Source organism: Streptococcus suis (genome assembly GCF_019794555.1).
Lineage (GTDB): Bacteria > Bacillota > Bacilli > Lactobacillales > Streptococcaceae > Streptococcus > Streptococcus suis_AB.
Map to the genome: position 1 here is coordinate 57,672 of NZ_JAIMEP010000004.1, position 57,671 is coordinate 115,342.

General features: G+C 41.7%; 47 protein-coding genes and 1 other RNA gene (2 of these 48 cut by a window edge). 39 read left to right on the forward strand and 9 right to left on the reverse strand.

Annotated features, from left to right (window positions below):
* A protein-coding gene (locus tag K6V48_RS02775) for a DUF554 domain-containing protein (RefSeq protein WP_222367864.1) crosses the window boundary here: on the forward strand, nt 1-434 show its 3' portion. It extends 283 nt beyond the left edge of the window; only the last 434 of its 717 coding nucleotides appear in the window; its start codon lies off the left edge, out of view; it ends in the stop codon at nt 432-434.
* 23 nt (nt 435-457) lie between these two features.
* Here K6V48_RS02775 and K6V48_RS02780 read toward each other — a convergent pair whose 3' ends face one another.
* Nucleotides 458-994 carry a GNAT family N-acetyltransferase gene (locus K6V48_RS02780; RefSeq protein ID WP_172025289.1) on the reverse strand — a complete coding sequence of 179 codons (537 nt, stop codon included), beginning with the start codon at nt 992-994 and terminating at the stop codon, nt 458-460.
* Between the two features lie 110 nt (nt 995-1,104).
* Between K6V48_RS02780 and K6V48_RS02785 the strand changes: the two genes are divergently transcribed.
* The 5 genes from K6V48_RS02785 (at nt 1,105) to K6V48_RS02805 (ending at nt 5,937) form a co-directional block, all read left to right on the forward strand.
* Nucleotides 1,105-3,309, forward strand: a complete 2,205-nt coding sequence (locus tag K6V48_RS02785) for a RelA/SpoT family protein (protein ID WP_024396733.1) — start codon at nt 1,105-1,107, stop codon at nt 3,307-3,309.
* Nucleotide 3,310: 1 nt separating this feature from the next.
* A complete protein-coding gene (gene dtd / locus K6V48_RS02790; RefSeq protein ID WP_024403939.1) occupies nt 3,311-3,754 on the forward strand; it encodes a D-aminoacyl-tRNA deacylase in 444 nt (147 codons plus the stop codon).
* Nucleotides 3,755-3,830: 76 nt separating this feature from the next.
* Entirely contained in the window at nt 3,831-4,016 is a 186-nt protein-coding gene (locus K6V48_RS02795) for a hypothetical protein (RefSeq protein WP_024396731.1), read from the forward strand.
* A gap of 390 nt (nt 4,017-4,406) precedes the next feature.
* A complete protein-coding gene (locus tag K6V48_RS02800; protein ID WP_222367867.1) occupies nt 4,407-5,243 on the forward strand; it encodes an ABC transporter ATP-binding protein in 837 nt (278 codons plus the stop codon).
* Nucleotides 5,236-5,937 carry an ABC transporter permease gene (locus K6V48_RS02805; protein ID WP_172016571.1) on the forward strand — a complete coding sequence of 234 codons (702 nt, stop codon included), beginning with the start codon at nt 5,236-5,238 and terminating at the stop codon, nt 5,935-5,937. The genes K6V48_RS02800 and K6V48_RS02805 overlap by 8 nt, the downstream gene beginning before the upstream one ends.
* A gap of 27 nt (nt 5,938-5,964) precedes the next feature.
* Here K6V48_RS02805 and K6V48_RS02810 read toward each other — a convergent pair whose 3' ends face one another.
* Nucleotides 5,965-6,624 (reverse strand): metal-dependent transcriptional regulator, encoded by a 660-nt coding sequence (locus K6V48_RS02810; protein WP_172016570.1) that lies wholly within the window; start codon nt 6,622-6,624, stop codon nt 5,965-5,967.
* Between the two features lie 126 nt (nt 6,625-6,750).
* On the opposite strand from K6V48_RS02810, the gene K6V48_RS02815 reads away from it, so the two are divergent.
* From K6V48_RS02815 to leuS, 7 genes are all read left to right on the forward strand, one after another.
* Nucleotides 6,751-7,674 (forward strand): metal ABC transporter solute-binding protein, Zn/Mn family, encoded by a 924-nt coding sequence (locus K6V48_RS02815; protein WP_024403926.1) that lies wholly within the window; start codon nt 6,751-6,753, stop codon nt 7,672-7,674.
* Between the two features lie 132 nt (nt 7,675-7,806).
* Nucleotides 7,807-8,577 (forward strand): metal ABC transporter ATP-binding protein, encoded by a 771-nt coding sequence (locus K6V48_RS02820; protein WP_172090252.1) that lies wholly within the window; start codon nt 7,807-7,809, stop codon nt 8,575-8,577.
* The gene (locus K6V48_RS02825) at nt 8,570-9,430 is read left to right on the forward strand and encodes a metal ABC transporter permease (protein WP_172041128.1); all 861 of its coding nucleotides are present in this window, start codon (nt 8,570-8,572) and stop codon (nt 9,428-9,430) included. The genes K6V48_RS02820 and K6V48_RS02825 overlap by 8 nt, the downstream gene beginning before the upstream one ends.
* Complete coding sequence (locus K6V48_RS02830) at nt 9,423-10,262, forward strand: metal ABC transporter permease (protein WP_222367871.1); 840 nt, start codon at nt 9,423-9,425, stop codon at nt 10,260-10,262. Before K6V48_RS02825 ends, K6V48_RS02830 begins: the two co-directional genes overlap by 8 nt.
* A gap of 54 nt (nt 10,263-10,316) precedes the next feature.
* Nucleotides 10,317-12,209, forward strand: a complete 1,893-nt coding sequence (locus K6V48_RS02835) for a M13 family metallopeptidase (protein ID WP_222367874.1) — start codon at nt 10,317-10,319, stop codon at nt 12,207-12,209.
* A 223-nt stretch (nt 12,210-12,432) separates the two neighbouring features.
* Complete coding sequence (locus K6V48_RS02840; protein ID WP_015647525.1) at nt 12,433-13,275, forward strand: patatin-like phospholipase family protein; 843 nt, start codon at nt 12,433-12,435, stop codon at nt 13,273-13,275.
* Between the two features lie 139 nt (nt 13,276-13,414).
* Nucleotides 13,415-15,916: a leucine--tRNA ligase gene (gene leuS, locus K6V48_RS02845; RefSeq protein WP_222367876.1), complete on the forward strand. Its 2,502-nt coding sequence runs from the start codon at nt 13,415-13,417 to the stop codon at nt 15,914-15,916.
* A 319-nt stretch (nt 15,917-16,235) separates the two neighbouring features.
* Here the strand turns inward: leuS and K6V48_RS02850 are convergent, their stop codons facing one another.
* Complete coding sequence (locus K6V48_RS02850; RefSeq protein WP_024404231.1) at nt 16,236-17,000, reverse strand: alpha/beta fold hydrolase; 765 nt, start codon at nt 16,998-17,000, stop codon at nt 16,236-16,238.
* Nucleotides 17,001-17,202: 202 nt separating this feature from the next.
* Here K6V48_RS02850 and K6V48_RS02855 point away from each other — a divergent pair, with 202 nt between their 5' ends.
* From K6V48_RS02855 to K6V48_RS02915, 13 genes are all read left to right on the forward strand, one after another.
* Nucleotides 17,203-17,763 (forward strand): CHAP domain-containing protein, encoded by a 561-nt coding sequence (locus tag K6V48_RS02855; RefSeq protein ID WP_404830131.1) that lies wholly within the window; start codon nt 17,203-17,205, stop codon nt 17,761-17,763.
* Between the two features lie 395 nt (nt 17,764-18,158).
* The gene (locus K6V48_RS02860) at nt 18,159-19,106 is read left to right on the forward strand and encodes a LacI family DNA-binding transcriptional regulator (protein WP_222367878.1); all 948 of its coding nucleotides are present in this window, start codon (nt 18,159-18,161) and stop codon (nt 19,104-19,106) included.
* Nucleotides 19,107-19,299: 193 nt separating this feature from the next.
* Entirely contained in the window at nt 19,300-25,755 is a 6,456-nt protein-coding gene (locus K6V48_RS02865) for a pullulanase (RefSeq protein ID WP_222367879.1), read from the forward strand.
* A 349-nt stretch (nt 25,756-26,104) separates the two neighbouring features.
* The gene (locus K6V48_RS02870) at nt 26,105-27,553 is read left to right on the forward strand and encodes a PTS sugar transporter subunit IIC (RefSeq protein ID WP_023371749.1); all 1,449 of its coding nucleotides are present in this window, start codon (nt 26,105-26,107) and stop codon (nt 27,551-27,553) included.
* 58 nt (nt 27,554-27,611) lie between these two features.
* Nucleotides 27,612-27,890, forward strand: coding sequence for a PTS sugar transporter subunit IIB (locus tag K6V48_RS02875; RefSeq protein ID WP_009910950.1), 279 nt, complete (start codon nt 27,612-27,614; stop codon nt 27,888-27,890).
* A 62-nt stretch (nt 27,891-27,952) separates the two neighbouring features.
* Nucleotides 27,953-28,438: a PTS sugar transporter subunit IIA gene (locus tag K6V48_RS02880; RefSeq protein WP_014736516.1), complete on the forward strand. Its 486-nt coding sequence runs from the start codon at nt 27,953-27,955 to the stop codon at nt 28,436-28,438.
* A 10-nt stretch (nt 28,439-28,448) separates the two neighbouring features.
* A complete protein-coding gene (locus K6V48_RS02885) occupies nt 28,449-29,111 on the forward strand; it encodes a 3-keto-L-gulonate-6-phosphate decarboxylase UlaD (RefSeq protein WP_002939878.1) in 663 nt (220 codons plus the stop codon).
* A gap of 5 nt (nt 29,112-29,116) precedes the next feature.
* Nucleotides 29,117-29,980: an L-ribulose-5-phosphate 3-epimerase gene (locus tag K6V48_RS02890; protein ID WP_222367880.1), complete on the forward strand. Its 864-nt coding sequence runs from the start codon at nt 29,117-29,119 to the stop codon at nt 29,978-29,980.
* The gene (locus K6V48_RS02895) at nt 29,980-30,696 is read left to right on the forward strand and encodes an L-ribulose-5-phosphate 4-epimerase (protein WP_222367881.1); all 717 of its coding nucleotides are present in this window, start codon (nt 29,980-29,982) and stop codon (nt 30,694-30,696) included. The genes K6V48_RS02890 and K6V48_RS02895 overlap by 1 nt, the downstream gene beginning before the upstream one ends.
* A gap of 201 nt (nt 30,697-30,897) precedes the next feature.
* On the forward strand, nt 30,898-32,586 hold the full coding sequence (locus K6V48_RS02900) for a BglG family transcription antiterminator (RefSeq protein WP_222367882.1): 1,689 nt from the start codon (nt 30,898-30,900) through the stop codon (nt 32,584-32,586).
* Between the two features lie 147 nt (nt 32,587-32,733).
* Entirely contained in the window at nt 32,734-33,825 is a 1,092-nt protein-coding gene (gene ulaG, locus K6V48_RS02905; RefSeq protein WP_222367883.1) for an L-ascorbate 6-phosphate lactonase, read from the forward strand.
* Nucleotides 33,826-33,945: 120 nt separating this feature from the next.
* Nucleotides 33,946-35,916, forward strand: a complete 1,971-nt coding sequence (gene tkt, locus K6V48_RS02910; RefSeq protein WP_222367885.1) for a transketolase — start codon at nt 33,946-33,948, stop codon at nt 35,914-35,916.
* A gap of 472 nt (nt 35,917-36,388) precedes the next feature.
* Nucleotides 36,389-37,591 (forward strand): IS110 family RNA-guided transposase, encoded by a 1,203-nt coding sequence (locus K6V48_RS02915; protein ID WP_315863151.1) that lies wholly within the window; start codon nt 36,389-36,391, stop codon nt 37,589-37,591.
* A 655-nt stretch (nt 37,592-38,246) separates the two neighbouring features.
* Here K6V48_RS02915 and K6V48_RS02920 read toward each other — a convergent pair.
* Nucleotides 38,247-39,587 (reverse strand): Nramp family divalent metal transporter, encoded by a 1,341-nt coding sequence (locus K6V48_RS02920; RefSeq protein ID WP_222367889.1) that lies wholly within the window; start codon nt 39,585-39,587, stop codon nt 38,247-38,249.
* Between the two features lie 414 nt (nt 39,588-40,001).
* On the opposite strand from K6V48_RS02920, the gene tadA reads away from it, so the two are divergent.
* Nucleotides 40,002-40,526, forward strand: a complete 525-nt coding sequence (gene tadA, locus K6V48_RS02925) for a tRNA adenosine(34) deaminase TadA (RefSeq protein WP_222367891.1) — start codon at nt 40,002-40,004, stop codon at nt 40,524-40,526.
* 246 nt (nt 40,527-40,772) lie between these two features.
* On the opposite strand, the gene K6V48_RS02930 is transcribed toward tadA, so the two are convergent.
* The gene (locus K6V48_RS02930) at nt 40,773-41,936 is read right to left on the reverse strand and encodes an IS30 family transposase (protein ID WP_222367893.1); all 1,164 of its coding nucleotides are present in this window, start codon (nt 41,934-41,936) and stop codon (nt 40,773-40,775) included.
* 166 nt (nt 41,937-42,102) lie between these two features.
* Here K6V48_RS02930 and ffs point away from each other — a divergent pair.
* The 9 genes from ffs to K6V48_RS02975 all read left to right on the forward strand — a co-directional run bounded on the left by ffs (nt 42,103) and on the right by K6V48_RS02975 (nt 49,352).
* An RNA gene (gene ffs / locus K6V48_RS02935) (signal recognition particle sRNA small type) lies at nt 42,103-42,200 on the forward strand.
* A 325-nt stretch (nt 42,201-42,525) separates the two neighbouring features.
* Nucleotides 42,526-43,068: a hypothetical protein gene (locus K6V48_RS02940; RefSeq protein WP_222367894.1), complete on the forward strand. Its 543-nt coding sequence runs from the start codon at nt 42,526-42,528 to the stop codon at nt 43,066-43,068.
* Between the two features lie 81 nt (nt 43,069-43,149).
* Nucleotides 43,150-44,499: a glucose-6-phosphate isomerase gene (locus K6V48_RS02945; RefSeq protein WP_024391565.1), complete on the forward strand. Its 1,350-nt coding sequence runs from the start codon at nt 43,150-43,152 to the stop codon at nt 44,497-44,499.
* Between the two features lie 65 nt (nt 44,500-44,564).
* Nucleotides 44,565-45,305, forward strand: a complete 741-nt coding sequence (locus tag K6V48_RS02950; protein WP_222367895.1) for a metallophosphoesterase — start codon at nt 44,565-44,567, stop codon at nt 45,303-45,305.
* A 108-nt stretch (nt 45,306-45,413) separates the two neighbouring features.
* Nucleotides 45,414-46,046, forward strand: a complete 633-nt coding sequence (locus K6V48_RS02955) for a DUF4352 domain-containing protein (protein WP_222367896.1) — start codon at nt 45,414-45,416, stop codon at nt 46,044-46,046.
* A 225-nt stretch (nt 46,047-46,271) separates the two neighbouring features.
* Nucleotides 46,272-46,970 carry a 2,3,4,5-tetrahydropyridine-2,6-dicarboxylate N-acetyltransferase gene (gene dapD / locus K6V48_RS02960; protein WP_013730634.1) on the forward strand — a complete coding sequence of 233 codons (699 nt, stop codon included), beginning with the start codon at nt 46,272-46,274 and terminating at the stop codon, nt 46,968-46,970.
* Nucleotides 46,971-46,979: 9 nt separating this feature from the next.
* On the forward strand, nt 46,980-48,107 hold the full coding sequence (locus K6V48_RS02965; RefSeq protein ID WP_222367897.1) for an N-acetyldiaminopimelate deacetylase: 1,128 nt from the start codon (nt 46,980-46,982) through the stop codon (nt 48,105-48,107).
* A 41-nt stretch (nt 48,108-48,148) separates the two neighbouring features.
* Nucleotides 48,149-48,691 (forward strand): 5-formyltetrahydrofolate cyclo-ligase, encoded by a 543-nt coding sequence (locus K6V48_RS02970; protein WP_024396703.1) that lies wholly within the window; start codon nt 48,149-48,151, stop codon nt 48,689-48,691.
* Nucleotides 48,675-49,352: a rhomboid family intramembrane serine protease gene (locus K6V48_RS02975; RefSeq protein ID WP_024391569.1), complete on the forward strand. Its 678-nt coding sequence runs from the start codon at nt 48,675-48,677 to the stop codon at nt 49,350-49,352. Before K6V48_RS02970 ends, K6V48_RS02975 begins: the two co-directional genes overlap by 17 nt.
* Nucleotides 49,353-49,450: 98 nt before the next feature.
* Here the strand turns inward: K6V48_RS02975 and K6V48_RS02980 are convergent, their stop codons facing one another.
* From K6V48_RS02980 to K6V48_RS02990, 3 genes are all read right to left on the reverse strand, one after another.
* Nucleotides 49,451-50,803: an MFS transporter gene (locus K6V48_RS02980; protein ID WP_222367898.1), complete on the reverse strand. Its 1,353-nt coding sequence runs from the start codon at nt 50,801-50,803 to the stop codon at nt 49,451-49,453.
* Nucleotides 50,804-50,900: 97 nt separating this feature from the next.
* Nucleotides 50,901-51,800 (reverse strand): UTP--glucose-1-phosphate uridylyltransferase GalU, encoded by a 900-nt coding sequence (galU, locus tag K6V48_RS02985; RefSeq protein WP_222367899.1) that lies wholly within the window; start codon nt 51,798-51,800, stop codon nt 50,901-50,903.
* 39 nt (nt 51,801-51,839) lie between these two features.
* On the reverse strand, nt 51,840-52,859 hold the full coding sequence (locus K6V48_RS02990; protein WP_222367901.1) for an NAD(P)H-dependent glycerol-3-phosphate dehydrogenase: 1,020 nt from the start codon (nt 52,857-52,859) through the stop codon (nt 51,840-51,842).
* Between the two features lie 467 nt (nt 52,860-53,326).
* Here K6V48_RS02990 and K6V48_RS02995 point away from each other — a divergent pair, with 467 nt between their 5' ends.
* The 3 genes from K6V48_RS02995 to K6V48_RS03005 all read left to right on the forward strand — a co-directional run bounded on the left by K6V48_RS02995 (nt 53,327) and on the right by K6V48_RS03005 (nt 57,399).
* A complete protein-coding gene (locus tag K6V48_RS02995; protein WP_222367904.1) occupies nt 53,327-53,773 on the forward strand; it encodes a MarR family winged helix-turn-helix transcriptional regulator in 447 nt (148 codons plus the stop codon).
* Nucleotides 53,766-55,475 (forward strand): ABC transporter ATP-binding protein, encoded by a 1,710-nt coding sequence (locus tag K6V48_RS03000; protein WP_024391574.1) that lies wholly within the window; start codon nt 53,766-53,768, stop codon nt 55,473-55,475. Before K6V48_RS02995 ends, K6V48_RS03000 begins: the two co-directional genes overlap by 8 nt.
* A 139-nt stretch (nt 55,476-55,614) precedes the next feature.
* Entirely contained in the window at nt 55,615-57,399 is a 1,785-nt protein-coding gene (locus tag K6V48_RS03005; RefSeq protein WP_222367906.1) for an ABC transporter ATP-binding protein, read from the forward strand.
* A gap of 88 nt (nt 57,400-57,487) precedes the next feature.
* Here the strand turns inward: K6V48_RS03005 and K6V48_RS03010 are convergent, their stop codons facing one another.
* A protein-coding gene (locus tag K6V48_RS03010; protein ID WP_024376123.1) for a formate/nitrite transporter family protein crosses the window boundary here: on the reverse strand, nt 57,488-57,671 show its 3' end. The gene runs 611 nt beyond the window's last position; 184 of the gene's 795 nt are visible here — the last part of the coding sequence; its start codon lies off the right edge, out of view; its stop codon occupies nt 57,488-57,490.

The window sequence follows — 57,671 nt, forward strand, 5'->3', positions numbered from 1 at the left end:
GTGTTTGGCTCCGTGAAAAATCGGGAAATAGTCAAGATTCTCAGTTTTTAGATGCCTTTTTGACAGCTTCCTTGACTGTTTGTATTGGAGCTATGGCCATTATTGGTTCTATTCAAGATGGTTTGACGGGAGATTACCGATTATTAGCTATTAAAAGCATTTTGGATTTTATAATTATTTTGATTATGACTTCTAGTTTAGGTAAGGGAGCAGGGTTTTCGGCTGTACCCGTCTTCTTTTTCCAGGGCTCAGTAACGATTTTGGCACGTTTGATTGAACCGATTATGACGGATCAAGCACTTGCGAACCTTTCTCTAATAGGGTCCGTTCTTATTTTTTGTGTCGGAGTTAATATTGTTTGGGATCGAAAAATCCGCGTGACCAATATGTTGCCAGCTATTCTCATTGCTGTGATTTGGGGCTATTTTGCATAAGAAAACCAGGATTCCCCTGGTTTTTACTGTTTTCGTTCAAATTGCAAGAGGCTGACCTGCCCCAAGCCCTTCCAGACCTCCTCGACTTGCCCGACCTGTTGAAAATCATTTTTCAAGAGTACCTGCTGAGAAGCACAGTTTTCTGGCAGGACAAAGGCGACGATTGTTGTTATCGGACATTCTTCTAGTAGGAAATGGCAGAGCAGACTGACTGCTCGGCTAGCCAGACCTTGATTCCAGAAAGCATGATGAAGACGGTAGCCAATGGTCACCGACGCAGTTCGTTTTTTGTAGTCGAAAACTTCCAAGACGCCAATCAATTTTCCTTGAAATTCTAGTCCTAAAAACAATCTTTTTTTCTTATTAAAATCACGTTGGAAATGACTAATTCGTTTGCGAAGGGTTTCTTTACTTTTAGTTGATGTGTTAGGAGTGTATTGGAAATGAAGGGGATTGGAATAGATTTCCCAAAGATTGTCTAGATCACTTTCTTGGATGTGTCGTAGTAAAATCGGAGGGTGGTCAAGAAATGGAATAGTGTCAAATAATGTATTAGTCATAAAGATAGTATATCTGAAAAGTAGACTTTCTCAAACCTTTCAGCGCTATCCTTTTTCTTTTTCCATGAAAATGGTAAAATAGTAGGAAATATAAGAGGAAGAGTAATGACATGAAAGAAATAAATTATACTGGGGAGGAAGTGGTTGCCTTAACGGCCACCTACTTACCGGAAGAGGATGTTGCCTTTGTCAAAAAAGCGTTAGATTTTGCTACAGAGGCGCACAAAACACAATTTCGTAAATCAGGTGAGCCCTATATTGTACACCCTATTCAGGTGGCAGGTATTTTAGCAGGTCTCAAGCTAGATGCTGTGACGGTTGCATGTGGTTTCTTACATGATGTGGTTGAAGATACAGAGGTGACCTTGGATGAGATGGAAGCTGAATTTGGCCCGGAAGTCCGCCATATTGTCGGCGGTGTGACCAAACTGGGTAAGGTTGAATATAAATCTCATGAAGAACAACTAGCAGAAAACCACCGAAATATGTTAATTGCTATGTCTCAAGATATGCGGGTGATTTTGGTAAAACTCGCTGACCGCTTACACAACATGCGGACTCTTAAGCACTTGCGCAAGGACAAGCAGGAACGTATTTCACGTGAAACAATGGAAATCTATGCACCTCTTGCTCACCGCTTAGGTATTTCTTCCATTAAGTGGGAATTGGAGGACATGTCTTTCCGCTATCTCAATGAAGTTGAATTTTATAAAATTACGCATATGATGCGTGAGAAGCGCCGTGAGCGTGAGGAATTAGTGACTGAAGTCGTCAACAAACTGCGAGAGTATACAGAGGAACGCCATCTTCACGGACAAATCTATGGTCGTCCAAAGCATATTTATTCTATTTATCGAAAAATGCATGATAAGAGGAAGCGTTTTGATGAGTTGTACGATTTGACTGCTATTCGTTGTATCATGGATACTCAAAGTGATGTTTATGCGATGCTAGGTTACATACATGAGTTGTGGAAACCAATGCCAGGAAGATTTAAAGATTACATCGCAAATCAGAAAGCTAATGGTTACCAATCCATTCATACGACTGTATATGGGCCTAAAGGTCCAATCGAATTTCAAATTCGTACTGTAGAGATGCACCAAGTTGCAGAGTACGGGGTTGCAGCACACTGGGCCTATAAGCGTGGTGGTAAGGCAACCGCTTCTGAAAAAGAATTGCGTTGGATTAATAATTTGATCGAACTTCAAGAAGGTGCTGGTGGAGATGCACAAACCTTTGTAGATTCTGTCAAAGAAGACATTTTTACAGAACGAATTTATGTCTTCACTCCTGATGGTGCGGTACGTGAACTGCCTAAGGACTCTGTGCCAATCGACTTCGCATATGAAATTCATACCAAGGTAGGTGAGCGAGCGACAGGTGCTAAAGTCAACGGTCGCATGGTCCCTCTGACAACCAAACTCAAAACAGGGGATCAGGTAGAAATTATTACTTCAGCCAATTCCTTTGGTCCGAGTCGTGACTGGGTTAATCTTGTAAAAACCCATAAAGCCCGTAACAAAATCAAGCAGTTCTTTAAAAATCAAGATAAGGAATTATCGGTTTCCAAAGGACGTGAGATGCTTCAAAGCTTGCTTCAAGAAAATGGCTACGTTCCGAACCAGTATTTAGATCGTCGTCACATGGATGAAGTTTTGCAAAAGACCAGCTATAAAACAGACGAGGCACTTTATGCGGCAGTCGGTTTTGGAGAAGTTTCTGCTGTGTCAATCTTCAATCGTTTGACAGAAAAGGAACGTCGTGAGGCCGAACGTGCCAAGGCAAAAGCGGTCGCAGATGAACTGGTTAATGGTGGAGAGGTCAAACACGACAATAAAGACAGTTTAAAAATCCGACACGAGGGTGGTGTGGTTATCGAGGGCGCTTCTGGCTTGCTGATTCGGATTGCCAAATGTTGTAATCCAGTACCGGGTGATGAAATTGTTGGTTATATCACCAAGGGGCGTGGGGTGGCTGTTCATCGTGTGGACTGTATGAACCTTAAGAGTCAAGAAAATTACGATGTGCGCTTAATTGATGTTGACTGGGAAGATGATAATTCAACAAAAGAGTACATGGCCAATATTGATATTTATGGACTGAATCGTTCGGGACTTCTCAATGATGTTTTGAAAGTATTGACTAATGCTAGCAAAAACATTTCGTCCGTTAATGCACAACCAACTAAGGATATGAAATTTGCGACGATCCATGTATCCTTTGGGATTTCCAATTTGGCAACCTTGACAAGTTTGGTTGACAAGATTAAGTCGGTTCCAGAAGTTTATTCAGTGAAAAGGACCAACGGATAAGATGAAAATAGTATTACAACGTGTTTCTCAAGCCAGTGTGACTATCGAAGAAATGGTACATGGGCAGATCAAGCAAGGCCTTCTTCTTTTGGTCGGTATTGGTCCGGAAGATGGTCAAGAAGATTTGGATTATGCTGTGCGAAAAATCGTTAATATGCGGATATTTTCAGATGAGGCAGGTAAGATGAACAAGTCTGTTCAAGATGTGGAGGGCAAGATATTATCCATTTCTCAATTTACTCTTTTTGCGGATACAAAAAAAGGTAATCGCCCTGCATTTACAGGAGCGGCAGCACCTGCTCTGGCCAGCCAACTCTATGATGAGTTTAATCAGGCCTTGTCTGAATTTGTACCAGTCGAGGTGGGTGTTTTTGGGGCTGATATGCAGGTCAGTCTAGTCAATGATGGACCGGTTACCATTATCTTAGATACAAAAAACAGGTAAGAATTTCAGAAATAGTCTGTACTCTCTATCTCTATTTTGATATACTAATGTCGAAAGGTAGTTATGGAGGCTGGCTATGAAAAAATTGTTCACCAATCATTTCTTTTATTTGACGATTGCATTTATTTTGATTCTAGTGATTTTCTTTAGCGGAGTGGATAAACGCTGGATTATTCTTGTGAGTTTTCTTTACTTCATCCCTTCGCAGATTTTATATCGGCGTCGCCTAAAAGAGCGACTACAAGAAGACCAGCCCAAGTAGGCTGGTTTCAGATTGAAGAAAAAGTCCATTTTGGACAATGTTCTTCAATCTTTTTTCTTTATGTTGAAAATAAAAAACTCTCAGAAACGCCGAAATATCAATGTTTCTAAGAGTTTAATGACTTGCTATCTTTTACAAACTTCTTCAATTTTTTATATTTTTAGGAGTTTGTCTACGTTCTGTGCAACCTGACATAGATGTCATGTTGCTTTTTTAATTTTTCACTTATACTAAGACTATAAAGCATGACTAGTAGAAAAACTTGAAGTGGAAAATGGTCATTCATTACAGAATATCGACCGTTCGTGACATGAATGTAACTATTGTGCTGATTTGTTTTATACAAAGTTCATAAATGATGACTATAAATTAAGGAAAAGGAGATAAGTTATGAAAGAAACTATGATTGTAGCGGATAAGATTACAAAGTCATTTGGGGATAAAGTTGCCTTAAAAAGTATTAGTTTTGAAATTCGTGAGGGGAATATCTTTGGATTCTTAGGGCCGTCTGGTTCTGGTAAAACAACGATGATTAATATTTTAACAGGTCAGATGAAGGCAAACCAAGGGAAGGGCAAGTTGCTAGGCAAAGATTCTTCTGATTTGACTCCATCGGATTTAGAAGAAATTGGAATTGTCAGTGACAAAAGTGGTTTTTATGAGAAATTATCATTGGAAAAGAATTTACAGTTGTATGGAAAATTATTTGGTGCGAAAGCAGGGAAAATAGATGAATTATTGAAACAGGTTGGTTTGTTTGATAGCAAGAAGACACCTGCTGAGAAGTTATCAACTGGTATGAAACAACGCATGCTACTTGTCAGGGCATTACTAAATGCTCCAAAAATTCTCTTTCTTGACGAACCAACAAGTGGGTTAGATCCAACTACCTCTCAATCCATACATGCCCTACTTATGGATTTGAAAGAACAAGGAACAACGATTTTCTTGACGACTCACGATATGCGTGAAGCTACCCTGCTTTGTGATGAGTTAGTCTTACTAAACAAAGGTAGGTTAGTGGAAAAAGGTATCCCGAGAGATATTATTCAAAGATACAATCAGGATAAAGTGGTAAGAATTACCTATTCTGATTTTAGTCAAAAAGAAATTTCGTTTGCAAACTTTACCAATAATGACCTATCAAACGCGATTGCCATCCACTCATGCGAGCCAACGCTCGAAGATATTTTTATTCAATTGACAGGAGAGAAGCTAAATGTTTAGAAGAATGAATGCCTTGATTTGGCTGAGAAATCAAATTTTATTAAGCAATAAAAATCTATCCGTTCAGATTCTATTGCCATTCATGCTCGTTTTACTTTATAAAAATTTTATGGAAGCATCAGGAATGAAACTCATGTTTGTCTGTTTGTCCATGGCAATTTCAATGTCTATTGGGATGACGATTTCAACCATGATTGCTGAAGAGAAAGAAAAAAACATGCTCAAAACCCTGTTGCTGAGTGGCGTGAGATACCATGAATATATTCTGTCTGTCCTTATACATCCACTGATATTAACGGTGATTACTTTGATTCTATTTCCGGTGATGACCGATGCCAATTTAGAAGGAATCTATATCGAATATATAGCAGTCATGTTTCTAACCACGGTAGCGGTGATGCTGATTAATATGTGTATTGGTTTGTTATCTGATACACAATCAAAAGCTCAAATTAATGGATTGCCTATTACATTTATTGTAGCCTTGTTGCCAATGTTTTCGTTGGCGAAAGAAGGAGTGGCAACCGTTGTAAGTTATACCTTTATGGGAGCCTATACAGATTTCTTTATTGAAACAAATTTTTCCATGAGTGATAACTCTATTAAGATTCTGTTACTTTGGAATGTAATTCTTATCGTGCTCACTGTTCTTGCGATAAAGAAAAGTAAGGTAATAGTTACTGATAAAAAGTAGTTGGATACTAAAAACCAATCGCTCTGTTTAATTGGGGCGATTGGCTTTTTCTATGTATAATTGTTGAGCAATAGTGGTGGGTACTGCGAGTTCTTTGCCCTTGTACTGAATAGTAATCGTTTGGGCAAAACTATCAAAATCTGTTACAACCAGCTGATCTCCGACAGCTAAATCATGTTGTTCTAAGTACTGGAGGAGCTGATAAAAGTCGTGTATACGGACAAGTTGGTAGTATCCAGTTTCAGTGAGTTGGGAGAGTCGTGTCTGGTAGCGTTCGATGAGTGGCTGACCTGCTTGAGGAATGCTTCCACCATGAGGACAAGTTTGGGGCTGTTCCAGTAGTAGGTCTAGTCGATTGATAAAGTGATCTGAAACGGTGTGCTCTAGAATCTCAGCTTCCTCATGGACTTCCTCTGGAGAATAGCCGAGTTGTTCCACCAGAAAGACTTCAATCAGACGGTGCTTGCGGTAGAGGCTAGATACCATTTCAAGTGCGGTTTGGCTGAGGAGATAACCTGCCTTGGCGTCTTTAGAAATGAGCTCTTCAGCTACCATTTTTTTTAGCATTTCAGAAACGGCTGGGGCAGAAAAAGCCATTTTTTCAGCAATAAGTTTATTGGTAATTTTTTGGTCTAATTGACCTAACTCATAAATACATTTTAGATAATCTTCTTTGTTTGGTGTCATGAGAACTCGCTTTCTAGTTAAGAATATTATAACAAAAATTTATAAAAACAGTTGACAAAACCAATAATTTAACTTAATCTAATAATTAAATTAAGTATGCTTAATAAAAATAAAAGGAGAACCTATATGAAGAAAATATTGTTCAGTTTTGCTCTGCTATTGTCCCTAATAGGGCTAGGAGCTTGTCGTCCATCGCAAACCACAGAAGGCTCTAGTAAGCCAAGAGTGGCTGTGACTACTTCCTTCCTCAATGACATGGTCTATCAGTTGGCGGGTGATGAGGTGGAACGTGATTTGCTGATTCCAGCAGGAGAAGACCCTCATTTGTACGTAGCCAAATCTAGTGATTTATCAAAATTACAAAAGGCTGACCTTGTTCTCTACCACGGTTTGCACTTTGAAGGTAAAATGGTTGAAGCTTTGGAGAAGACCGGAGTGGCTGTTTCTAAAAACTTTAATGCAAAAGACTTGAATAAGATGGATGAGGATGGAGAAGAGATTGTCGATCCGCACTTCTGGTTTTCAATTCCCTTGTACAAGTCAGCTGTAGCTGTAGCTTCAGAGGAACTACAAAAACTCTTACCTGCTAAAGCTGAGATGATTCAGAAAAATGCAGAAAAATACCAAGCGCAGCTAGATGATTTGCATGCCTGGGTAGAAAAAGAATTAAGTGTGATTCCAAAAGAAAGTCGCTATTTGGTAACACCACATGATGCCTTTAATTACTTTGCTGCTAGTTATGACTTCACTCTCTATGCTCCTCAGGGAATTAGCACGGATTCCGAAGTGGCTAATAGTGACATGATTGAGACAGTTAACCTAATCATTGACCATAATATCAAGGCTATCTTTACAGAGTCTACAACTAATCCAGAACGCATGGAGAAATTACAAGAGGCAGTAAAAGCCAAAGGTGGTCAGGTTGAAGTTGTTACTGGTGAAGGTAAGGAGTTGTTCTCAGATTCCTTGGCACCAGAAGGTGAGGAAGGAGATACCTTTATCGACATGTACAAACATAATGTTACATTGATGGTTAAATATCTAAAATAAAATTGTTATGGGAGACGTAAACCGTACGATATCTATTGGAGCTATGGTTTGAGAATCATATTTAAATAGCAAAGTAAAATATTTGACTACGCCTACAAGTGTAGAATGGATGGTAGAACAAAGGGAGGAAATATGTCAGCAATCATTGAATTAAAAGATGTCAATTTAGCATATACAGCCAGCCAGACCATGGCTTTAGAAGATGTCAATTTGGTGATTCCCAGAGGGAGTCGAACGGCTATTGTTGGACCGAATGGTGCTGGGAAGTCCAGTCTATTCAAGGTCATTTTGGGGTTGGAAAAACCTGACACAGGGCAGGTTCGCTTGCTTGGTCAGGAGGCAGGTCTAGAGAGGTTGATTGCTCAAAAAGTAGCCTATATTCCCCAATCCAGTCAAGTGAACTGGCAATTTCCTGCAACAGTCTTTGAAATTGTTCTGATGGGACGCTTCGCTCATAGTAAGGGAATGTTTCGAAGACCGACTAAGGCTGATAGACAGATTGTTGAGCAGGCTCTAGAACGGTTAAAAATTACGGATTTACGCCATCGTCAGATTGATCAGCTTTCAGGTGGGCAGCGTCAGCGGGTCTTTCTAGCCAGAGCCCTGGCACAGGAAGCAGAATTGTATCTTATGGATGAGCCTCTAGCAGGGATTGATCAGGCAACAGAAATCATGATCATGGATATGCTCAAGGAGTTCCAATGTGAAGGGAAAACTTCCATTGTCATTCATCATGACTTAACGACGCTGGATGCCTACTTTGATCACCTTGTCTGGCTTCATAAGCATGTGATTGACTCTGGTCCGATGGATGAGACTTTGACAAGTGAGAATTATCAGGCGACCTACGGCATAGGAAATGGGCTGTTTTTAGGAAATGCCAAAGGAGGCAGTCATGTTTGAGGTTTTCAAAGAGTATTCTTTCTGGACAGTTGCTTTAGGGACCGTCAGCCTAGCTGTAGCAGCCAGCACTATCGGAAGTATATCTGTTCTTACTAAACAGAGTTTGCTTGGGGATGCTCTGGGGCATGCTTCTTATCCTGGAGTGATTGTCTCTTTCATGATTTTTCAGTCGCGACAACCTCTCTACTTGCTGTTAGGAGCAGTGTTGTCATGCTACCTTTCTTATGCACTTGTCCATTGGCTGCGTCGAAAAGGTGGTCACAGCCTAGTCAATGCCCTTTCATTGGTGTCTGCGTCTTTCTTTGGTTTGGGAATGGTCTTGAAAAATGCTATTCAGGGAAATGAAGCCTTTGCAGGGGCTTCCCAGGCTGGATTGCAAACCTATCTATTTGGACAGGCAGCCTTTATTCAGCTGGATGATGTGATACTCATCGGAATTATTTCTCTATTGGCTTTGGCATTGTTTGCTTTCTTTTATCAAGACTATAAGCTATATCTGTTTGATCAAACTTTTGCAAGGGTTATTGGTGTTCGTGTAAAGTACTTGCAGCAGTTGACGATGTTTTTGATGATTTGCCTAATTGCAGTAGGATTAAAGTTGGTCGGAGCTATTTTGATGAGTAGTTTTTTGATTGCACCAGCTGTCTTTGGCTTGATGCTGGGAAAATCGTATCACAAGAGTCTGTTACTGGCAGGAATCGTTGCAATTGGGTCGGCTTTCGTAGGGACCTGGATTAGCTCCAGTGTATCTGGTTTGTCGACCGGACCGACTATTATCGTCTGTCTGACAGGTCTGACCCTGTCTGCATTTGTGTATGTTACCTATGTCAGAAAGGAGAATGGTCGTGTTTGAAGTATTGCTCATTTTGATGGTTATTGCTAGTTCTTGTGGCTTACTCGGCTCGATACTGGTTGTAAAAAATCAATCGATGTTGGCAGATGCGCTATCGCATTCTGTCTTGCTTGGGATTGTTCTGGGATTTTTTATTAGTCATAGTTTGGATTCGCCATTGCTAATAGTTGGTGCCAGTCTGTTTGGGTTATTATCGGTTCTTGCCATTGACCGTCTGCATAGTCGAAAGATAGCGTATGATGCCGCAACAGGTCTAGTTTTTTCTTTCTTTTTTGCGGTGGCGGTTTTGCTTATTTCTCTGTTTGCTCGCAATGTTCATTTGGATGTGGATATGGTTTTGCAGGGGGAAGTACTTTTTGCTCCGCTCCATCGTATGGATGTTCTAGCCTGGTCACTCCCTGTTAGTCTGGTCAAGTCGAGTTTGGCTTGGTTGGTTATTGTTCTATTTTTTGTTTGGGCTTACCATCGTTTACAAGTATATCTATTTGACAGCAACCATGCTCGTTTGTCTGGCTTACGAACAAGGATTTTAGAAATGGTTATTTTGATTCTAGTTTCCTTAACTACTGTTCTGGCCTTCGAAGCGATTGGTTCGATGACTGTTATTGTTTTCTTGGTGGCACCAAGTATGACTGCCCTACGTTGGGTCAAATCCTTTTGGCAATTGCTTCTTTTAGGGCAAGGTATCTCTATTCTAACGGTTGTGCTTGGTTTTTTAGTGGCTAGTCAACTGGATTTAACCATGTCAGGGACCTGTGCCGTTGTCAGCCTTCTTGTGGTTTGCTCGAGTATGATTCTAAAAAATACTTGGTCACGGTCATCTGATAAGTGAAATTGTCAGAATTTTTTGTTATCATAATCATTATGAAATACAAAGGAGAATAGAATGACACGTTTACAAGATGATTTTTACGAATACGTCAATGGCGAATGGGCAAAAACAGCCGTGATTCCAGACGATAAGCCAAGAACAGGTGGCTTTTCTGATTTGGCGGACGAGATTGAAAAGCTCATGATTGATACGACAAATGCTTGGTTGACGGGGGAAAATGTCCCAGAAGATAGCGTTTTGCAAAACTTTGTGGCTTTTCACAAACAAGTAGCCGACTATGAAACCCGTGACCGTTTGGGAGCAGAGCCTGCTCAGGCCTTGATTGAAGAGTACAAGGCACTCAACTCTTTCGAAGAATTTACCAGCAAATTGGCAGAGTTTGAGTTGGCCGGCAAGCCAAATCTCATGCCTTTTGGTGTGGCACCTGACTTTATGGATGCGACAATAAATGTTCTTTGGGCAGATTCTCTAGGCATTATCTTACCAGATACGACCTACTATGAAGAAGGGCATGAAAAAGGTGCAGAATTGCTCAAGACTTGGCGTGAGAGCCAGGAAGCCCTCCTGCCAAAGTTTGGTTTCAGCGATGAAGAAATCAAGGACCTTTTGGACAAACGTTTGGAACTGGATGCCACGATTGCCAAGTATGTCCTGTCAAATGAAGAAGGTTCTGAGTACGCCAAACTTTACCACCCGTACGAGTGGACAGATTTTACTGCCTTGGCACCAGAGTTGCCTTTGGATGATTTCTTCACAGCGATTTTAGGTCAAACGCCAGACAAGATTATCGTGCCTGAGGAACGTTTCTGGCAGGCTGCCAAGGATATTTACAGTGCGGATAATTGGGAGCTTTTGAAGGCGACCTTGATTTTGAAAGCGGCAGGAGCTTATACAGCCTTCCTGTCGGATGAAATCCGTATTCTAGCAGGAGCCTACAGCCGTGCTCTTTCTGGTACACCGCAGGCTCAAAATCAAGAAAAAGCAGCCTACAACTTGGCACAAGGCTACTTTAACCAGGCCCTCGGTCTTTGGTATGCAGGAGAAAAATTCTCACCAGAAGCCAAGGCCGATGTGGAAGCCAAAGTTGCCAAGATGATTGAGGTCTATAAATCTCGTTTGGAAACGGCAGACTGGTTGGCCAAAGAAACGCGTGACAAGGCCATTGTCAAACTCAATGTTATCAAGCCTTACATTGGCTACCCAGAAGCCTTGCCAGAGCGTTATTATAAGAAGATTGTTGACCCAAGCAAGTCCTTGGTGGAAAATGCTATCGAACTAAACAAGATTGACATTGCTCATGGTTGGAGCAAGTGGAACAAGCCTGTGGACATTAAGGAATGGGGCATGCCAGCTCACATGGTCAATGCCTACTATAACCCACAGAAAAACTTGATTGTCTTTCCAGCAGCCATTTTGCAGGCGCCATTCTACTCTCTGGAGCAGTCTTCATCAGCTAACTACGGTGGTATCGGTGCGGTTATTGCCCACGAGATTTCCCATGCCTTTGACTCAAATGGTGCCTCCTTTGATGAGAATGGTAGTCTCAATAACTGGTGGACAGAAGAAGACTATGCAGCTTTTGAATCTCGTACCCAGCAGGTTATTGACCAGTTTGAAGGTCAGGATTCTTATGGTGCCAAAATCAATGGTAAGTTGACTATGTCAGAAAACATTGCCGACCTTGGTGGGATTGCAGCGGCCTTGGAAGCAGCCAAGTCAGAAGAAGACTTCTCCGCTGAGGAATTCTTCACCAACTTTGCTCGTATCTGGCGAATGAAGGCCCGTCCTGAGTTCATGCAGATGTTGGCAAGTGTCGATGTCCATGCACCAGGTCACCTACGCACCAACATCCAGTTGCCAAACTTCGATGAATTCCATGAAACCTTTGGCGTTCAAGAAGGCGACGGCATGTGGCGTGCTAAAGAAGACCGTGTGATTATTTGGTAACATTGTAACACTCAACATCGAACCTTGGTAATTCGATTTGCTAAGTAAAAGGGTCTAGTGGTTCTTTTCAGCTAATTCCCTTGAAATAGAAAAAAGAACAGATCCTAAGCTGTGCCTGCATTACCCAGTCTGATGTTAAGTTTCATTGAATATCATATAGCAAAAATCTCGTTTCGACGGGATTTTTTGCTACAATAGAAGGTAATTTTAGGAGGTGCTACAGATGAAAGTTGGTCTAGTTTTAGAAGGTGGGGGTATGCGAGGCCTTTATACTGCGGGTGTTCTAGATGCTTTTTTAGATGCTGATATTCATGTTGATGGGGTCGTTTCAGTTTCCGCAGGAGCACTTTTTGGCGTTAATTTCCTTTCCAAACAAAGAGGCAGAGCGATTCGCTATAATAAGCGTTTTATTAAAGATAAGCATTATATGGGATTGAGATCCTGGTTGACAACAGGAAATATGGTCAACAAAGACTTTACTTATTACAAAGTACCAATGGAGTTAGATAGGTTTGATCAAGATGCTTTTGCGCAGTCAGGAGTTCCTTTCTATGTGACGGTGACCAATATTGAAACCGGTCAGCCAGAATATTACAAAATTGATCATGTCTTTGAGCAAATGGAATTGTTGCGCGCCAGTTCAGCATTGCCTCTCGTTTCGAAAATTGTCGAAGTTGATGGTAAAAAATACTTAGATGGTGGTTTATCAGATTCTATTCCTGTTGAATTTGCCAAAAGTCTTGGCTTTGACAAACTCATTGTTATCTTGACGCAGCCAATTACTTATCGTAAAAAGGCTTCAAGCGGACGGATTTACCGCATGTTTTATAGAAAGTATCCTAAATTTGTATCTGTCGCATCAAAACGGTATCAACATTATAATCAAACTGTCGAAAAAATCATCCAGCTAGAAAATGAAGGCCAGATTTATGTTATCCGGCCTCATCAAGCTTTACAAATTGGCCGTTTAGAGAAGAATCCAGAAAAATTTGAAGAAATTTACCAGGCTGGATTACAAGATGGGATGGGAGCGATTGAGGATTTAAAGGGATACTTGGAGAAATGATGATCGATTGATGTAAAAAACAACATTATATTTGTTTTTTTCCTCTGGATACCCAGCAGTTTGCGTTTATTTCTACCTTTTTTCTTTCCTTATTTCGTGATATAATAGTAAAGATAATTTATTGACATGGAGAAATGATATGAGCTTCTACAATCACAAGGAAATCGAGCCCAAATGGCAGGAATTTTGGGCAAAAAATCATACTTTTAAGACGGGAACAGATGCGGACAAGCCAAACTTTTATGCCCTAGATATGTTCCCTTATCCGTCTGGTGCGGGCTTGCACGTTGGTCACCCAGAGGGTTATACTGCGACAGATATTCTCAGCCGTTACAAGCGTGCCCAAGGTTACAACGTTCTTCACCCAATGGGGTGGGATGCCTTTGGTCTGCCAGCGGAGCAATACGCTATGGACACGGGAAATGACCCAGCTGACTTTACAGCAGAAAACATTGCCAACTTCAAACGTCAGATTAACGCCCTTGGCTTTTCTTACGACTGGGACCGTGAGGTCAATACGACCGACCCTAACTACTACAAGTGGACCCAGTGGATTTTCACCAAGTTGTATGAAAAAGGCCTAGCCTATGAGGCAGAAGTGCCTGTCAACTGGGTAGAGGAATTAGGAACAGCTATCGCCAACGAAGAGGTCCTTCCTGACGGAACGTCTGAACGTGGTGGTTATCCAGTTGTCCGCAAGCCAATGCGTCAATGGATGCTGAAAATCACGGCCTATGCAGAGCGTCTGCTTAATGATCTAGAAGAAGTTGATTGGCCAGAGTCTATCAAGGATATGCAACGCAATTGGATCGGCAAGTCAACGGGTGCAAATGTGACTTTCAAAATTAAGGACACAGACAAGGACTTCACAGTCTTTACAACTCGTCCTGACACCCTTTTCGGTGCGACCTACGCAGTTCTTGCCCCTGAGCATGACTTGGTGGATAGCATTACCTCATCAGAGCAGGAAGAAGCTGTGGCAGAGTACAAACGCCAAGCCTCTCTTAAATCAGACCTTGCTCGTACAGACCTGGCTAAAGACAAGACAGGTGTTTGGACTGGTGCTTATGCCATCAACCCTGTCAACGGTAAAGAAATTCCAATCTGGATTGCCGACTATGTACTGGCAAGCTACGGAACAGGTGCTATCATGGCCGTTCCTGCTCATGACGAGCGTGACTGGGAATTTGCCAAGCAGTTTAACTTGGACATCATTCCAGTTCTGGAAGGTGGCAATGTAGAAGAAGCACCTTATACAGAAGATGGTGCCCATATCAACTCCGACTTCCTAGATGGTCTTAACAAGGAAGAAGCTATTGCCAAAATGGTGGCTTGGTTGGAAGAAAATGGTGTCGGTCAGGAGAAAATTTCTTACCGCCTCCGTGACTGGCTCTTCAGCCGTCAGCGTTATTGGGGTGAGCCAATTCCAATCATCCACTGGGAAGATGGAACTTCCACAGCCGTACCAGAAAATGAGTTACCTCTGGTATTGCCAAAAACCTCAGACATCAAGCCTTCAGGTACAGGGGAGTCACCGCTTGCTAACCTGACAGACTGGTTGGAAGTGGTGCGTGAAGACGGCGTAAAAGGTCGCCGTGAAACCAACACTATGCCACAATGGGCGGGTTCTAGCTGGTACTACCTCCGCTATATCGACCCGCACAATGATGAGAAATTGGCAGACGAGGATCTTCTCAAAGCTTGGTTGCCAGTGGACATCTACATCGGTGGTGCTGAGCACGCAGTCCTTCACCTACTCTACGCTCGCTTCTGGCACAAGTTCCTCTATGACCTCGGTGTTGTGCCGACTAAAGAGCCATTCCAAAAACTCTTTAACCAGGGCATGATTTTGGGAACTAGCTACCGTGATAGCCGTGGGGCGCTTGTGGCGACTGACAAGGTGGAAAAACGCGACGGTTCCTTCTTCAACATCGAAACTGGTGAGGAGTTGGAGCAGGCACCTGCTAAGATGTCCAAATCCCTCAAAAACGTGGTCAATCCAGACGATGTGGTCGAACAGTTCGGTGCGGACACCCTCCGTGTTTATGAGATGTTCATGGGCCCACTTGATGCATCAATCGCTTGGTCAGAAGAAGGCCTTGAAGGTAGCCGTAAGTTCCTTGACCGTGTTTATCGCCTCTTGACTACCAAGGAGCTTGTGGCGGAAAATAGCGGAGCGCTTGATAAAGTTTACAATGAAACTGTGAAGACGGTGACAGAGCATATTGAAGACCTGAAATTCAACACGGCTATCGCCCAGCTCATGATTTTTGTCAACGCAGCCAACAAAGAAGACAAGCTCTATGTCGAATACGCCAAAGGCTTTGTCCAATTGATCGCCCCATTTGCACCACACTTGGCAGAAGAACTCTGGCAGGGCCTTGCAAATACAGGCCAGTCAATCAGCTATGTCGCATGGCCAGTCTATGACGAAAGCAAGCTAGTAGAAAGCGAAGTGGAAATCGTTGTCCAAATCAAGGGCAAGGTAAAAGCCCGCTTGACTGTAGCCAAAGATCTAGCACCAGCTGAACTTGAAAAAGTTGCCCTTGCAGATGAAAAAGTCCAAGCTGAAATCGCTGGTCAAACAGTGGTGAAGGTGATTAGTGTTCCGAACAAACTGGTTAATATCGTTATCAAGTAACGATTGTCTCGTTTGTTTGTTTATCTCCAACCTCCAACAGTCTATCCGCGGACTGTTGGAGCCAACTAAACTTGTTAATATCGTAGTAAAATAAATGTAAATAACAAGAAACGACTTCCGTATTGGAGGTCGTTTTTGTAGTACGACGGGCATGTCGTACATCTGAAGGCTGAAAATCAACAGAACTGTATTCGCATCATTAAGCCGAAGATAGAACTCTGTCACTTTCTCATTTCAAAGTAACAGGCTGAAAAGCGCCATTAGTGCTTTTTATTCATCAAGGCACTTAACAACGGATATTTTAGATGTTCGAAGAGTATTAGATAAATTCCTGTTCTTCCAACCATGCTCGAATAACAGAAAGGGTTTTACCTTGAAATTTTCCAGTTGGGTACATATGATCAGCCCCTGTTAGTGAGACTAGAACAGAATTTTTGTAATTATGTGCTGTTTTTCTGGCGATGGCAGAGACAGTCATTTTGTCCTCACTTCCTGTGATGACTAAGACAGGCCCGGTAATGCTACGAAAGTCCACATAGCCTGCTCTGCTTTTATCTAGGAATGGAAAGGCCATTTGTGTGTAAACCTTGCCTGAGTCAGGGACGAGGTTTTGATAGAGCTTTTCTTTTATACTAGGATCCTGCGCATTGAGGCAGTAAGAAAAGAAGGCTTTTTTATAAGGTGGAATAGGTTTTTTCCAAAATCCCCAGCGAAGAAAATGGGGTAAGAAACTGGCAAGCATGGTTGGATAAAGAGCGAAGATATCAGCAGTTGGGGCAGGGCCCATGAGAATCATGCCAGCAACAGGGGTCCGTTCCGCAACCATTTGGGCTAAGAGACATCCAAGTGAGTGACCCAGAAGTAAAGGTGGCTCTTCTAGACTTTCGACCAAGGATACCAAGTCATCCACGTAGTCTGTCAAACTAACGTCACCGACTTTTTTGATCCCTTCTTCATAGGGTAAATCGTGATAGCGTAAACTAGGGGTATGGATTTGTAATCCAGTTTTTTCTAACTGACTAGCAAAGTCTCCCCAGAATGTGCCATTACACCAGGTGCCATGTATTAAAACGATGCTTTTCATAGGTTTACTCCTGACTTTTTCTTAATTATAGCATGAGAAATCGAATTGTGAATAAATTGCAACCTATCTATCATATTTGTCATACTATTTTAAGTTCTATGAAAGAAATTTCTATTAGGATAAATGGAATAGAAAAAAGAAAGGAAAAATCGATTTGACATTTCAAATACATTCTCAATTAAGAAAAGTGGGCATACTTGCAATGTTTACGGGGGGCTTATTATGGTTTGGAGTAATGACTGTTAATGCAGAGGATACTGCCGTAAGTGATACTCCGACAGTCTCAGCCTTAACTCAGAAAAAAACAGCTGAGAAAAGGGAGGCAGAGCAGGCTGCGGCGGAGAAAGCAGCTGCCGAAGCAGCAGCACAAGTAGCATTAGCTACAAATATGGTTTCAGAGGTGACGGTTGAATATACATCCAATACTTACCCAGCAGGCCAATGTACATGGGGAGCAAAAGAAATGGCTCCATGGGTTGGGAACTATTGGGGAAATGCCGGAGATTGGGCAGCCAGTGCAGCTTCATTAGGCTATGAAGTTGGAACAATACCAAAAGTCGGCGCAATTGCAGTCTGGACAGATGAAAATGGTGGCTATGGGCATGTTGCCTATGTGACAGAGGTGGCTACCGATGGTCAAATTCAAGTCATGGAATCAAACTATGCTGGCTCCTATTATCCAAGTAATATTCGAGGTTTCTTTGATCCGACAACAACCAGTGACGGAACGGTAAGTTATATTTATCCCCCTGCTGGAGTATAGTTGTTATTGATAGGATTGTATGATAATTAAATTCTTCGAAAATCAACAAAATCCTAGATGAGTGAAAAATTTAAGTGTAGTTTTCAGTATGTTACCATAAAATTTGAAAGTGAAAGAGTTCTATCTAAAACAAGAAGATTTGACTAGGATTAAGCTCATACTCAATGAAAATCAACGTATCTTCTCAAGGGTTATGTCAACACCGTCTTTTTAAATACAGTTAAAAGGTCTAATAAATAGGCCTTTTTATAATTAAAAAAACAGATTCGCGGATCATTCAGAAAATTCTTGTAAAATAATGTGATGAAAGGGCTTTACTTTTTAGTAGTAAATAATATATAATAACATCAAGAAAACGTTTGCACATTTTAGCTAGAAAATAAGAGAGGAGATATATGACGACGTTGGCAGATGTGGCGAAAAGGGCCAATGTTTCAAAGATGACAGTTTCCAGGGTTCTGAATCATCCAGAACTTGTTACGGAAGAGTTAAAACAGATGGTCTTGTTAGCAATGAAAGAGTTAGATTATCAACCGAATGTTGTGGCAAAAGCCCTTGCACAACAACGAACTCTGACAGTCCAGGTCATTATCTTAGAGGAAATGGAGACTGTCGAGCCTTATTATGCTGAGTTGATAGCAGGAATTTCACTCGGACTGAGCGAAAAAAACTATACAATGCAAATTGTGACGGATCGGAATCAAGTGACAGAACAATGTGACGGCTACATTGTCACGGGCGCGCGTATAGAAGATTATGGCTGGTTGCGGAGTTTGTTGAAACCCGTAGTCTTATTTGGCGAAAATATGGTGGGACTACCGTTTGTTGACACACACAATAGGGAGGCAACCTACCAAGCAAGTCGCTTTGCCTTTGAGAAAGGCTATGAACAGGTCGTATTTGTTGGGATAGATTTGCCAGATGCCTTTGCACAATCTAGGGAAGCTGGGTATGTAGAGGCAATGGAGGAATCGGGACATCCCCCTAAAATTTATCGTCTAGAAAACAGGTCTAGGGTAGCAGAAGACTTTGTAAGACAATTGGACTTGTTATCACCCAATACTTGCTTTATATGTGCTTCTGATCGCATAGCACTTGGTATTGAGCGGGGGTTATTGTTTTCATCAAAGAGAGTCCCAGAAGATTATGGGATTATTGGGTTTGATGGAATCTTTATTGACCGCGTTTCTCGTCCTCAATTAACCACTATGCGGCAACCGTTCCGAAAAATGGGGAGAATTACTGTTAAGCAGTTAATGACTCTGGTGGAGGGCTGTGAATTAAAGGAACAAAAGCGATATTGCCAAGCTAGCTTGGTAGTGAGAGAAAGTACTAGAGCATAAAATGAATGATGCTACATAACTAATAGAGGGGTTGTTAAATCCAGTGTTGATGGGTACGATGACTGGGTAAATAAAGAGTACAATCCCTTTTTTGATTAGAAAAGCTGTTACCGGTAACAATTAAGAAAACGTTTGCAAAAGAAAATCTTTTTTATATACTATTATTATATTATACATACCAAAGGAGTACGGCATGAATAGAAAACGTTTGCGTTTAGCAAAGAAATCACCAATGTTTGAAAAAAAAGTTATTTTCGGAATTCGTAAGTTTACGATAGGAGTTGCGTCCGTCGGTATAGCGACAGCCTTTTTAATGTCTGGACCTGGTCAAACAGTTCATGCTGAGGAAGTGGCTACTCCTGCGGAAACTATTATAACCAATGTTTCTGAGCAGCCTGTCGAAACAGTTGAGCCAGCCCCAGTTGCAGAGGCTACGCCTACAGCCTTGGATACAGCACCAAGTTCAGAAGAAATGGTGACTGAGTCTACATCAAATTCAACTGGAGTATCAGAAACAGTTGAGGCTCCAGCAGTAACGGAGGTTGTTGAAACAGTAGATAATGCATCAGCAGAACCGCTGGCAACTACTGAAACAGCTGTGGCAGAAAGAGCTGCAGCAGAAACAGCTACATTATCCACCCCGGCAGAAGCACCAATTGAAGAAGGCAGTATTCGTCTGCACTTTGAAAATGTAGATGAAACAGCGCCAGAGAGCCAAGGACTGTGGACTTGGGGAGGAGTAGAAACACCATCTGATGGAAATAAATGGCCAACTGATACGGTGAATTTCTCAAGTAGCCAAGTGGATGACTACGGCCATTATGTTGATATTAAAAAATCTGAGACACCAGGCACAATCGGTTATTTGGTCCTTAAAGATGGGGAAAAAATAACAGAATCGGACCAAAAAGTGGAGCTTCTTGTTCCAGAACAAAATGAGGCTTGGGTTGCTAGCGATTATACTGTTTCTAGCTATGAGCCACTCAAGGATGACAATGTTCTCCGCATCAATTACACACGTGAAGACAACAATTATGATGGTTGGGGCGTATGGACTTGGGGGGATACAACAGAAGCAAGTGACGGTTGGCCAACAGGTGCTGTTGATTTTCAAATTGGGAAATATGGTGCTTATGTTGACATTCCTCTTTCAAATGGTTTAGATTCTAAACTTGGTTTTCTGCTCATCAACCAGAATAATCCGGATTTGGCTGGCAATAAATCGATAGACTTAGCCTTTGCCGACCGCAAACGTCATAGTCAAATTTTCCTTCGGAATGGCGATGACAAAGTCTATACCAATCCATACTTTATCGAAGAGAAAGTAGAATTAGATACAAGCAAAGCTACTCCGGGAACAAAAAATGTAACTGTTGAGGCAAGTGTGAAAGCACCATTCAACTACAATGAAAGCGGCTTGGTATCTGTAACTGTCACCAACCCTGAAAATGCTGAGATTGTCAAAATGGAAGTCGATACAAGTGCCATCGGCGGAGGTCTTGTGCCAATCTCTACTGAGCTCAATCGTGTGACCATTAAAGCGACGTCTAGCACAGCGCCAGGGACATATAGTCTTCCTGTAAAGGTCTATGATAAAGACAATGGTTACTACGAAACAAAATTGGATGTGACCATTACGGAGCGCATTAAGGCAGAAGGTGAAAAAGACTGGGATGAGCAAGTCATCTACTTTATGATGACCGACCGTTTCTACAATGGTGACGTTAGCAATGATCAGGTGGTTGACGGAGACGTGACCAATCCTCGCGGTCTCTACCAAGGCGGTGACTTCAAAGGAGTTACAGCTAAGTTGGACTACTTGAAAGAATTGGGTGTGGATTCTATCTGGTTGACACCAATTGTGGAAAATATTCCACAGAATGTTGGTAGCGCTACAGATGGAGAATACTATGCTTACCATGGTTATTGGGCATCCAATTTTGAGAAACTTAATCCGCATTTGGGAAGTTTAGCTGATTTCCACGAATTGATTGATGCCGCAGCCGAAAAAGGCATCAATATCATTGTTGACGTGGTGCTGAATCATGCTGGCTATGGTACAGAAGAAACCTTTGAAGGTATGGTACGGACCAAGGAAGAAGATAAGCAGGGAGATGACCAATTAGGTTCATTATCTGGATTACCAGACTTCAAGACAGAAGAAGCTGCGGTTCGTAATCAATTGGTTGCTTGGCAGGCATCTTGGTTGGAACGCTCAACAACTGCTAAAGGTAATTCAATCTATGGTTTCCGTGTCGATACCGTCAAACACGTTGATGATACCACATGGCAACATTTCAAAAATGAATTGGTAGATAGAGATCCTGACTTCCACTTAATTGGAGAAACATGGGGAGCTAACTATAAAGATACCAAGGGTGACTTGGGTATCGGTACTATGGACAGTTTGTTGGACTTTGGCTTCAAGGATATCGCTAAGTACTTGGTCAACGGTCAACTGAAAGCAGCTGGAAAAGAGCTAGAAGAGCGTAGCAAGGTTCTGACTAGCGCAGCTTCTCTGGGTCAATTCTTGGGCAGTCATGACGAAGATGGTTTCCTTTACAGTCTCGGTGGCGCAGAAAAAGAAGGCAATCTGGATAAACTGAAATTGGCTGCTAGTCTCTTGATTACTGCTAAAGGTCAGCCTGTCATCTACTATGGTGAAGAATTAGGTCAATCAGGGCAAAACAACTGGCCTGTTTATGACAACCGGTATGATTTTGATTGGAGTAAGGTAGAGACAAGTGACATAGAGGACCATTACCAAAAATTGTTGGCCTTCCGTAATGCCAATTCAACATTGCTCTCACGTGGTGATACAACAACACTTGCTGGAAATGATAGCCAAGGTTGGCTTATCAGCAAACGCAGTTACCAAGATCAAGCTGCCTATCTTGTCTTCTCAACCAATACCGAGAGCCAGGAAATGGCGATTGAAGTATCTGGGAAAGATGTGGTTGTAACAGATGCATACACAGGAAAATCTTATCAAGCTATCGAGAAAGACGGTAAATGGGTTGTTCAAGTCGAACTTCCAACTATCGCTCAAGGTGGCACCATGCTCCTTCAGACAGAAGCAGGAGACATCGTCAATGCAAGTGTGCAAGGAGCAACTGAAGAACCAATTGAAGCAGGCTACTTCCGTGTTCACTTTAAAACTCTACCATCTGATAATTTATCTAGCCTAGGTTTATGGACATGGGATGATGTCGAAAAACCATCATCAGAAGTTGGTGCATGGCCAACAGGAGCGACTAATTTCAGTACTGCTAAGCAGGATGATTATGGCTATTATCTTGATATCAAGATGAAGGATGAAACAGCCAGCAAAATCAGTCTTCTGATTAATAATACATCTGGGGAAAATATAACCGGCGATAAAGTTATTGAGCGAATTAGCACCAAGATGAATGAAGCTTGGTTTGATGAGAATTATCAACTCAGCCTCTATCAACCACTTAAAGAAGGATATATTCGGATTAATTATTTCCGTACAGATGGCGATTATGACCAAAAAGGTCTCTGGATCTGGGGTGATGTGACTGACGTTACCTTGGGTGACTGGCCAAATGGTATTGATTTTGAAAACCAAGGCAAGTATGGTGCCTATATTGATGTCAAATTGACAGATTTACCAAGTTCAATTGGCTTCTTGCTATTGGATGAAAGCAAGTCAGGAGATGATGTGAAGATTCAGCAGAAAGATTATAGCTTTACAGATTTGAAAAATCAGACACAAATCTTCCTTAAAGATGATGATCCAACAATCTACACAAATCCTTATTTTGTGAACAACGTCCGTGTAACAGGCGTTTCCCATGTTAGCCTAACAGCTCTAGAAGCAGCATTTACAACGCTTGAAGGTGCTGATAAGGAAAGTATTTTAGAAAAATTGTCTGTCACAGATAAAAATGGCCAGACAGTGACTGTGACGGATCTTGTCTTGGATGCTACAAGCAACAAGGTACGAGTCCTTGGGGATTTCAACCAAGAAAATGCGGGCTATACCCTCAAATATGGCAATGATAGCTTCACAACAACTATGAGCTGGCAATTGAAGGATGAGCTCTATGCTTATGATGGAGAACTTGGTGCGCGTGTGAGTCAGGCTGGTAGTGTCGTTGATATGACTCTCTGGTCTCCAAGTGCAGACAGTGTAGCAGTTGTTCTTTATGATAAGGATGATCAGTCTAAAGTGGTCGGTACATTAGCCATGACCAAGGGCGATAAAGGACAATGGGATCTTGAATTGAATGGTCAATCAGATCTTGGTATTACAGATTATCGTGGTTACTATTACCATTATGAAATCACTCGTGGGGATCAATCTGTTCTTGTTTTAGATCCATATGCTAAGTCTTTAGCGGAGTGGAATAGTGATTTGGCAGATACAGATCCATCTTATCGGATTGCAAAAGCTGCGATTGTGGATCCATCAGAAGTTGGTCCAAGCGATTTGGATTATGCTACTATTCCTAATTTCAATCAGCGTGAAGATGCGATTATCTATGAAGCACATGTTCGTGACTTCACATCAGATCCTTCTATTTCCGATGAATTGACTGCTCAGTTTGGTACTTTTGCGGCCTTTGCAGAACGTCTCAGCTACCTAAAAGAACTGGGTGTGACCCATATTCAACTGCTCCCAGTTATGAGTTACTATTTTGTCAATGAATTGAAAAATGCAGAGCGGATGAGTGAGTACGCGTCAAGCAACAGTAACTACAACTGGGGTTATGATCCACAGAGCTACTTTGCCTTTACAGGTATGTATTCTACAGATCCGACAGATCCAATGAAACGCATTGAGGAATTCAAAAACCTGGTCAATGAAATTCACAAACAAGGCATGGGTGTGATTTTGGATGTGGTGTATAACCACACGTCTAAGACTTTCTTATTTGAAGATTTAGAGCCAAACTATTATCACTTCATGGAGGCAGATGGTACGGCTAAATCAAGCTTTGGTGGTGGTCGTCTCGGAACCACTCACTATATGAGTCGCCGTGTCCTCGTTGATTCTATCAAGTATCTTGTGGACGAGTTTAGGGTAGATGGTTTCCGTTTCGATATGATGGGGGACCATGATGCCGAAGCAATTGAGCTGGCCTTTACCGAGGCACAAAAACTCAATCCAAACATCATTATGCTTGGTGAAGGTTGGAGAACCTTTACAGGCGACGCCAATCAGCCTGTTCAGCCAGCGGACCAAGACTGGATGAGTTCAACAGATACGGTTGCGGTATTCTCAGATGAAATTCGCAATACACTTAAATCTGGTTATCCAAACGAAGGTCAGCCAGCCTTTATCACAGGCGGTGCTAAGAGTGTAGATTCTGTCTTCAATAACATCAAGGCACAACCAGGCAACTTCTTGGCTGATGATCCAGGTGATGTGATCCAATATATTGCTGCGCATGATAACTTGACGCTCTTTGATATCATTGCTCAGTCCATCAAGAAGGATCCATCAATCGCTGAAAATTACACTGAAATTCACCAACGTCAACGTTTGGGTAATTTGCTAGTTTTGACTTCTCAAGGGACACCGTTTATCCATTCTGGTCAGGAATATGGACGGACCAAACAGTTCCTTCACCCTGATTATCAGTACCCTGTAGCAGAAGATCAAGTGCCGAACAAAGCACATTTGTTGACAAATGCTGATGGTACACCATTTGATTACCCATACTACATTCATGATTCTTATGATTCATCTGATGCGGTCAACAAGTTTGACTGGACCAAAGCGACAGATGAGACCCTCTATCCAGAGAATACCCGTACTCAGGCCTTTACAAAAGGATTGATTGCCTTGCGCAAATCTACAGATGCCTTCCGTTTGGGAACAAAAGACCAAGTCGATCAAATGGTTAGCTTGATTTCAATTCCAGGTCAAAATGGTATTGCTACAAACGATGTGGTTATTGCCTATCAGACCATTGCAAGCAACGGTGATCGCTATGCTGTCTTTGTCAATGCTGACAGTAAGGAACGTAGTTTTGTTCTTTCAGATATTTACAAAGACTTATTGCAGGGTCAAGTACTGGTTGACGGTGAACGTGCAGGTGTAGAAGCATTGTCTGATTTAGTGGGTGTTGAATTGACTGATAGCGCAGTTGTTCTTGCACCTTTGACAGCAACAGTGATTCGTTTGCCTTATATCATTACAGAAGTTCCAGATACAGCACCTACTGCTGAAGAAAAACCAACCCTAGACTTTACTACGAAAGAACGTACAGAAGAATCTGTCCTTCCGATTGCAGAGGAAGTTCGCTATGATGCAACTCTCGCAAAAGGTCAATCTTATGTGCTTCAAGAAGGTAAGGCAGGTAAGAGAGTCTTAGTTTATCAAGATGTCTTGGTTGACGGCAAGGTAGTAGCAACAAATCTGTTATCAGAATCAGTTGTAGATGGTGAGGCACGGATTGTTGTTAAGGGTAGTATGGAGGCTAAGGAAACAGTAGAAAAACCAAGTCTTTCTACTCCAACAGCCCAAGTGTCTGAACAAACCACAAGTGCATCAAACAAAGAAAGTCTACCAGCTACAGGTGACCGACAAAGTGATTTGGCACTTCTGGGTCTCGGACTTGCTGGACTTGGTTTGACAGTTGCTGCACAAGGAAGAAACAAAAAATCAGAAGAGTAATAATATTTGGCTCTCCAGAGGAGCATTGCTCAAAATCTTGTGAATGTCTTATAAATACAAGAGTTGAGAGTATCACTTCCCTCTAGAAGAGGTTGGTTTCAAACCAGCCTCTTCTTTTATGTTTTTTTTGAGGTTCTTTTAAATTTTTAGTGGAAATAACGTCTATTTATTGATTATTAGAATAAATGGGCTGGTGAACTATAGGGAGGAATTCTGATTAAATCAGCCATTAAAGTTCGGAAATAGTCCAATAGTGAACACAAGCCTGTGCTTTATTTGGTCTTTTTGTTTCCGCTTACATAACTTATAATAAAACCATAAAAATCATTTCAAAAAAGGAGAATGAAAAATGGATTTCCTTCAAACCCCATTAAACTGGTTCTCACAGAATATCCTGCAGAATCCAGCCTTCTTCGTAGGTCTTTTGGTATTGGTGGGCTATGCCCTTCTAAAGAAAAAGCCTCATGATGTTTTTGCAGGGTTTATCAAAGCGACAGTCGGCTATATGATTTTGAACGTAGCAGCTGGTGGTTTGGTAACAACCTTCCGTCCGATTTTGGCGGCCTTGAACTATAAGTTCCAAATTGATGCGGCAGTTATTGACCCTTACTTTGGTCTTGCAGCAGCAAATGGGAAAATTGCTGAGGAGTTCCCTGATTTCGTATCAGCAGCCACTACAGCTCTCTTGATTGGTTTCGGTGTCAACATCCTCTTGGTGGCACTACGTAAGGTTACAAAAGTACGTACTCTGTTCATCACTGGACACATCATGGTACAACAAGCGGCAACAGTCTCATTGATGGTGCTCTTCCTCATCCCGGCTCTTCGTAACCAATTCGGTACAGCAGCGATTGGTATCATCTGTGGTATCTACTGGGCTGTCAGCTCAAATATGACAGTTGAAGCAACGCAACGATTGACAGGTGGCGGTGGATTTGCCATCGGTCACCAACAACAATTCGCTATCTGGTTTGTCGATAAGATTGCACCAAAACTTGGTAAAAAAGAAGAAAACTTGGATAATTTGAAGCTACCTAGCTTCCTCAACATCTTCCACGATACAGTTGTTGCTTCAGCGACATTGATGCTTGTGTTCTTCGGTGTGATTTTGTTCATCTTGGGTCCAGAAATCATGGCAAATCCAGAAGTTATCACTTCAGGTGCTCCATACAACCCAGCTAAACAAGCCTTCTTTATGTATGTTATTCAAACAGCCTTCACCTTCTCAGTATATCTTTTCATTTTGATGCAAGGTGTCCGCATGTTCGTAGCAGAATTGACAAATGCCTTCCAAGGTATCTCAAGCAAATTGCTTCCTGGTTCATTCCCAGCGGTGGATGTTGCAGCTTCTTACGGCTTCGGTTCATCTAACGCAGTTCTTTCAGGTTTTGCTTTCGGTTTAATCGGTCAGTTGATTACAATCGTTCTCTTGATTGTCTTCAAGAGTCCAATCCTCATCATCACTGGTTTCGTACCTGTATTCTTCGATAACGCAGCTATCGCAGTGTACGCTGACAAACGTGGTGGTTGGAAAGCAGCAGCCATCCTTTCCTTCATCTCAGGTGTCCTTCAAGTTGCTCTTGGTGCAGTTTGCGTTGGTTTGCTTGAATTGAGCGGTGGTTACCACGGAAACATTGACTTTGAAGTGCCATGGTTACCATTTGGATTTGCATTTAAGTACCTAGGTATTGCTGGTTATGTTCTTGTCTGCCTCTTCTTATTGGCTATTCCGCAACTTCAATTTGCGAAAGCAAAAGATAAGGAAGCGTACTATCGTGGCGAGGCACAAGCAGAATAGTATTCTTGGTCTGTAAAATCAGAACATAATGTATTAAAAATAAAATAGGAGTGAAATTATGGTTAAAGTTTTAACAGCCTGCGGAAACGGCATGGGCTCATCTATGGTCATCAAGATGAAGGTAGAAAACGCCCTTCGTCAACTCGGCGTAACAGATTTTCAATCAGCTTCTTGCTCAGTCGGTGAAGCAAAGGGTTTAGCGGCAGGATATGATATTGTCGTAGCCTCTAACCACTTGATTTCTGAGTTGGAAGGTCGCACGAAAGGTCATTTGGTTGGTCTTGACAACCTCATGGACGACAACGAAATCAAAACAAAATTACAAGCAGTGCTATAAATAGCCGTTAGGGGTAGGGAGTTTCCCTCCCCCTTTCATATAGCGTGTAGAAGGGAAAAACTATGAATTTACAAAAATCATTTACAGAAAATAATTCCATTCGCTTGGGATTGACAGCGGAAACCTGGCAGGAGGCTGTTCACAAGGCTGTTGAGCCCTTGATTGACAGCGGTGCTGCGACAGAAGAATACTATGATGCCATTATTGCTTCGACCGAAGAATATGGTCCCTACTATGTGCTCATGCCTGGTATGGCTATGCCTCACGCCCAAGCAGGTGTCGGTGTCTTGAAGGATTCCTTTGCTTTGATTACCTTGACAAAACCAGTCGTTTTCTCAGATGGGAAAGAGGTGTCTGTTCTGCTCACTCTTGCAGCTACCGATCCAAAGATTCATACATCCGTAGCTATTCCACAAATCATTGCCCTCTTTGAATTGGAAAATTCAATCGAGCGTTTGATTGCTTGTCAAACTCCTGAGGAAGTCTTGGCAATGGTGGAAGAGTCCAAAAACAGTCCGTACCTAGAAGGTTTAGATTTAGAAAGTTAGGAGAAAAAACATGAAACATATTCCAAATTTACAAGTTGCCCTTGACCATTCAGACTTACAGGGAGCGATTAAAGCAGCTGTCTCCGTTGGTCATGAAGTGGATGTCATCGAGGCAGGTACCGTTTGTTTGCTCCAAGTTGGTAGCGAATTGGTAGAAGTTCTTCGCAGCCTCTTCCCAGACAAAATTATCGTTGCAGATACCAAGTGTGCGGATGCGGGTGGTACTGTGGCTAAAAACAATGCTGTTCGTGGTGCGGACTGGATGACTTGTATCTGTTCTGCAACTATTCCAACTATGGAAGCGGCTTTGAAGGCCATCAAGGAAGTTCGTGGCGACAAGGGTGAAATCCAAATCGAACTCTATGGTGACTGGACTTATGAACAGGCTCAACTCTGGTTGGACGCAGGTATTTCCCAAGCTATTTATCACCAATCGCGTGATGCCCTCCTTGCAGGCGAAACCTGGGGTGAAAAAGACTTGAACAAGGTGAAAAAATTGGTTGACATGGGCTTCCGTGTTTCTGTAACAGGTGGTTTGGACGTTGATACCCTTAAACTCTTCGAGGGTGTAGATGTCTTCACCTTTATCGCAGGTCGCGGTATTACAGAAGCAGCAGATCCAGCAGCAGCGGCGCGTGAATTTAAAGACGAAATCCGTCGTATCTGGGGGTAAGGCCTATGGCACGACCAATCGGAATATATGAAAAGGCAACGCCCAAACACTTTACATGGAAGGAACGCTTGGAGTTTGCCAAAGAATTAGGTTTCGACTTTGTGGAGATGTCGGTGGATGAGAGCGACGCTCGTTTGGCTCGTTTGGAGTGGACCAAGGAAGAGCGTTTGGAGCTGGTCAAGGCCATCTATGAAACAGGTGTCCGCATTCCGACTATCTGTTTCTCTGGTCACCGTCGTTATCCACTCGGCTCCAATGACCCTGCTCTCGAAGCCAAGTCCTTAGAAACCATGAAACAGTGTATCGAACTGGCTCAGGATTTGGGCGTTCGTGTCATCCAGTTGGCTGGCTACGACGTTTACTATGAGGAAAAATCGCCTGAAACTAGAGAGCGTTTCATCAAGAATCTCCGTCAGGCTTGCGACTGGGCAGAACAGGCTCAGGTCATGTTGGCTATTGAGATTATGGATGATCCATTTATCAACTCCATTGAAAAATACCTAGCCGTTGAAAAAGAAATCGACTCGCCTTATCTCTTTGTCTATCCAGATACTGGAAACGTGTCTGCTTGGCATAATGACATTTATAGCGAATTTTATCTGGGACACCGTTCTATCGCAGCCCTTCACCTCAAGGATACCTATGCGGTAACTGAAAATTCCAAAGGTCAATTCCGTGATGTCCCATTCGGTCAGGGCTGTGTGGACTGGGAAAATATGTTTGCAGTCTTGAAAAAGACCAACTACCAAGGTCCATTCTTGATTGAAATGTGGTCAGAGAATTGTGAAACGGTTGAGGAAACACGAGCAGCTATCAAGGAGGCACAAGATTTCCTCTACCCATTGATTGAGAAAGCGGGGTTAAACTAATGCCAAAAGATCTACAGGAAATGCGTCAGCGGGTCTATGAAGCCAATATCGCTCTACCTGCCCACGGACTTGTCAAGTTTACCTGGGGCAACGTATCAGAAGTCTGCCGTGAACTTGGTCGTATCGTCATCAAGCCCTCTGGTGTGGATTATGAAAAATTGTCACCAGAAAACATGGTGGTGACTGACTTGGATGGAAATGTGGTAGAAGGAGACCTGAATCCTTCGTCTGACTTGGCGACCCACGTTGCCCTCTACAAGGCTTGGCCAAACGTACATGCTGTCGTGCATACGCATTCGACAGAAGCAGTTGGTTGGGCTCAAGCTGGTCGTGACATTCCATTTTATGGGACAACTCATGCGGACTATTTCTATGGTCCAGTACCGTGCGCTCGTTCCTTAACGGCTGAAGAGGTGAACACTGCCTATGAAAAAGAAACAGGAGCAGTCATCATCGAGGAATTTGAACGCCGAGGCATTGATCCAGTGGCCGTTCCAGGAATTGTTGTCCGTAACCATGGACCATTTACCTGGGGCAAGGATCCTGCTCAGGCAGTTTACCATAGTGTTGTCCTTGAGGAAGTGGCTCGGATGAACCGCTACACCGAACAAATCAATCCACGGGTGGATCCAGCGCCAAGCTATATCATGGACAAGCACTACCTCCGTAAACATGGTCCCAATGCCTACTATGGACAAAAGGGAGATGTCCACTGATTAAAATAGAATGAAAAAGGAGAGACTTGCTTCTTATTCTGAAAATGAAGCTAGCAGTCTGTCCTTTTTGTGGCGTAGAAAAACCGAATGTTCTTTACGGCAGCGATATGTTTTGCTATACTTATAGATATTTGCATGAAAAAACCATTGAAACTGTCTGTGCGGCTGAGGCGGCTACGATGAGAAAAAGGAGGTGCGACTGTGTCGCTAGATAAGAGTAGCTGTGCCTTGTTGCGGCATTTGATTGGCTTACAAGAACCAGAGACGATTATGTCCATGTCCAAAGAATTGCAACAATCACGGCGCAAAATTTACTACCATCTGGAGAAAATAAACGATGCCCTACCAGCCGATGTTGCTCCCTTGGAGAGTTTGCCCCGTATGGGTATTGTGCTGTCGGAAGAACAAAAACAAGCTGGCTTAGATTTGTTAGCGTCGATTGATGCTTATAGTTATACCATGAATATTGCTGAGAGAATGCAGCTGATGATGGTATACATTTGCATTGCTCCGGAGCGCGTTACGCTGGAAAAGTTGATGGAACTGACCGAGGTTTCACGCAATACTGTGCTCAATGACCTCAATGAAATCCGGGCTCAATTGGCGCAGGAACAGTACAAAATGACCCTCTATGTTTCCAAAAGTCAGGGTTACGATTTGATTTGCCACCCGCTCAATAAAATCCAGTATGTTCATGCCCTTTTGTACAGCATTTTTTCCGATGCCAATAAGGGTTTCATCCAAGTTTTGGAAGAAAAACTGTCAGACTTAATTGGTTACCAGCTCATGTTTTCTCCGGAAATGGAGCAATTTTTGCAGGACCAAGTGCCCCAGATTGAACGCCGTCTGGGCAAGAAAATCAATCACTACGAAATCGAATTTATGCTCAAAGTCTTGCCTTTTCTGCTGCTGAGCTACCGCAATATGCAGCTAGACGAAATTGACGAACGGGCTACCTTGAGCGAATTTAAAATCATTCAAGAGCGGATTGAGTATCGAGTGGCCAAGGAATTGCGGGCTGCCTTGCAGGCGAGATTTGAAGTGGAATTGGACGAAATCGAAGTTTCCTTGATTACCATCCTCTTGCTGAGCTACCGCAAGGACAGTGATGTCCATGTGGCTAGTCAGGATTTTGCGGAAATGAAACACGTAGTTGAGCGCTTTATTCACCAGTTTGAGGTCCATTCTTCTTTTGAGTTGGAAAACAAGGAAGAGCTAGCTAAGCACCTTTTGGCCCACTGTAAGGCCTTGCTTTTTCGGAAAACCTACGGCATTTTGACCAAAAATCCAATGCTTCAGCAAATCCAAGATAAGTACAGCACACTGTTTTCGGTGACACGTGTGGCCGGAAAGCTGTTGGAAGAAGAGTGGCAGATTGAATTGACCGATGAAGATATTGCCTATTTGACCGTTCATTTTGGTGGGACCATCCAGCGGAGACGGACCCGAAAAAGGCAAAATCAAACGGTTTATCTCATTTGTGATGAAGGCTTGTCGGTGCAACGTTTGCTCTTCAAGCAGTGCCTCTACCATTTGCCGGACAAGAAAATCGAAGCGGTCTTTACCACCGAACAATTCAAGAGTGTCGAAGATTTGGTCGAAGCAGATTTCTTGGTGACGACCAGCGAAGGCTTGGAAACGAATTTTCCGCTCGTGCGCGTGCATCCGATTTTAGATTTTGAGGATGTATTGAACCTGACCTATTTTGCCAAATACCAGAGCTTGGCCGATGAAAAACAGGGTTTTGCGGTCGAATTGGACAAGTTGCTGACCACTTATATTGTGGATGGTCAGGCGGTTCAAGAATTGAAGCAACAATTGCAAAAATTGATTACAGATGAATTGCTCTATAACTTGTCGAGCAAGGATATTGAGTCGGATTTGTATTAGAATGTTCTTAGAAGTAAATCTGTGAATGTAGTTTCTAAAAGTCCAAATGTGAACACATACCTGTGTTTGATTTGGTCTTTTTTTTGTCCGTAAATGAGCATATACTAGAAGCATAGAAATAGAAAGTACCTTATAGGAGGATGACAAATGGCTAAGGTTCAAGATATTACAAGAGAATCATGGATTCTTTCAACTTTCCCAGAATGGGGAACTTGGCTCAACGAAGAAATTGAAGAAGAAGTAGTGCCTGAAGGCAATTTTGCTATGTGGTGGCTAGGAAACTGTGGTGTTTGGATTAAGACACCGGGCGGAGCCAATGTGGTCATGGATCTTTGGTCATCTCGCGGTAAATCAACTAAAAAAGTAAAAGACATGGTCTGGGGCCACCAAATGGCTAACATGGCAGGTGTGCGGAAATTGCAACCAAACTTGCGTGTGCAACCGATGGTCATCGACCCATTTGCCATCAATGAATTGGACTATTATTTGGTATCTCACGTTCACAGTGATCACATGGACATCAGCACCGCTGCGGCCATTATCAACAATCCAAAATTGGACCACGTCAAATTTGTCGGCCCAGTTGAGAGTGGCGATATTTGGGAAAAATGGGGTGTTCCAGCTGACCGTATCATCCGTATCGCACCAGGCGATAGCTTTGAATTCAAAGACATCAAGGTCCACGCTGTAGAATCCTTCGACCGTACTTGCTTGGTGACCTTGCCAATCGAAGGTTATGACGAAAATGGCGGTAAATTAGCAGGACTTCCTGTGACAGATGAACTCATGGCTCGCAAGGCAGTCAACTATGTCTTTGAAACGCCTGGCGGAACCATCTACCACGGTGCAGACTCCCACTTCTCAAACTACTTTGCAAAACACGGTCGTGACTTCAACATCGACGTTGCTATCAACAACTACGGTGACAACCCAATCGGTATCCAAGACAAGATGACCTCAATCGACCTTCTCCGTATGGCGGAAAACTTGCGTGCTAAGGTAATCATCCCTGTTCACTACGACATCTGGTCTAACTTCATGGCGTCAACAGATGAAATCTTGCAGATCTGGAAAATGCGTAAGGAACGCTTGCAATACGATTTCCATCCATTCATCTGGGAAGTTGGTGGCAAGTATACTTACCCGATGGACAAGGACCGCATTGAATACCATCATCCACGCGGTTTCGACGACTATTTCTTGGAAGATTCCAATATTCAATTCAAGGCTTTATTGTAGTCAATACATGGAGGCAGGACAGAGGTTCTGCCTTTTTCCAACAGAATAGCTACTATTCCCAAAGACATAGAAAACGCTTTATGGTATAATGAAAACATGACTTTATAAAAGGAGAAAATCATGTCAAATCTTTCAGTCAATGCGATTCGATTCCTTGGTATTGATGCCATTGAGAAATCGAAATCAGGTCACCCTGGCATCGTTATGGGTGCAGCCCCAATGGCTTATAGCCTCTTTACTAAAGAACTTCGTGTAAATCCATCCCAACCGAATTGGATTAACCGTGATCGTTTCATCTTATCAGCTGGCCATGGCTCCATGCTTCTTTATGGCCTCCTTCATTTGTCAGGATTTGAAGATGTCACAATGGATGAAATAAAGAATTTCCGTCAATGGGGTTCAAAAACACCAGGTCACCCAGAATTTGGTCATACAACAGGTGTAGATGCGACTACAGGTCCTCTTGGACAAGGGATTTCAACTGCGACAGGATTTGCGCAAGCAGAGCGTTTCCTTGCAGCTAAGTACAACCGCGATGGCTTCCCAATCTTTGATCATTATACTTACGTTATCTGTGGTGATGGGGACTTGATGGAAGGTGTTTCCTCAGAGGCTGCTTCTTATGCAGGGCTTCAAAAATTAGAAAAACTCATCGTTCTCTATGATTCAAATGACATCAACTTGGATGGTGAAACGAAGGATGCCTTTACAGAAAGTGTTCGTACACGTTACGATGCATATGGTTGGCATACAGACCTCGTAACAGATGGTACAGATGTAGATGCCATCTTTGCGGCTATTGAAAAAGCAAAAGCTGCTGGTAAACCATCACTTATCGAAATCAAGACAGTTATTGGTTATGGTTCACCAAATAAAGCTGGAAGCAATGCGGCTCACGGTGCTCCTCTTGGTCCAGAAGAGGCAGAAGCAACTCGTAAGGCACTTGATTGGAACTATGCTCCGTTTGAAGTTCCAGCTGAAGTCTATGCAGACTTCAAAGCTAATGTAGCTGACCGTGGAGCAGCTGCGTATGATGCTTGGGTGAAATTGGTGGAAGACTACAAAGTAGCACATCCAGAATTGGCTGCAGAAGTAACAGCTATCTTGGAAGGTCGTGAATTGGCTGAGTTGACAGAAGCTGATTTCCCTGTCTATGAAAATGGTTTCTCACAAGCAACTCGTAACTCATCACAAGATGCAATAAATGCAGCAGCGGCTGTATTACCAAATTTCTTTGGTGGTTCAGCTGACTTGGCACACTCAAATATGACTGTCATTAAGGGGGAAGGACTTCAAGACTCTGCTAATCCTCTGAATCGCAATATCCAATTCGGTGTGCGTGAATTTGCTATGGGTACTATCTTGAATGGTATGGCAGCACACGGTGGACTTCGCGTTTTCGGTGGGACCTTCTTCGTCTTCTCAGACTATGTGAAGGCAGCAGTTCGTTTGTCAGCCCTTCAAGGTCTTCCTGTGACTTATGTCTTCACGCATGACTCAATTGCAGTTGGTGAAGATGGTCCAACTCACGAGCCGATTGAGCACTTGGCAGGACTTCGTGCTATGCCAAACCTCAACGTTTTCCGTCCAGCAGATGCGCGTGAAACACAGGCAGCTTGGTACTTGTCATTGACCAGCAAATCAACACCATCAGCCCTTGTTCTCACTCGTCAAAACTTGACAGTTGAAGAAGGAACAGACTTTGACAAGGTTGCCAAAGGTGCTTACGTGGTCTATGAAGCAGCAGGCTTTGATACAATCCTTCTTGCATCTGGTTCAGAAGTGAACTTGGCTGTAAAAGCTGCCAAGGAACTAGAAGCAGCAGGCACTAAGGTTCGCGTGGTTTCTGTGCCATCAACTGAACTCTTCGATGCACAAGACGCTGCCTACAAGGAAGAGATCCTTCCAAATGCTATCCGTCGTCGCTTGGCCATTGAAATGGGTGCAACTCAAAGTTGGTACAAGTATGTCGGTCTTGATGGTAAAGTTCTTGGTATCGACACGTTCGGTGCCTCAGCTCCAGCCCAAACAGTTATTGACAACTATGGCTTCACAGTAGAAAATGTTGTGAAATTGGTTGGCGAATTGTAATAAAATGTCAGAAACAGCCTTTCGGGGCTGTTTTTCAAGTTCGTTTCAATTGTTATGGAAAATACTGTGTGATTTTGAACATTGATACTCTTCGAAAATCAACATTATCCGTTGTCAAGAGCCTTGATGAGTGAAAAACTCCAGTCGGCCTGTAACCTTGAAATGAGATAGTAACAGAGTTCTATCTTCGGCGTAATGACGGGAGTGGGAAAGAACTCGACCAGTCTAAAACATACTAAGATTAGTAGTGAGGAAATCTCCGATGGGAGAAAGTACTCACTACTTTTTCTTTATGATAAAGTAGAGGTGTCTTGTTAAGTCGTGGGACTTTTTGACGCTAGACGTCGCAACAAAAACTGGCAAGGCACCTGTTTTAGAAAGAATGTTATCAAAGTATGTGGGACGCCAGACGTCGAGTATTGAAAATGACATCACTAAAACAAGGAATCATTCAAGACAAAGAGGTAATATCATGCGAGTAGTATTTGGGATTGACGTGAGTAAGGTAAGTTCAGAAGTAGCCATTCTAGTCAATGGCGAGAAGGTTCATAACTACACCATGTCCAATGATGCCATTGGCTTTTCTCGGCTACTTGGCGATTTGAAAACCGTCCACAAGCCTGAAACCATCTTTGAAGCAACAGGCGTTTATTCTCGTCGTCTTCAAACTTTTCTAGAAGATAATGGCTATGCTTATACACGGCTCAATCCCTTAGAAGCTAAGAAGCAACTGGATAGCTTGCGTGTGCGGAAAACAGATCAAATTGACGCTGAAAAACTGGCTCAGTCTCAGTTTGTACTGAATCGTAAACCGACATATGTCCAAGAAGAAGTCTATCAAAATCTGCGAGATTTAAGTCGATTCTATCAGAATCTGACCGAGGACATTGTTCGGGCTAAAAACCGCCTGCACAAGGTCTTACAGGTCACTTTCCCTGAATTGGAAAATATCTTGTCAACACCAACTGGTGAACAATACTGGAACTTAGTTATAGCTTTTCCTTGTAAGGACTTCGTGCTTGAGCTAAGCAAGGATAAACTCTTAGAAAGCATTCGTCAATCCACTTCAAAACGGATTTCGGACAAGCGTGTGGCGTACTTAGCCGAAAAGCTGATAGCACTAGCTAATCAATCTTATTGTGCCGTCAAGAAAACCTCTCCAATGCTGGAAGAGGTCCGTTACTATACAAAAGAATTGCTTAGACTTTCTGAACAGAGACAGGCAGTCTTAGACGAAATGGTGGAACTAGCTCAGCCATTACCTGAATATGACATTCTGCGCTCTATTCCTGGAATAGCTGAGACTACTGCAACAAGTATTATTGGTGAACTGGGAGATATTCGCCGTTTTCAGTCTGCCAATCAAATTAATGCCTTTATCGGTATTGACCTGAGACACTATGAATCTGGTAACTTCCTCGCTAAGGAACACATTACCAAGCGTGGCAATCCCTACGCTAGAAAGATTCTGTTCAAATGTATTCACAATATTGCTTCAGCCAGTCATACCAATCCTTGCCATATCGCAGACTTTTATGAGAAACGAAAAAGACAATCGCAAACGACTTCAACGAAGCCGCACACGATTGCCTCCATACATCGTCTCATTCGGACAATGTATTACCTCATTATGCATAACAAACTTTACGATTACGCTTCAACCCAAAATCGATAAAACTGTTTATGCTCTATCATTGTAACACCTTATCAAAAAATTTCAACATAAGGTGTTGGTTTTGTATACACTTTTTTCACTAAACTTTAGTCCAAAAGAAAACAATTTCCTTATTTTGACTATTGAACTCAAAATATTTTTCGTCAAATACCTTGATGGACTTGACAAATGGTAGAAAAAGAGTTCGTCAACAATTTTTCGTTTTAAGTTGTTGAGCTGAAACAGTCTATCCCCAGACTGTTTCACTCCCACCACCGCACAGCTCCAAAGGTTCGAGGAACCTTTGGAGGTTGGAGATAAAGCGAACTTTGTTCGCAACAGTCGTTATGGTCAGATTTGGAGTGTGAAACACGAACTGCTGAGATTTGCTGTGCAAATCTTATCTCCTACCTTTAACAGTCTCCCAGACTGTTAAAGCCAATCAACCACTGCGCTGAGATGTTGACACGAACTCTGAGAAGCGAGGCTGGACTTTCTGCCCAGCCTCAATATTTCCAGCCTTCAACTATCTCCCAGATAGTTGACGATAGGCTACTTTTGATTTTCATTGAGTATGACAATCAAAAAAAACGCACAATGATTATTCTAATGGAGAGATATCATCCTGCGTTTGTGTTGAGCGCTTTTAATTGTAGTTGCCTATTGGTTTAAAAAATCAATAGGGAAATAAAATATCATAGATAAGTTTGAAGTTGAGTAAGGTTAATATGAAAGCCACAAGGTAGCCGAAAAGAGTGTTCCAACGGGCATTAACCATATTTCCCATTATTTTGGGGTTAGACGTAAAGTAAACAAGTGGAAAGATAGAAAATGGCAGAGCAAGTGAGAGGAATACTTGTGAATAGACAATTAGTTGATCTAGAACGGCTTCATTATCCCCGTAAAATACAGCAACAATGACTACTGGTAATAAGGCTAAGAGTCGAGTTGTTAATCGGATACTCCATTGTGGGAGTTTGAGGTTAAGAAAGCCTTCTGTGACAATCTGTCCAGTCAGTGTTCCTGTGATGGTTGAATTCTGACCACTAGCCAATAAAGCGACTGCAAATAAAGTTGATAAGAAGCCGCTAGCAATACTCCCTGCAACTGAGGAGTCATTGAGTGCATTATACATTTGTGAAAATGCACTGATATCACTAGAGTGTCCGTAAAATAGTGTGGCTCCAAGAATGAGAAGTAAAGAATTGACAAAAAATGCTAGGCTTAGTTGTAAGTTTGAATCCCAACTCATAAAGCGTACCGCTTCAGAGATTGACTTATTATCTTCATAATTTACTTTCCGTGTCTGTGAAATGGACGAGTGCAGATAGAGATTGTGTGGCATGACTGTAGCGCCAATGATACCAAGAGCTAGAGTTAGTTGGCTATTAGTAGTAGTTTGATGAAGGTTGAATATAGAGAGATGAGGAAGATATCCGTGTAGAATCCCTGAAAAACTAGGTTTGGACAATGCTACTAGATAAATGAAAATGCCTAGAATAGTTAAAATTAACGTTGTTACCACGGCTTCTATTTTTCGAAAACCCAATTTCATCAGTGACAAGAGTAAGAATACATCCAGTATGGTAATGAGAATGGAGAACAGTAATGGCCAGCCAAAGAGTAAATGAAGAGCAATACCAGAACCAATAACCTCAGCCAAATCAGTCGCCATTAAGGCTAATTCTATGACGATAAACAGCAGATAGCGTAGCCAACTAGGTAAATGTGCTGCTGTCATTTGGGCTAAATCTTGGCGAGTAACAATACCTAACTTTCCGGCCATTTGTTGCAGTTGCATGGCAATAAGAGAAGATATCAAGATAACAGATAATAAAAGGTATTTATAACTGGCACCACCTATAACACTAGTAATCCAGTTCCCTGGATCCATATAACCAACAGCTACTAGTGCTCCAGGTCCTAAAAATGCCTTTAGAGTCTTGAAAAAACCACCATTTTTTGGAACAGCAATACTTTGATTTACTTCACTAAGCGATATTTTTGTTTTTTTCATAGTGTCACTTCTTTCTGATGAAAGATATTATAACAGAAAAAAATCAATTTGTTAACAATGTTTAAGTTATTTATTTGGTACACCTAAAACGTTAGATGCTAACGAATCCAATTTGCAATAAAATAGAAATCATTGTACCCAGAGGAGTTGATTTCTTGCATTGGATTGGAAAAAAGGGAAGGAGTTCGATTCGATTTTGTAGTTTCAAGACGGAAGATAATTTGCGTCACTTTTAAGAACTTAAATCATCATCTGAGTATATGAGGTTACTGGCTTAGCCATCAATTCGATTCTTCAAAGTTGGAGAGGGTATCACGCTAAAGTATGGTTACTTATTCTCAAGTATCTTTATTTCTTTTTCGAAATTTCCATTAGCGAAAGAGTTCGTTTCGGATTTTCTGATATAATAGACCTATGCACTATACAGACGAAGAAAAAGAATATTTTATGAGACAAGCCTTAGAAGAGGCACGAAAATCCCTTGAAAAAGATGAAATCCCAATCGGTTGCGTTATTGTGAAGGAAGGGCAGATTATTGGTAGAGGCCACAATGCTCGTGAAGAGCTCAATCAGGCAATTATGCATGCTGAAGTTATGGCGATTCAAGAGGCTAATCGTGTTGAGGGGAATTGGAGGTTGCTTGAGACCACACTTTTTGTGACAATTGAACCCTGTGTCATGTGTAGCGGGGCTATTGGTCTCGCACGCATTCCAAGGGTGATTTATGGAGCCACCAATCAAAAGTTTGGTGCTGCTGGGAGTCTTTATGATATTTTAGCGGACGTCCGTCTGAATCATCGAGTAGAGGTGGAAAAGGGAATATTGGAAGAGGAGTGTGCCCAAATGATGCAAGATTTTTTCAGACAACGTAGGGAGAAGCAAAAAGCTGATAAGCTGGCTACTAAATCCCTAGTGGTAAATTCTCAAAGTAAGTTCTAGTTCCCGTCCTTCCAGAAGTTACTTTGAGAAAACTGCATAAAATCAACAGAATTTAGTCTCAGACTAAGTTCTGTTTTTGACTACAAATGTTGATAATAGTGAGTTTTAGGGTTGAAAATGTTGAAAAAAAGAGTACACTAAAGTTACTGGCTCTGAGACGTCTCAAAGTAAGTTCTAGTTATCTGGAATTTGGGATGGGACAAGTTCCTTTCTATTTTGAAATTATTTTTTAATAAAAACTAGCGATTACTTATCTAGTAATCGAGGTGATTGGATGACGTTCTCAGGGTCAATTTTAGAGATACCCAAAAGTGTTGCCAATTCCTCCCCGTAGGTAAATGTAAAGAGTTCATAAGCCGATTTTCCGTTGAAAGACGCCCGTTTGACGCTGTTGACATGCGAACAAACCGGGTTGATGTCATCCTGTGTCAAGTTATCAAAGCTAGTTCCTTTAGGGAGAATATCTCTGATAAGTGTGTGATTCTTCTCAATTCTCCCCTTCTGGTCAGAACGATTGGGATCACAGAAGAAGAGTTTAGATTCTCCACGAACATCCATTTCGATATCGTCCACTCTGGCGAACTCACCGCCATTGTCGGTCAGAATGACAGGGAATATTTCGCAGAAGTCGATTTCTTTCTGATGTAGGTCATTCTTGATAGCGTAGATGTGTTTAGCGACCTCATTAGCTGTTTTATTATCAAGTAACCGAGCGAAGATAAAGTTGCAGTAGGAGAGATTAAAGGTGAGAAGCAGCTTTCCGCCGATCCGTCCAGTAACGGTGTCCATTTCCAGCCAGTAGCTGATGCCTTTCTCTGTTAGAAAGCGTTGGAAATCCTCGTAAGACCGTCCTTCTTTAGCTGTTTTAGGAATGGGTTGGAGGTTTCTAGTTCTCCGTTTTCTGAATTTCACAACACGGGGGAAATCAATAGGCTTTGTGGAAAGATATCCTTTTTCAAGGTATCTGTAGATAGAAGCTCTTGAAGCCGACAGTTCATTTGATGCGATGATGTGGTTGAGGTGTTGTCCCTTTTGGATGGCAGAAGAGACAATCTCGTCCATGCGATAGAATTCTTCCTTGTTTAGGGCAACACCTGTTCTCGAATCTGAGAGCTTAGCTTCATAATCAAGCTGAGCTCTTTTGGCGTAGTAGAACTGTTTTTGGTATCCACAGTTCAATCTCTTTTTCGGACAGGCATTACAAACGTAAGGAGCCTTTTTAAGTAGAGGGCAGGCCTCACAATTAGAGGTTGTAGAGTTCTCTTTAACCACCCTATTTCTCCGAACTTCTTTTGAGATTGTGGACGGGTCTTTTCCTAACTTAGCAGCTATAGCTGAGAAGGGCTTTAGCTGTTCAATTCCTATTTGAATATCATTGCGATCAGAGAGAGTTAAGTGTTTGTTTTTCATTGTCAGTTACCAACTTGTCCCATAGTAAGTTCTACCTTATTTTTTTGTCTCAGTCTAATTTCCGGTTTTGGTGTTAGACTAGAACTTACTTTGAGAATTTAGGCTAAATCCCTAGTGGATCAATCCTAATCGATTCCCCACTTGCACTCTAGTCAAATTGTGTTATAATAATAATCGGAGCAACATTCGTGCGTGAAGCGGGTCAGGGGAGGAATCCAGCAGCCCTAAGCGAAGTCGGGTGTGTGCTCTTTTTTTGTACAGCCTAAAAATCCTTTGAAATTAAGCTTTCAGAGGTTTTTTATTGTCTCGTTTTTTAGAGACAGGGGCAAAATAGGGGCAGTCAAATCAAACCATGAACGAAACTAGCCAAGCTACAATACCCCACCCCATAACGAAAAGAATAAAAGTCAGGCACTGTCAGGGTGGAGGCGGTTTGAAGTATTCTTTGTCCCTTATTGTTCGAATTCTTTTTCATGGTCACATAACATGTCGTGTTTGAATTAATAACAGATGGCTCTGTTTTTCGCATATTATTAAGAAAACTTTTGGACTGCTCTGCTATTCTATTGAAAAAGAAGGAGGAAAGTCTATGTTTGTATTTGCCTTTCCAGGTATGGGGAAAACGACTCTTGCTAAGAAATATAGCAGTGTAGTGGACTTAGAAATGTCCGATATTAAATACGATAATAGTAGTGTACAGCATTTGAGTAAGGAAGAACGAAAATCAACGAGGCGTCCTTTAAAGGATAAGCGCTATAAAACAATCTATGTGGATAAAGCATATAGTCTCCACCAGGATGGAAAAGTTGTTTTAGTAGCACTGAATTTTTTAGCCAGAATGCTAGCTGCAATGATAGTACGTGGTGGGGTCTTGTTTCATATTTTCATTCCTCATCCGTTTTTAAAAGAGGAATATCGGCAACGCTATATTTCTAGAGGAAACAACCAACGCTTTATCTTTGAGGTTATGTTTATTTGGTATATCGCTCTGATTCCACTGTATATGCTAGCTAAGCTATTTCCCTACTGGATTACTGTAACACACTCGGGAGAGACCCTAGAAGATTATTATAAATATGAAAATTTCATAGAATTTTCAAGAAAACCAAAAATTGCGCAAACCATTTCATGAAAATGAATGAAAATTGATAAATTCCTTGAAAAAAACCTGATAAAGCGTTATCATATTATGGTATACAAATGGAGGAAAAACATGACACATATTACATTTGATTATTCAAAAGTCTTAGGCCAATTTGTTGGTGCACAAGAAGTTGATTATATGCAACCACAGGTTACATTGGCTGACCAAATGCTTCGTCAAGGTACAGGTCCTGGTAGCGACTTTATTGGCTGGTTGGATTTGCCAGAAAACTATGACAAAGAAGAATTTGCTCGTATCAAGAAAGCAGCAGCTAAGATCCAAAATGAAAGTGAAGTTTTGGTGGTTATTGGTATCGGTGGTTCATACCTTGGTGCCAAAGCAGCGATTGACTTTTTAAGCAATTCTTTTGCTAATTTGCAAACTCGTGAAGAACGCAAAGCGCCACAAATCCTTTACGCTGGAAATTCTATCTCATCAAGCTACCTTGCTGACTTGGTTGACTACGTGGCAGATAAAGATTTCTCTGTTAACGTTATTTCTAAATCAGGTACAACAACTGAGCCTGCGATTGCTTTCCGTGTCTTTAAAGAATTGCTTGTGAAAAAATACGGTCAAGAAGAAGCTAATAACCGTATCTATGCTACAACAGATAAAGCCAAAGGTGCTGTAAAAGTGGAAGCAGATGCAAATGGTTGGGAAACTTTTGTTGTTCCAGATAATGTTGGTGGACGCTTCTCAGTATTGACAGCAGTTGGACTTTTGCCAATCGCAGCATCTGGTGCAGATATTGACGCTCTTATGGAAGGTGCAAATGCTGCCCGTACGACATTCACATCTGATAAAATTGCTGAAAACCAAGCATACCAATATGCTGCAGTGCGTAACATTCTTTACAGAAAAGGTTATGTAACAGAAATCTTAGCTAACTACGAACCATCGCTTCAGTACTTCAGTGAATGGTGGAAACAGTTGGCTGGTGAATCAGAAGGTAAGGATCAAAAAGGTATCAATCCAACATCTGCAAACTTCTCAACAGACTTGCACTCTCTTGGACAATTTATCCAAGAAGGAAACCGCAACATCTTTGAAACAGTTGTTCGTGTTGACAAGCCTAGAAAAAATATTCTTATCCCTGAAATGGAAGAAGACCTTGATGGTCTTGGCTACTTGCAAGGAAAAGACGTTGACTTTGTAAACAAAAAAGCAACGGATGGTGTGCTTCTTGCTCACACAGATGGTGGCGTGCCAAACATGTTTGTGACTCTTCCACAACAAGATGAGTTCACACTTGGTTACACCTTCTACTTCTTTGAATTAGCTATTGCTATCTCTGGTTACCTCAATGCGATCAACCCATTTGACCAACCAGGTGTAGAAGCCTACAAGAAAAATATGTTCGCTCTTCTTGGCAAACCAGGATTTGAAGAACTTGGTGCAGAATTAAACGCACGTTTGTAAGAAAACCAAACTGATCGGAAACGGTCAGTTTTTCTTTGCTTATTAAATGTGGTAGAATAGAGTCTATGAAAAATGAATTTTTTGTAGTGGGTGATATCCATGGAGAGTTTGGGCTCCTACTAGATATTTTAAAGAAATGGGATGAAGAACGACAACAGCTAATTTTTCTGGGAGATTTGATTGACTGTGGAGAAAATTCAAAGGCCTGTTTAGAACTGGTTTGGCAGTTGGTTTGCGAAAAGGAAGCTATTTGTCTAACAGGTAACCATGAACGTATGTTTTTAGCTTGGTTGCGGGATCCCTTGGAACGCTATGACCATTACCGGAGGAATGGAGGAGATACGACCATTAATTCTCTTCTTGGGCGTCCCTTGGATGCACCTGTGGATGGCTTAGTCGATGCCAATGCGGTGATGGAACAATACGAAGAATTGATCAACTTTGTCAAAACATGCCCTTACCATGTAGAAACCGAGCACTATATTTTCGTTCATGCGGGTGTGGATCTGACCTTGTCTGATTGGCGAGCAACAAACAACCATGATAAGGTATGGTTGCGCAAGCCCTTCCATGAGGCTAAAAATACAACAGGAAAGACCATTGTTTTTGGTCATACACCTGTGTATAGTCTTTATCAGACCAATCTCCGCATTAGTCAAATTTGGACTAGTCCAGATGGTAAAATGGGGATTGATGGCGGAGCTGTTTACGGCGGAGTTCTCCATGGGATTGTACTGGATGACATGGGCTTGGTGCAGGATTACATCGTCGGAGCTGTCAATCCGAGAAAAGAAATTGAAGATTAGATAATGATTGAAAATTAGGAGGTAAAACTTCTAATTTTTTATTTTTATACTTGACAATATATATATATATATATATATAATGGAGTTATCACTATTTAGGAGGCTCTTATGGCAAAGAAAATTAAAGATGAACATGGTAATGTTTATGTGCAAAAGAAACCATTTTACAAGCGAATTTGGTTTATTGTGTTGGTTGGATTGTTTGTGATTGGTGGGTTACAAAGTGTATTGGGTGGTGGAAGTAATTCCTCAACTTCTTCTAGCCAAACTACATCAACTACTACCCAAACTACAACCGAAGCATCAGCGAGTAGCTCGGAAGAACAAAAAGAAGCTACAACATACAGTATTGGACAGGAAGTTCCAGTTGGAGACGTTGTTTACCTTGTCAATTCAAAAGAGGTTACCACTAACGTAGGTGGAGAATTCGGTAAGACTGCTAACGGAGTCTTTCTAGTGCTGAATGTAACAGTGAAAAATAATGGTAAAGAAGCTATTACCGTAACGGATGATTTCTTTACCTTGTTAAAAGGTGATATAGAGTATAAGTCTGATTCAACTGCGGGAATTTATGCTAACCAAGATGCAAAATTTTTCTTAACTGAAGTAAACCCAGAAAATTCTGTTACTGGTAATGTTGTCTTTGATATTACAGAAGAGACAGCAAATGACCCAAGTATTCAACTTAGAGTTCAAACAGGTTTTTGGGGAACGGAAACAGGCGTAATTAATCTTCAATAAAATTGAGTGAGGCTGGGCAAAAAATTCGAAATCTAACTAATATTGTTTAATTTTAATAAATAAGAAACCGCATGAAATCAACGTTTTTAGGCGAAAGATTTCATGCGGTTTTGTTTATTTTGGACTTTTTGCTCAGCACCTTTTTCAATTTTTTATCTTTCTTCATAAAATTTTCTGAAAATTTTGATATAATAGAAAAAATATTATTTTTAGATTGGAATCATTATGACTGCACAAAAAATGACTGCACAAGAAATCATTGCCTTTATCGGTAATGCTGTGAAAAAAACAACTGTGAAAGTAACTTTTGAAGGGGAATTGGCTGGTCCTGTTCCTGCAGAAGTGACAAAACTTGGCAACGTCCTCTTCGGTGACTGGAAAGACGTCGAGCCACTTTTGACAAACTTGACTGAAAATGTAGACTACGTGGTTGAGCAAGACGGTCGCAATTCGGCTGTGCCTTTGTTGGACAAACGGAACATCAATGCCCGTATCGAGCCAGGTGCGATTATCCGTGACCAAGTGACGATTGGCGATAATGCCGTTATCATGATGGGTGCTGTGATCAACATCGGTGCGGAAATCGGCCCAGGTACCATGATTGACATGGGTGCTATCCTAGGTGGTCGTGCGACGGTTGGTAAAAACAGCCACATCGGTGCAGGTGCGGTCCTTGCAGGTGTCATCGAGCCAGCTTCGGCTGAGCCAGTGCGTGTTGGCGACAATGTTTTGGTCGGTGCCAATGCCGTTGTTATCGAGGGCGTGCAAATCGGTAGTGGCTCTGTTGTCGCAGCGGGTGCTATTGTGACTCAAGACGTCCCTGAAAATGTTGTGGTGGCAGGTGTGCCAGCCCGCATCATCAAGGAAATCGACGCTCAAACCCAACAAAAAACAGCCTTGGAAGAGGCTTTGCGGACACTCTAAGAGGTAGCTATGCTAGATTTAATCGCGACACGCCGAGCCCTCCACCAGATTCCAGAGCTGGGCATGGAGGAGTTCAAGACCCACGCCTTTCTTATGGAGACCATTGCAAATCTGCTTCAAGACTGCTCTTTTGCCCAAGTTCGCACGTGGGAGACGGGTATCTTGGTTTATCTGACAGGCTCTGCTCCTCAAAAAACGATTGGTTGGCGGACGGATATTGACGGCCTGCCTATCGTGGAAGAAACGGACCTGGACTTCAAGTCCCTCCACCCAGACCGTATGCATGCCTGTGGACATGATTTCCACATGACCATTGCCTTGGGGCTTTTGGAGAAAATGGCAGAGCAGCAACCGAAAAATAACCTACTCTTCTTGTTTCAGCCTGCGGAGGAAAATCTAGCGGGTGGTATGCTCATGTATGAAGCGGGGGCCTTTGGTGATTGGTTACCAGATGAATTTTATGGGCTCCATGTCCGACCAGATCTCAAAGTTGGTCAAATGGCTACCAACCGTGCGACACTCTTTGCTGGGACCTGTGAAGTCAAGATACGGTTTACAGGAAAGGGTGGTCACGCAGCATTTCCCCATACCGCCAATGACGCCTTGGTGGCAGCCAGCTACTTTGTGACCCAGGTTCAGTCAGTGGTGAGTCGAAATGTCGACCCAATCGAGGGAGCTGTGGTGACCTTCGGCTCCATGCACGCGGGCACGACCAACAACGTTATTGCCGAAACAGCCTTTTTGCATGGCACCATTCGGGCCTTGACCCAGAGTATGAGCCTCTTGGTGCAAAAACGAGTGCGTGAAATAGCAGAAGGGATTGCCTTGTCCTTTGGAGTGGACTTGGACATCGAGCTCAATCCAAGTGGTTATCTGCCTGTGGAGAACAATCCTCAACTGGCAGATGAACTGATGACCTATTTTGAACAGGTTGATGGTGTGGAAATGACTGACTGTCCACCTGCCATGACGGGTGAAGACTTTGGCTACCTGCTCAACAAGGTTACAGGTGTAATGTTCTGGCTGGGTGTGGATACGCCTTATCCCCTTCACAATCCTCGTCTCAGTCCCAAAGAGGAAGTACTTCTCTTTGCTGTGGATAAGTTGAGCGATTTTTTGAAAATGAAAGCAAACTAGACTGGGTTTTCCAGTCTTTTTCTGAAAGAAAAGGAGTTTCTGTGGATAAAAAAGAAATTCGGAAAGAAGTGCTAGGGACTTTGCAAGGACTAACGAGTAGTCAACGAGCAAGATGGAGTCAGCAACTAACAGAAAGGCTCCTTTCCTCTGATACCTATAAGTGCTCAAAGTCGCTTGGGACCTACCTTTCTATGGGACATGAGTTCGATACTAGTTACTTAATTGAACAGGCTCAAAAGGATGGAAAATGCATTTTCATTCCTAAGACCTATTCACAAGGACGCATGGATTTTGTAGAATATAATCCTGATGATTTGGTTAAAACTAGGTTTGGAGTTTGGGAACCTGGGACTTATTCACAACCTGTGGATAAGTCTGTGGTTAACTGGATTCATGTCCCGGGATTGGCTTGGAATCAAGCAGGGTTTCGGGTTGGCTATGGGGCAGGGTTTTATGACCGTTACTTGTCAGATTATCAGGGGGAGACGGTATCGACCTTGGGCTCTTTCCAGTTATATGATTTTGAACACCAGACATTTGATATCCCAGTAAAGGAGTTGTTGATTTTTGAAGAATCTTTTTGATAAGCGCTACCCTGTGACCAATGGCTTGTTGGCAGTTACGGCTCTTGTTTTTCTATTTATACAAATATTTCGCTTTGGGCAGACCACTACAGCCTATACAATTTTTGAATTCGGTGGTATGTATGGGGAAGTAGTGCGTTATGATCCGACTCAGTTGTGGCGCTTGGTTTCGCCTATTTTTGTCCACATTGGTTGGGAGCATTTTCTATTCAATGGTATTACTTTACTTGGTTTAGGGTATCAATTAGAAGGGCTTTTTGGGTCCCGGAGGTTCTTTCTTCTCTATCTATTATCTGGTATTATGGGGAACCTTTTTGTTCTCTTCTTTACACCAGATGTGGTTGGCGCAGGTGCGTCGACCTCGCTCTTTGGCCTATTTGCAGCCATGGCTCTTTTGAGAAAATTTAGTCGTAGCCCTTATTTACAAGTTCTTGGTCAGCGTTACATGCTTCTTCTAGGTCTGAACTTGGCATTAGGCCTTTTTACCCCATCCATTAGCATGGCGGGACATATTGGAGGAGCAATCGGTGGTTGTTTAGTCGTTATTTTTTTACCACCACTTACAGAGAAAAATTTATTTACTGGGAAACAGGTTTTTTACAGTTTCATTGGTTATTTGGCTTTGATTGCTTTGCTTCTGGGCGCATTCTATTTCATGTAAAAAAACTAGCGGATGCTAGTTTTTAAGAGAAGTCGTTAGAATTGTTTTCTGACGGCTTTTTCATATGAAGATAAAGAATTGTAACTATCCAATCTTTTTCAGGAATTTTTGCTGGGCTGTTGGAAGAGATTAATAAAGAAGAAGTAGATAATGACAACTAAGAATAGTTGTAGAGAGAAGACACGTTGGACTCCTTCAGTCAAATTTTGGCTACTATTTGCAAGGACAGAAGCAATAGCTGTTCCTAAAGCACCTGCAAATTGTTGCATCATTTGAAAAATAGCTGTGGCATCGGCTTTCTTTTCTTGAGGCAATGTGGATACTGAAACGGCCAGGGTATTGTTAAATGCCATGTTTCTTCCAAAGGTGAATACAATATAGGTTGCTGCCAAACTAAAGAGTGTCAATGTTTCAGTGAATAAGGCCATGATTGAAAGAGCTATGGTAAATAATGTATTCCCAATATAGAGTGAAGGTTTTGGTCCTTTTAAATCATAGAATTTGCCAAAAACAGGGGCTAGAATGGCTCCCAAAAGAGTACCTGGTAGTAATGAGAATCCTGCTAGAGTGGAACTTGCCCCCTTCGCTTCAATTAAAAAGTTTGGAATAATAAAGTTTGAACCTAAATTAGCAAATTGATAAATAAAGAAGGGTATTAAACCAAGCCAAACGGTTGGTACTTTCAAGACACGAATATCAAGAAATGGTTTAGGAATAGTCAGACTTCGATGGATAAATGCTGCCAAGCTAAGGATGAATACAATTAAATATATCCAATTTATTTTACCTTCTTCTAGACTTGTAATTGCTAGAAGCGACGTACTTAGCGCAAGAGCTAACAGTATGAAGGACGAAATATCAAAAGGACGTCTCTCACCTTTTTGGCTATTTTCCATATAGAGATGGTTTAGAAGAAAACAGATAAGGGGGACGGGTAGGATAAAGATGAAAATCCATTGCCAGGGAAGGCGTGCAATCATAAAACCGCCATAGGTAGGGCCGAAAGCAGGGGCTAGACTCATAATCAGACCGCCAATCCCCATATAGGTTCCAATTTTTTGAGGAGGAATCCGTTCTAAAATGAGATTGAACATCAATGTCATTCCAATCCCAGTTCCTAATCCTTGTAAGGCGCGTCCTACGATCATGATGGAGAAGCTAGGGGTTGCAAATGCCAAGATTGTACCCGATGTGAACAGAAGGAGAGAGGCATTTAAAATAGTTTTTTCTTTAACATTTTGCTGCAAAGTAGCACTGACAGTCATTGATATTGCAACAGCTAAAAGGTAGATGGTTGTAATCCATTGGAGACTGGACAGTGGCAAGTGATAAACTTTTTGTAGGGTCGGAAATGTCACATTCATACTCGTTTCTGAAAGAATACCTGCAAATCCTAGCAGAGCGGTGGCAACAATGGACATGGTTGTGTTTTTGGAAACAGTGTCATTCATTGGGAGAATCCTTCCGTTTTTATTCATTAAAAAAGGGTAGCACGGAGTTGGCTACCACCTTTGCAATCCAATAGTGTTGACTATTTGGAAATTGACGTTATTTTTTTGGTTTATCTAACTGTTTACCTAATTCAATGAGGTATTGTTTCAAGTCGTCTTTAACCTGAGGATGTTGCAGAGCATAATCGATAGATGTTTTCATGAAACCGAACTTGTCACCAACGTCATAGCGTTTTCCGGTAAATTCGCGGGCAAATACACGTTGCGTTTTGTTTAGTGTATCAATAGCATCAGTCAGTTGAATCTCGTTACCTGCACCTGGTTTTTGGTTTTCTAAAATCTCAAAAATTTCAGGGGTAAGAAGGTAGCGACCGATGATCGCTAAATCAGAAGGAGCTTCCTCGGGCTTAGGTTTTTCTACAAAGGTTTCGACACTATAAAGACCGTTAATACCCTCACCTTGCGGAGCAATGACACCGTATGCAGAGACCTCTTCGTGAGGAACTGGCATAACAGCAATCGTTGAAGCATGTGTTGCTTCATAGTCATCAATCAATTGCTTGGTTATTGGAGTGACTGTAGAATCGGTAATGTCCATAAGGTCATCGCCAAGCATAACAACAAAAGGCTCGTTTCCAACAAAGGCCTTGGCTTGAAGAACTGCATCACCAAGTCCTTTGGGATAACTTTGACGAATAAAGTGAAGACGGATAGCTGTTGCTTCATCAACTAATTTCAAGAGGTCATTTTTCCCCTTTTCCTTCAAGTTGTATTCTAATTCAAAGTTTGAATCAAAATGATCCTCGATAGAACGTTTTGATTTGTTAGTTACTACCAATATGTCTTCTATACCAGATCGTAATGCTTCTTCGAAAATAAATTGTAATGTTGGCTTATCCACAATCGGTAACATTTCTTTTGCGAGTGCTTTTGTTGCTGGGAGGAAACGTGTTCCCAATCCTGCAGCAGGGATGACTGCTTTTCTAACTTTTTTCATAACGTATTTACTCCTTTTATATTTTATTTGTGTTTAAAATTATGAATGCCACTCATTTTCGTGTCGGAACTCACCGGTCATGATTTCCTTAATGGCATCTTCAATATTAGCTCCTTGGTAGATGACCTTGTAGATCGCTTGAGTAATTGGCATATAGACACCCAGTTCTTGTGCTAATTCATAGGCAGCTTTGGTTGTCGAAATTCCTTCGATAACCATTCCCATATTGCGCTCAACGTCCTCTAGTTTTTCACCACGTCCGAGCTGGTCACCGGCTCTCCAGTTACGTGAATGGACAGATGTACCGGTAACAATTAAATCACCGACACCAGAAAGGCCACTATAAGTTAAAGGATTAGCCCCCATAGCAACGCCTAGACGTGTGATTTCAGTTAAACCACGGGCGATAATGGCTGCCTTTGCATTGTCCCCATAGCCCAAACCATGTAAGGCACCCGCACCAACGGCAATAATGTTTTTCAGAGCACCTGCTGTTTCTACACCAATGACATCATTATTAGTATAAAGGCGGAAGTAGTGGTTGCTGAAAAGATTTTGAACGTAGGTGGCTGCCTCCATGTCTTTTGATGCAGCAGAAATCAGTGTTAAATCACGGACGATTGTTTCTTCTGCATGGCTAGGACCTGATACAACTACGATTTCGGAACGAAGTTGTGCTGGAATCTCTTCTTCTAAAACCTCAGACAAACGTTTGTGACTATCAGGTTCCAATCCTTTAGAGGCATGCATGATAACGACTTTGTGCTTGAGCACTTGCGCCACTTGTTTGGCAACTAGGCGTGTTACCTTGGTTGGGACAACAAAAAGAACGGCATCAACTCCGTCAAGAGTCTCTGATAGGTCTTTGTATGCCTTAATTTTTTCATCTAGAATAATATCTTTAAAATATCGAGTATTCGTATGTTGTTCATTGATTTCATCAATTTGTTCGGAAATATTTCCCCAAATACGTACCTCATGTCCATTATCGTTTAAGACTTGAGAGAGAGCTGTTCCCCATGATCCAGGACCAAGAACGGCAATTTTTTGTTTTTCCATGACCTCTCCTTGCATAGATTATTACTAATATTATATCACAAGTAGGTATATTCTCACAGAAAAATCTTGGCTGACTTTCATTCAATTGTTGTGCAATTATGGTGGTTCATTTGGGAGTGGTTCAAACAGGAGGGATGGGAATACGTGGTGGAAGTGAGTGAGGCATGTACGGAACAATGAAGAACGAATTACTTCTAAGAAGCCAAATTGTATTGCAACAAATTGGAATTAGAGGAAGATATAACCGAGTTCTATTTTAAACATAATATAAAAGTTAGATATTGAGAAAGGTTGTTAAAGCTGGTATAAACGAAATGGAAAAATATAAAAATAAATCTTTTTTTGCTGTTTTTCAGTTCTATGGGATCATTTTTTCAAATTAATGAAAAAAAGAGAGCAGTAGACTTGACATTAGTTCTCTTAGGAACTATAATAATCAGCGTGCTAACAAAAAAGGAGGGTTCTTGATGTCACATATGGCAGACTTACGATATGTTTTTCATCAGTTAGAATACTTGAGTGATAAGATTGCAAAACACTATGGTGTCGAGCATTTGGCTGGTCCGCAGGGTCATGTCTTACACTTTTTAGGTGATAATATGGATAAGGAAATTTTTGTAAAGGATATTGAAACTGAACTGAAAATATCTAAGTCTGTCGCCAGTAACTTGGTTAAGCGTATGGAAAAAAATGGCTTTGTTCAAATTATTCCATCTGTGGTAGATAAGCGTTTTAAGCAAGTTGTTTTGACACCTTTGGGGCAAGAGAAGTTGCAACCATTAAGGGACTGGCACCAAGAAATGTCGGAATCAATTTTTAGGGGAATCCCTCGGGAAGATTTCCAATCAATGATTCGGCTGATTCATCAGTTGAAGGAGAATATTAATCAGTATAAGGAGAATAATGATGTTTAAAAATGCAATTCTACGCTACAAGTGGCACGCATTGACGTCGGTTGTGCTAACATCCATTGTTGTTATTACAACACTTTTGCAACCAAGTTATCTCAAAGATGTCTTGACGGCAGTTTTGTTAAATGATCAAGATGAGATTTTTCGGGTTGGGAAAATTCTTTTAGTGATTGCTGGAATTGGCTTACTTGCAGGACTTGCTAATACTATCAATGCTGCGAAAATTGCTCAAGGAGTTTCTGCGGATATTCGTGAAAATACATTCAGGAAGATTCAAAGTTTTTCATATGCAAATATTGAAGAATTTAATGCTGGAAATTTAGTTGTCCGCATGACCAATGACGTCACGCAAATTCAAAACTTGACCATGATGCTCTTCACAATCTTAATGCGCGTACCCTTGCTATTTATTGGTGCTTTCATTATGGCGGTAAGGACTCTGCCAGAACTTTGGTGGATGATTATTGTCATGGTGATTTTGATCGTAGCCATTATGGCCATTGTAATGGGACAAATGGGCCCTCGTTTTGGGAAATTCCAAACATTGATGGATCGCATGAATAGTATTGCCAAGGAAAATTTACGTGGTATTCGAGTGGTGAAATCATTTGTCCAAGAAAAAAATCAATACGATAAATTCAAGGAAGTTTCAAATGAGTTGCTTGATTTAAATATTTTTATCGGGTATGGTTTTTCAATTCTGCAACCATTGATGATGTTTATTTCCTATATGGCTATCTTTGCTTCTCTCTACCTCGTTTCTGGTATGGTAGATACAAACTTGGAAGCTGTAGGAGGCTTTACTTCGTTCATGAGTTACCTGATGCAAATCATGTTTGCAATCATTATGACGAGCTTTATGGGAATGCAGGCATCTCGTGCTGCCATTTCAATTAAACGAATTACAGAAGTATTAAATACTGAACCTGCTATGACTTTTGCAGATGTGCCAGATGAAGAATTAAATGGGAAGATTGTTTTTGATAATGTGACATTCACCTATCCACACGATACAGAGCCAACCTTGAAAAATATTTCATTTGAGATTGAATCAGGACAAATGGTTGGGGTTGTTGGTGCAACAGGTGCCGGTAAATCAACCTTGGCACAGTTGATACCTCGACTCTTCGACCCACAAGAGGGTAGTGTCTCTATTGGTGGTCGCGATGTGAAAGAGGTGAGTAAAAATACCCTTCGCAATACCGTTTCGATTGTACTTCAAAAAGCAATTCTTTTCTCAGGAACGATTGCGGACAATTTGCGCCAAGGGGCTCCGGGAGCGGATATTCTTCGATTGGAACGTGCAGCGGGAATTGCACAAGCGAAAGAATTTATCGATCGCTTAGATGAAACCTATGAAAGTGAAGTCGAGGAACGTGGAAACAACTTTTCTGGTGGTCAAAAGCAACGGATTTCGATTGCCCGTGGTGTAATAGGGGAGCCAAAAGTACTTGTTTTAGACGATTCAACTTCAGCTTTGGATGCGAAATCTGAGAAGTTGGTTCAGGAAGCTTTGAACCATGAATTAAAAGCGACCACAACGGTTATTGTTGCACAGAAAATTTCATCAGTCATTAAGGCAGATAAAATCCTAGTACTCGACGAAGGTCGTCTGATTGGGGAAGGAACCCATGCTGAACTGGTGGAAAATAATGCTGTTTATCGCGAAATCTATGAAACACAGAAAGGGAAGGAGGAGAACTAAGCAAGTGCAGTCTATATAGTACGATTGCATTTGAACTCGCTCGGAAAGCTTCGAAAAAAGATAAACCGCCTAGCGTTTCGGAATGCGGCATTGGTTTCCTATTTTTCGGTCGCATTCTGGACGATCTTAGTATCATGTTATGAAAACACTTAGATTTTTCTGGTTTTATTTTAAACGTTATAAAGTATCCTTTGTCTTTATTTTTCTAGCTATTGTTGTAGCAACCTATTTGCAAGTCAAAAGTCCAGTTTTGCTTGGTGATGCAATTGCAGAAATGGGAAAAATTGGTCAAAGCTATGCTGTTGCTAAGCAGATGGGACAATCAGGATTTGAAGCAGATTATTCAGATTTTAATAGCATCATGTTTAAACTCTTTCTTGCCTATGCGATGACAGTTGTTGCGAACTTAATTTATAGCTTGCTGTTTACTCGCATTATTGCGAATTCAACAAGTCGTATGCGAAAAGGGCTTTTCGGCAAGTTAGAACGATTGACGATTGCTTTCTTTGATCGACATAAGGATGGAGATATTCTTTCACGCTTCACATCTGATTTGGATAATATTCAAAACACTTTCAACCAATCATTGACACAAGTGATGACCAACGTTGCCTTATATATTGGTTTGATTATTATGATGTTCCGTCAAGATGTTCGTTTGGCTTTAGTGACTGTAGCTTCGACACCTGTTGCTTTACTTGCTTTGGTAGTCATTGTTCGTCTTGCACGGAAATACACTAATCTTCAGCAAGCAGCAGTTTCGAAATTAAATGCCTACATGGATGAAAAAATTTCTGGTCAAAAAGCGATTATTGTCCAAGGTGTGCAGCAAGAAACAATTGATGGCTTTTTAGAACTCAATGAAGAAGTTCGTCGCACAACCTTTAAAGGTAGATTATTCGGGGGTATTCTCTTCCCATTTATGAACGGGATGAGCTTGGTAAATACAGCGATTGTTATTTTTGTTGGTTCTACGATTGTCCTCAATGATAGTTCATTAGAAGCGGCTGCGGCATTAGGTTTGGTTGTTACCTTTGTACAATATTCTCAACAGTATTACCAGCCAATGATGCAGATTGCTTCAAGTTGGGCTGAGCTTCAGCTGGCCTTCACTGGTGCTCACAGGGTCCAAGAAATGTTTGATGAGCCTGAAGAAGTTCGCCCTCAAAATGCACCGTTGTTTACTGAATTGAAGGAAGGTGTTGCTATTAAGAATATTGATTTTGGATATTTGCCTGGTCAAAAAGTTCTTAATAATGTCTCAATCACTGCTCCTAAAGGAAAAATGATAGCAGTCGTTGGTCCAACTGGATCAGGTAAGACAACAATCATGAACCTCATTAACCGTTTTTATGATGTAAATAGTGGTAGTGTAGAGTTTGACGGTCGTGATATTCGTGAATATGATTTGGATAGTTTACGAAATAAAGTCGGTATTGTTCTGCAGGAATCGGTGCTCTTTTCGGGAACCATTGCAGATAATATTCGATTTGGAAGCGATGATATTTCACAGGAAATGGTTGAAACTGCAGCGCGTGCTACTCATATTCATGATTTCATTATGAGTTTGCCAGAAGGGTATGACACTTATGTAACTGATGATGAAAATGTATTTTCAACAGGTCAGAAACAGTTGATTTCCATTGCCCGTACATTGTTGACAGATCCACAAGTACTGATTCTGGATGAAGCAACGTCTAACGTTGATACCGTGACTGAAGCTAAAATTCAAAAAGCTATGGAGGCCATTATCGCAGGACGGACCAGCTTCGTCATTGCCCACCGCCTTAAAACCATTCTAAATGCAGATGAAATCATTGTATTAAAAGATGGTCAAGTCATTGAACAAGGAAACCATAGTGAGTTACTCAAACTCAATGGCTTCTATGCTGAACTTTACCACAACCAGTTTGTGTTTGAATAATATATAGAAAAATAAACAGCCAAGATAAGCAGACCACAATCCTTAAACGTTTAGGACGTGGTTTATCTTGGCTGTTTTTGTGGTAGGCTTATTGTTCAATGTGGTTGGTTTTGGTTTGATTGAGCCAAGCGTAGGCGATACCGATAAAGAGACCGGCTCCGAGCCAATTTCCAAAAAAGACCACAATCCATTGACGAAGGATATTGATCATATTGAAGGCTTCGACATTGCTTCGAGTAGCGTTAAAAGCTAGGAGCATGAAAGATGCGAAA

Bases quoted from the DNA above. Each gene is read 5' to 3' on its own strand.
- K6V48_RS02780 (WP_172025289.1), bottom strand. From the start codon at position 994: ATGACTAATACATTATTTGACACTATTCCATTTCTTGACCACCCTCCG.
- K6V48_RS02785 (WP_024396733.1), top strand. From the start codon at position 1,105: ATGAAAGAAATAAATTATACTGGGGAGGAAGTGGTTGCCTTAACGGCC.
- dtd (WP_024403939.1), top strand. From the start codon at position 3,311: ATGAAAATAGTATTACAACGTGTTTCTCAAGCCAGTGTGACTATCGAA.
- K6V48_RS02795 (WP_024396731.1), top strand. From the start codon at position 3,831: ATGAAAAAATTGTTCACCAATCATTTCTTTTATTTGACGATTGCATTT.
- K6V48_RS02800 (WP_222367867.1), top strand. From the start codon at position 4,407: ATGAAAGAAACTATGATTGTAGCGGATAAGATTACAAAGTCATTTGGG.
- K6V48_RS02805 (WP_172016571.1), top strand. From the start codon at position 5,236: ATGTTTAGAAGAATGAATGCCTTGATTTGGCTGAGAAATCAAATTTTA.
- K6V48_RS02810 (WP_172016570.1), bottom strand. From the start codon at position 6,624: ATGACACCAAACAAAGAAGATTATCTAAAATGTATTTATGAGTTAGGT.
- K6V48_RS02815 (WP_024403926.1), top strand. From the start codon at position 6,751: ATGAAGAAAATATTGTTCAGTTTTGCTCTGCTATTGTCCCTAATAGGG.
- K6V48_RS02820 (WP_172090252.1), top strand. From the start codon at position 7,807: ATGTCAGCAATCATTGAATTAAAAGATGTCAATTTAGCATATACAGCC.
- K6V48_RS02825 (WP_172041128.1), top strand. From the start codon at position 8,570: ATGTTTGAGGTTTTCAAAGAGTATTCTTTCTGGACAGTTGCTTTAGGG.
- K6V48_RS02835 (WP_222367874.1), top strand. From the start codon at position 10,317: ATGACACGTTTACAAGATGATTTTTACGAATACGTCAATGGCGAATGG.
- K6V48_RS02840 (WP_015647525.1), top strand. From the start codon at position 12,433: ATGAAAGTTGGTCTAGTTTTAGAAGGTGGGGGTATGCGAGGCCTTTAT.
- leuS (WP_222367876.1), top strand. From the start codon at position 13,415: ATGAGCTTCTACAATCACAAGGAAATCGAGCCCAAATGGCAGGAATTT.
- K6V48_RS02850 (WP_024404231.1), bottom strand. From the start codon at position 17,000: ATGAAAAGCATCGTTTTAATACATGGCACCTGGTGTAATGGCACATTC.
- K6V48_RS02855 (WP_404830131.1), top strand. From the start codon at position 17,203: ATGTTTACGGGGGGCTTATTATGGTTTGGAGTAATGACTGTTAATGCA.
- K6V48_RS02860 (WP_222367878.1), top strand. From the start codon at position 18,159: ATGACGACGTTGGCAGATGTGGCGAAAAGGGCCAATGTTTCAAAGATG.
- K6V48_RS02865 (WP_222367879.1), top strand. From the start codon at position 19,300: ATGAATAGAAAACGTTTGCGTTTAGCAAAGAAATCACCAATGTTTGAA.
- K6V48_RS02870 (WP_023371749.1), top strand. From the start codon at position 26,105: ATGGATTTCCTTCAAACCCCATTAAACTGGTTCTCACAGAATATCCTG.
- K6V48_RS02875 (WP_009910950.1), top strand. From the start codon at position 27,612: ATGGTTAAAGTTTTAACAGCCTGCGGAAACGGCATGGGCTCATCTATG.
- K6V48_RS02880 (WP_014736516.1), top strand. From the start codon at position 27,953: ATGAATTTACAAAAATCATTTACAGAAAATAATTCCATTCGCTTGGGA.
- K6V48_RS02885 (WP_002939878.1), top strand. From the start codon at position 28,449: ATGAAACATATTCCAAATTTACAAGTTGCCCTTGACCATTCAGACTTA.
- K6V48_RS02890 (WP_222367880.1), top strand. From the start codon at position 29,117: ATGGCACGACCAATCGGAATATATGAAAAGGCAACGCCCAAACACTTT.
- K6V48_RS02895 (WP_222367881.1), top strand. From the start codon at position 29,980: ATGCCAAAAGATCTACAGGAAATGCGTCAGCGGGTCTATGAAGCCAAT.
- ulaG (WP_222367883.1), top strand. From the start codon at position 32,734: ATGGCTAAGGTTCAAGATATTACAAGAGAATCATGGATTCTTTCAACT.
- tkt (WP_222367885.1), top strand. From the start codon at position 33,946: ATGTCAAATCTTTCAGTCAATGCGATTCGATTCCTTGGTATTGATGCC.
- K6V48_RS02915 (WP_315863151.1), top strand. From the start codon at position 36,389: ATGCGAGTAGTATTTGGGATTGACGTGAGTAAGGTAAGTTCAGAAGTA.
- K6V48_RS02920 (WP_222367889.1), bottom strand. From the start codon at position 39,587: ATGAAAAAAACAAAAATATCGCTTAGTGAAGTAAATCAAAGTATTGCT.
- tadA (WP_222367891.1), top strand. From the start codon at position 40,002: ATGCACTATACAGACGAAGAAAAAGAATATTTTATGAGACAAGCCTTA.
- K6V48_RS02930 (WP_222367893.1), bottom strand. From the start codon at position 41,936: ATGAAAAACAAACACTTAACTCTCTCTGATCGCAATGATATTCAAATA.
- K6V48_RS02940 (WP_222367894.1), top strand. From the start codon at position 42,526: ATGTTTGTATTTGCCTTTCCAGGTATGGGGAAAACGACTCTTGCTAAG.
- K6V48_RS02945 (WP_024391565.1), top strand. From the start codon at position 43,150: ATGACACATATTACATTTGATTATTCAAAAGTCTTAGGCCAATTTGTT.
- K6V48_RS02950 (WP_222367895.1), top strand. From the start codon at position 44,565: ATGAAAAATGAATTTTTTGTAGTGGGTGATATCCATGGAGAGTTTGGG.
- K6V48_RS02955 (WP_222367896.1), top strand. From the start codon at position 45,414: ATGGCAAAGAAAATTAAAGATGAACATGGTAATGTTTATGTGCAAAAG.
- dapD (WP_013730634.1), top strand. From the start codon at position 46,272: ATGACTGCACAAAAAATGACTGCACAAGAAATCATTGCCTTTATCGGT.
- K6V48_RS02965 (WP_222367897.1), top strand. From the start codon at position 46,980: ATGCTAGATTTAATCGCGACACGCCGAGCCCTCCACCAGATTCCAGAG.
- K6V48_RS02980 (WP_222367898.1), bottom strand. From the start codon at position 50,803: ATGAATGACACTGTTTCCAAAAACACAACCATGTCCATTGTTGCCACC.
- galU (WP_222367899.1), bottom strand. From the start codon at position 51,800: ATGAAAAAAGTTAGAAAAGCAGTCATCCCTGCTGCAGGATTGGGAACA.
- K6V48_RS02990 (WP_222367901.1), bottom strand. From the start codon at position 52,859: ATGGAAAAACAAAAAATTGCCGTTCTTGGTCCTGGATCATGGGGAACA.
- K6V48_RS02995 (WP_222367904.1), top strand. From the start codon at position 53,327: ATGTCACATATGGCAGACTTACGATATGTTTTTCATCAGTTAGAATAC.
- K6V48_RS03000 (WP_024391574.1), top strand. From the start codon at position 53,766: ATGTTTAAAAATGCAATTCTACGCTACAAGTGGCACGCATTGACGTCG.
- K6V48_RS03005 (WP_222367906.1), top strand. From the start codon at position 55,615: ATGAAAACACTTAGATTTTTCTGGTTTTATTTTAAACGTTATAAAGTA.